General features: G+C 52.9%; 51 protein-coding genes and 1 riboswitch (2 of these 52 running past the window's edge). Of the genes, 42 read left to right on the top strand and 9 right to left on the bottom strand.

What is annotated here, in order from left to right:
* The 11 genes from iolC to MKZ24_RS29685 form a co-directional block, all read left to right on the top strand.
* A protein-coding gene (gene iolC / locus MKZ24_RS29735) for a 5-dehydro-2-deoxygluconokinase (protein ID WP_042233796.1) crosses the window boundary here: on the top strand, positions 1 to 664 show its 3' portion. Its footprint begins 347 nt before the window's first position; only the last 664 of its 1,011 coding nucleotides appear in the window; its start codon lies off the left edge, out of view; the stop codon is at positions 662 to 664.
* 111 nt (positions 665 to 775) lie between these two features.
* Positions 776 to 2,236, top strand: coding sequence for a CoA-acylating methylmalonate-semialdehyde dehydrogenase (locus tag MKZ24_RS29730; RefSeq protein WP_042241843.1), 1,461 nt, complete (start codon positions 776 to 778; stop codon positions 2,234 to 2,236).
* A gap of 7 nt (positions 2,237 to 2,243) precedes the next feature.
* Positions 2,244 to 4,271, top strand: a complete 2,028-nt coding sequence (gene iolD, locus MKZ24_RS29725; protein ID WP_445324178.1) for a 3D-(3,5/4)-trihydroxycyclohexane-1,2-dione acylhydrolase (decyclizing) — start codon at positions 2,244 to 2,246, stop codon at positions 4,269 to 4,271.
* Between the two features lie 156 nt (positions 4,272 to 4,427).
* On the top strand, positions 4,428 to 5,324 hold the full coding sequence (iolE, locus tag MKZ24_RS29720; RefSeq protein ID WP_340790240.1) for a myo-inosose-2 dehydratase: 897 nt from the start codon (positions 4,428 to 4,430) through the stop codon (positions 5,322 to 5,324).
* A 686-nt stretch (positions 5,325 to 6,010) separates the two neighbouring features.
* Complete coding sequence (locus MKZ24_RS29715; protein ID WP_340789409.1) at positions 6,011 to 8,263, top strand: helix-turn-helix domain-containing protein; 2,253 nt, start codon at positions 6,011 to 6,013, stop codon at positions 8,261 to 8,263.
* A gap of 388 nt (positions 8,264 to 8,651) precedes the next feature.
* Positions 8,652 to 10,262: an extracellular solute-binding protein gene (locus MKZ24_RS29710; protein ID WP_042233801.1), complete on the top strand. Its 1,611-nt coding sequence runs from the start codon at positions 8,652 to 8,654 to the stop codon at positions 10,260 to 10,262.
* A 137-nt stretch (positions 10,263 to 10,399) separates the two neighbouring features.
* A complete protein-coding gene (locus MKZ24_RS29705; RefSeq protein ID WP_231637878.1) occupies positions 10,400 to 11,239 on the top strand; it encodes an ABC transporter permease in 840 nt (279 codons plus the stop codon).
* Between the two features lie 25 nt (positions 11,240 to 11,264).
* Positions 11,265 to 12,137 (top strand): carbohydrate ABC transporter permease, encoded by an 873-nt coding sequence (locus MKZ24_RS29700; RefSeq protein WP_042233805.1) that lies wholly within the window; start codon positions 11,265 to 11,267, stop codon positions 12,135 to 12,137.
* Between the two features lie 38 nt (positions 12,138 to 12,175).
* A complete protein-coding gene (locus tag MKZ24_RS29695; protein WP_042233808.1) occupies positions 12,176 to 13,144 on the top strand; it encodes a sugar phosphate isomerase/epimerase family protein in 969 nt (322 codons plus the stop codon).
* Between the two features lie 58 nt (positions 13,145 to 13,202).
* Positions 13,203 to 14,957 (top strand): hypothetical protein, encoded by a 1,755-nt coding sequence (locus MKZ24_RS29690; protein WP_042233810.1) that lies wholly within the window; start codon positions 13,203 to 13,205, stop codon positions 14,955 to 14,957.
* Positions 14,958 to 15,478: 521 nt separating this feature from the next.
* Entirely contained in the window at positions 15,479 to 15,919 is a 441-nt protein-coding gene (locus tag MKZ24_RS29685; protein WP_231637801.1) for a DUF5680 domain-containing protein, read from the top strand.
* Positions 15,920 to 16,023: 104 nt separating this feature from the next.
* Here MKZ24_RS29685 and MKZ24_RS29680 read toward each other — a convergent pair whose 3' ends face one another.
* Together MKZ24_RS29680 and MKZ24_RS29675 are read right to left on the bottom strand one after the other, a co-directional pair.
* On the bottom strand, positions 16,024 to 16,419 hold the full coding sequence (locus MKZ24_RS29680; RefSeq protein WP_042233812.1) for a hypothetical protein: 396 nt from the start codon (positions 16,417 to 16,419) through the stop codon (positions 16,024 to 16,026).
* A gap of 139 nt (positions 16,420 to 16,558) precedes the next feature.
* Positions 16,559 to 17,860, bottom strand: a complete 1,302-nt coding sequence (locus tag MKZ24_RS29675) for a helix-turn-helix domain-containing protein (RefSeq protein WP_052416097.1) — start codon at positions 17,858 to 17,860, stop codon at positions 16,559 to 16,561.
* Positions 17,861 to 17,980: 120 nt separating this feature from the next.
* Here MKZ24_RS29675 and MKZ24_RS29670 point away from each other — a divergent pair, with 120 nt between their 5' ends.
* From MKZ24_RS29670 to MKZ24_RS29655, 4 genes are all read left to right on the top strand, one after another.
* Positions 17,981 to 20,263 carry a glycoside hydrolase family 3 C-terminal domain-containing protein gene (locus MKZ24_RS29670; protein WP_042233814.1) on the top strand — a complete coding sequence of 761 codons (2,283 nt, stop codon included), beginning with the start codon at positions 17,981 to 17,983 and terminating at the stop codon, positions 20,261 to 20,263.
* An 83-nt stretch (positions 20,264 to 20,346) separates the two neighbouring features.
* Positions 20,347 to 20,454, top strand: a riboswitch (guanidine-I (ykkC/yxkD leader).
* A 57-nt stretch (positions 20,455 to 20,511) separates the two neighbouring features.
* Positions 20,512 to 20,877 (top strand): DMT family transporter, encoded by a 366-nt coding sequence (locus tag MKZ24_RS29665; protein WP_042233816.1) that lies wholly within the window; start codon positions 20,512 to 20,514, stop codon positions 20,875 to 20,877.
* A gap of 1 nt (position 20,878) precedes the next feature.
* Positions 20,879 to 21,193, top strand: a complete 315-nt coding sequence (locus MKZ24_RS29660) for a DMT family transporter (RefSeq protein WP_042233818.1) — start codon at positions 20,879 to 20,881, stop codon at positions 21,191 to 21,193.
* Positions 21,194 to 21,310: 117 nt separating this feature from the next.
* Positions 21,311 to 22,174 carry an aldo/keto reductase gene (locus MKZ24_RS29655; protein ID WP_340789396.1) on the top strand — a complete coding sequence of 288 codons (864 nt, stop codon included), beginning with the start codon at positions 21,311 to 21,313 and terminating at the stop codon, positions 22,172 to 22,174.
* Positions 22,175 to 22,574: 400 nt separating this feature from the next.
* Here MKZ24_RS29655 and MKZ24_RS29650 read toward each other — a convergent pair whose 3' ends face one another.
* On the bottom strand, positions 22,575 to 23,015 hold the full coding sequence (locus tag MKZ24_RS29650) for a hypothetical protein (RefSeq protein ID WP_340789393.1): 441 nt from the start codon (positions 23,013 to 23,015) through the stop codon (positions 22,575 to 22,577).
* A 519-nt stretch (positions 23,016 to 23,534) separates the two neighbouring features.
* Here MKZ24_RS29650 and MKZ24_RS29645 point away from each other — a divergent pair.
* The 4 genes from MKZ24_RS29645 to MKZ24_RS29630 all read left to right on the top strand — a co-directional run bounded on the left by MKZ24_RS29645 (position 23,535) and on the right by MKZ24_RS29630 (position 28,847).
* Positions 23,535 to 24,977, top strand: coding sequence for a PTS mannitol transporter subunit IICB (locus MKZ24_RS29645; protein WP_340789391.1), 1,443 nt, complete (start codon positions 23,535 to 23,537; stop codon positions 24,975 to 24,977).
* Between the two features lie 202 nt (positions 24,978 to 25,179).
* Complete coding sequence (locus MKZ24_RS29640) at positions 25,180 to 27,246, top strand: BglG family transcription antiterminator (protein ID WP_042233825.1); 2,067 nt, start codon at positions 25,180 to 25,182, stop codon at positions 27,244 to 27,246.
* 21 nt (positions 27,247 to 27,267) lie between these two features.
* Positions 27,268 to 27,702 (top strand): PTS sugar transporter subunit IIA, encoded by a 435-nt coding sequence (locus MKZ24_RS29635; protein WP_042211347.1) that lies wholly within the window; start codon positions 27,268 to 27,270, stop codon positions 27,700 to 27,702.
* On the top strand, positions 27,702 to 28,847 hold the full coding sequence (locus MKZ24_RS29630) for a mannitol-1-phosphate 5-dehydrogenase (protein ID WP_340790239.1): 1,146 nt from the start codon (positions 27,702 to 27,704) through the stop codon (positions 28,845 to 28,847). The genes MKZ24_RS29635 and MKZ24_RS29630 overlap by 1 nt, the downstream gene beginning before the upstream one ends.
* 157 nt (positions 28,848 to 29,004) lie before the next feature.
* Here MKZ24_RS29630 and MKZ24_RS29625 read toward each other — a convergent pair whose 3' ends face one another.
* Complete coding sequence (locus tag MKZ24_RS29625) at positions 29,005 to 30,078, bottom strand: M42 family metallopeptidase (RefSeq protein WP_042233830.1); 1,074 nt, start codon at positions 30,076 to 30,078, stop codon at positions 29,005 to 29,007.
* A gap of 332 nt (positions 30,079 to 30,410) precedes the next feature.
* Here MKZ24_RS29625 and MKZ24_RS29620 point away from each other — a divergent pair, with 332 nt between their 5' ends.
* The 16 genes from MKZ24_RS29620 (at position 30,411) to MKZ24_RS29545 (ending at position 44,219) form a co-directional block, all read left to right on the top strand.
* Positions 30,411 to 30,581: a hypothetical protein gene (locus MKZ24_RS29620; protein ID WP_340789383.1), complete on the top strand. Its 171-nt coding sequence runs from the start codon at positions 30,411 to 30,413 to the stop codon at positions 30,579 to 30,581.
* Positions 30,582 to 30,714: 133 nt separating this feature from the next.
* Entirely contained in the window at positions 30,715 to 31,212 is a 498-nt protein-coding gene (gene spoVAC, locus MKZ24_RS29615; RefSeq protein ID WP_340789380.1) for a stage V sporulation protein AC, read from the top strand.
* 3 nt (positions 31,213 to 31,215) lie between these two features.
* Positions 31,216 to 32,250: a stage V sporulation protein AD gene (spoVAD, locus tag MKZ24_RS29610; protein ID WP_042233837.1), complete on the top strand. Its 1,035-nt coding sequence runs from the start codon at positions 31,216 to 31,218 to the stop codon at positions 32,248 to 32,250.
* On the top strand, positions 32,247 to 32,597 hold the full coding sequence (spoVAE, locus tag MKZ24_RS29605) for a stage V sporulation protein AE (protein WP_042233840.1): 351 nt from the start codon (positions 32,247 to 32,249) through the stop codon (positions 32,595 to 32,597). Before spoVAD ends, spoVAE begins: the two co-directional genes overlap by 4 nt.
* A gap of 816 nt (positions 32,598 to 33,413) precedes the next feature.
* Complete coding sequence (locus tag MKZ24_RS29600) at positions 33,414 to 34,370, top strand: AAA family ATPase (protein ID WP_042233842.1); 957 nt, start codon at positions 33,414 to 33,416, stop codon at positions 34,368 to 34,370.
* A 1-nt stretch (position 34,371) separates the two neighbouring features.
* On the top strand, positions 34,372 to 35,622 hold the full coding sequence (locus MKZ24_RS29595; RefSeq protein ID WP_042233844.1) for a DUF58 domain-containing protein: 1,251 nt from the start codon (positions 34,372 to 34,374) through the stop codon (positions 35,620 to 35,622).
* A complete protein-coding gene (locus MKZ24_RS29590) occupies positions 35,619 to 37,853 on the top strand; it encodes a transglutaminase-like domain-containing protein (RefSeq protein WP_340789377.1) in 2,235 nt (744 codons plus the stop codon). The genes MKZ24_RS29595 and MKZ24_RS29590 overlap by 4 nt, the downstream gene beginning before the upstream one ends.
* 95 nt (positions 37,854 to 37,948) lie before the next feature.
* On the top strand, positions 37,949 to 38,473 hold the full coding sequence (locus tag MKZ24_RS29585; protein ID WP_039308324.1) for a YqeG family HAD IIIA-type phosphatase: 525 nt from the start codon (positions 37,949 to 37,951) through the stop codon (positions 38,471 to 38,473).
* Positions 38,473 to 39,603, top strand: a complete 1,131-nt coding sequence (gene yqeH / locus MKZ24_RS29580; RefSeq protein WP_340789373.1) for a ribosome biogenesis GTPase YqeH — start codon at positions 38,473 to 38,475, stop codon at positions 39,601 to 39,603. Before MKZ24_RS29585 ends, yqeH begins: the two co-directional genes overlap by 1 nt.
* A gap of 83 nt (positions 39,604 to 39,686) precedes the next feature.
* Entirely contained in the window at positions 39,687 to 40,583 is an 897-nt protein-coding gene (aroE, locus tag MKZ24_RS29575) for a shikimate dehydrogenase (RefSeq protein ID WP_042233849.1), read from the top strand.
* Between the two features lie 37 nt (positions 40,584 to 40,620).
* Entirely contained in the window at positions 40,621 to 40,914 is a 294-nt protein-coding gene (yhbY, locus tag MKZ24_RS29570) for a ribosome assembly RNA-binding protein YhbY (protein ID WP_042233852.1), read from the top strand.
* Positions 40,915 to 40,996: 82 nt separating this feature from the next.
* Positions 40,997 to 41,599 carry a nicotinate-nucleotide adenylyltransferase gene (locus MKZ24_RS29565; RefSeq protein ID WP_042233854.1) on the top strand — a complete coding sequence of 201 codons (603 nt, stop codon included), beginning with the start codon at positions 40,997 to 40,999 and terminating at the stop codon, positions 41,597 to 41,599.
* Positions 41,571 to 42,149 (top strand): bis(5'-nucleosyl)-tetraphosphatase (symmetrical) YqeK, encoded by a 579-nt coding sequence (yqeK, locus tag MKZ24_RS29560; protein WP_340789366.1) that lies wholly within the window; start codon positions 41,571 to 41,573, stop codon positions 42,147 to 42,149. The genes MKZ24_RS29565 and yqeK overlap by 29 nt, the downstream gene beginning before the upstream one ends.
* Complete coding sequence (rsfS, locus tag MKZ24_RS29555; protein ID WP_039308297.1) at positions 42,146 to 42,493, top strand: ribosome silencing factor; 348 nt, start codon at positions 42,146 to 42,148, stop codon at positions 42,491 to 42,493. The genes yqeK and rsfS overlap by 4 nt, the downstream gene beginning before the upstream one ends.
* On the top strand, positions 42,490 to 43,407 hold the full coding sequence (locus MKZ24_RS29550) for a CvfB family protein (RefSeq protein ID WP_042233858.1): 918 nt from the start codon (positions 42,490 to 42,492) through the stop codon (positions 43,405 to 43,407). The genes rsfS and MKZ24_RS29550 overlap by 4 nt, the downstream gene beginning before the upstream one ends.
* 41 nt (positions 43,408 to 43,448) lie before the next feature.
* On the top strand, positions 43,449 to 44,219 hold the full coding sequence (locus MKZ24_RS29545; protein WP_042233860.1) for a class I SAM-dependent DNA methyltransferase: 771 nt from the start codon (positions 43,449 to 43,451) through the stop codon (positions 44,217 to 44,219).
* Positions 44,220 to 44,344: 125 nt separating this feature from the next.
* Here the strand turns inward: MKZ24_RS29545 and MKZ24_RS29540 are convergent, their stop codons facing one another.
* Both MKZ24_RS29540 and MKZ24_RS29535 read right to left on the bottom strand, forming a co-directional pair.
* Positions 44,345 to 44,503, bottom strand: a complete 159-nt coding sequence (locus tag MKZ24_RS29540; RefSeq protein ID WP_019912516.1) for a hypothetical protein — start codon at positions 44,501 to 44,503, stop codon at positions 44,345 to 44,347.
* A 184-nt stretch (positions 44,504 to 44,687) separates the two neighbouring features.
* The gene (locus MKZ24_RS29535) at positions 44,688 to 45,647 is read right to left on the bottom strand and encodes an ArsR/SmtB family transcription factor (protein ID WP_042233862.1); all 960 of its coding nucleotides are present in this window, start codon (positions 45,645 to 45,647) and stop codon (positions 44,688 to 44,690) included.
* Between the two features lie 457 nt (positions 45,648 to 46,104).
* Between MKZ24_RS29535 and MKZ24_RS29530 the strand changes: the two genes are divergently transcribed.
* The 6 genes from MKZ24_RS29530 to MKZ24_RS29505 all read left to right on the top strand — a co-directional run bounded on the left by MKZ24_RS29530 (position 46,105) and on the right by MKZ24_RS29505 (position 53,239).
* Positions 46,105 to 47,502: an ABC transporter substrate-binding protein gene (locus tag MKZ24_RS29530; protein ID WP_042233865.1), complete on the top strand. Its 1,398-nt coding sequence runs from the start codon at positions 46,105 to 46,107 to the stop codon at positions 47,500 to 47,502.
* A gap of 105 nt (positions 47,503 to 47,607) precedes the next feature.
* Complete coding sequence (locus MKZ24_RS29525; RefSeq protein ID WP_042233868.1) at positions 47,608 to 48,498, top strand: carbohydrate ABC transporter permease; 891 nt, start codon at positions 47,608 to 47,610, stop codon at positions 48,496 to 48,498.
* Positions 48,499 to 48,522: 24 nt separating this feature from the next.
* Positions 48,523 to 49,359 (top strand): carbohydrate ABC transporter permease, encoded by an 837-nt coding sequence (locus MKZ24_RS29520; protein ID WP_340789361.1) that lies wholly within the window; start codon positions 48,523 to 48,525, stop codon positions 49,357 to 49,359.
* A 5-nt stretch (positions 49,360 to 49,364) separates the two neighbouring features.
* Complete coding sequence (locus tag MKZ24_RS29515) at positions 49,365 to 50,732, top strand: arabinan endo-1,5-alpha-L-arabinosidase (protein ID WP_445323691.1); 1,368 nt, start codon at positions 49,365 to 49,367, stop codon at positions 50,730 to 50,732.
* Between the two features lie 43 nt (positions 50,733 to 50,775).
* The gene (locus MKZ24_RS29510) at positions 50,776 to 52,290 is read left to right on the top strand and encodes an alpha-N-arabinofuranosidase (protein ID WP_445323729.1); all 1,515 of its coding nucleotides are present in this window, start codon (positions 50,776 to 50,778) and stop codon (positions 52,288 to 52,290) included.
* A complete protein-coding gene (locus MKZ24_RS29505; RefSeq protein ID WP_042233873.1) occupies positions 52,277 to 53,239 on the top strand; it encodes a glycoside hydrolase family 43 protein in 963 nt (320 codons plus the stop codon). The genes MKZ24_RS29510 and MKZ24_RS29505 overlap by 14 nt, the downstream gene beginning before the upstream one ends.
* Before the next feature lie 695 nt (positions 53,240 to 53,934).
* On the opposite strand, the gene MKZ24_RS29500 is transcribed toward MKZ24_RS29505, so the two are convergent.
* The 3 genes from MKZ24_RS29500 to MKZ24_RS29490 form a co-directional block, all read right to left on the bottom strand.
* Positions 53,935 to 55,260, bottom strand: coding sequence for a DUF4179 domain-containing protein (locus MKZ24_RS29500; protein WP_340789358.1), 1,326 nt, complete (start codon positions 55,258 to 55,260; stop codon positions 53,935 to 53,937).
* Positions 55,199 to 55,795 (bottom strand): RNA polymerase sigma factor, encoded by a 597-nt coding sequence (locus tag MKZ24_RS29495; protein WP_340789356.1) that lies wholly within the window; start codon positions 55,793 to 55,795, stop codon positions 55,199 to 55,201. The genes MKZ24_RS29500 and MKZ24_RS29495 overlap by 62 nt, the downstream gene beginning before the upstream one ends.
* Positions 55,796 to 56,043: 248 nt before the next feature.
* On the bottom strand, positions 56,044 to 56,571 hold the full coding sequence (locus tag MKZ24_RS29490; RefSeq protein ID WP_340789354.1) for a hypothetical protein: 528 nt from the start codon (positions 56,569 to 56,571) through the stop codon (positions 56,044 to 56,046).
* Positions 56,572 to 56,837: 266 nt separating this feature from the next.
* Between MKZ24_RS29490 and MKZ24_RS29485 the strand changes: the two genes are divergently transcribed.
* Positions 56,838 to 57,671, top strand: the start of a protein-coding gene (locus tag MKZ24_RS29485) for a YhgE/Pip domain-containing protein (RefSeq protein ID WP_340789352.1). The gene runs 2,085 nt beyond the window's last position; only the first 834 of its 2,919 coding nucleotides appear in the window; the start codon lies at positions 56,838 to 56,840; its stop codon lies off the right edge, out of view.

Here is a 57,671-nt window from a genome sequence, read left to right as displayed (position 1 = left end):
GTACCGGGATCATGTGGCCGATCTCCTGCTGAAGCCAGAGGAAATCTCGGAGGAGTATATCCGCAGCTCCAAAGCGCTGCTCATCTCCGGCACCGCTCTCGCGCAGAGCCCTTCCCGTGAAGCGGTATTCCTGGCGCTGGAGTTTGCCCGCAAGCATGGGCTTACTGTATTTTTTGATCTCGATTACCGGCCGTATACCTGGACTTCGAAAGCTGAAACGGCGGTCTATTATAACCTGGCGGCTGAGAAATGTGACTGTATTATCGGGACCCGGGACGAATTCGATATGATGGAAAACCTCTATAATCTCGCAGGTGCGGACGATAAGGCAACGGCGGCACGCTGGTTCGCGCATCAGGCAGAGCTGGTGGTCATCAAGCATGGCGGCAGCGGATCGATCTCTTATACCGCGGATGGGCAAAGCCATAGAAGCGGTATTTTTCCGGCTAAGGTGCTGAAGACGTTCGGTGCAGGTGATTCCTATGCCTCGGCCTTCATCCACAGTCTGATGAACGGGCACAGTGTCAGTGAGGCGATGCGGCGCGGCAGTGCGTCGGCATCCATCGTCATCTCCCGCCATAGCTGCTCCGATGCCATGCCAACCCTCAACGAGCTGGAAGACTTCCTGCTCTCGAACGAGGAGATTACATCAGGCGCACAATAAGCACATATGCGGGGGACAGAAGGAACCGGCGGCGATTACACATTCAGGCAGCAGCAGAACAGACTGAAGTCATTACCAGCAGACATCAATAGAGCCGAAGGAGTGGACAGAATGACAGTGCCAACTGCACAAATACTGAAGAATTATATTGACGGACAATGGGTAGAAGCGGATACAGCGCAGACGGAGCAGGTAGTTAATCCGGCGACGGGTGAGGAGCTGGGCAGAGTTCCCCTGTCTTCGAGAGCCGATGTGGACCGGGCGGTGGCGGCGGCAAAAGCAGCTTTTGCCGGATGGTCCAGTACGCCGGTGCCGCGCAGGGCACGGATTCTGTTCAAATACCAGCAGCTGCTGGTTGAGAATTGGGAGCCGTTGGCGAAGATCATCACACTGGAGAACGGTAAAAGCTTCAAAGAAGCCTACGGCGAAGTGCAGCGCGGCATTGAATGTGTAGAATTCGCGGCAGGCGCCCCGACGCTGATGATGGGCCGGCAGCTGCCGGATATTGCGACTGGGATCGAGTCCGGCATGTACCGCTATCCGATCGGGGTGGTCGGCGGGATTACCCCGTTTAATTTTCCGATGATGGTGCCCTGCTGGATGTTTCCGCTGGCGATTGCCTGTGGCAACACCTTTGTGCTGAAGCCTTCGGAGCGTACACCGCTACTGGCGGCACGCCTCGCTGAACTGCTGGAGGAAGCCGGACTTCCGAAGGGCGTGCTGAATGTAGTGAACGGTGCGCATGAGGTGGTGAACGGCCTGCTGGAGCATCCTGATGTGAAGGCGATTTCTTTTGTCGGATCGCAGCCGGTGGCAGAGTATGTCTATAAAAAAGGGACAGACCATCTGAAACGCGTCCAGGCTCTGGCCGGAGCGAAGAACCATTCGATCGTACTGGCGGACGCGAACCTGGAGGCATCGGCTTCCCAGATTGTGAATGCGGCCTTCGGCTCTGCCGGGGAACGCTGTATGGCCTGTTCTGTGGTGACGGTGCAGGAGGAAGTGGCCGATGAGCTGATCTCCATCCTATTGCGTGAATGCAACAGCATGACCATCGGGAATGGCCTGCAGGAGGATACGTTTCTTGGGCCGGTGATCCGGCAGGGGCATAAAGACCGGACGGTTGCCTACATTGAACAGGGGATCGCGGAAGGGGCGAAGCTGCTCAGGGATGGCCGGGAGGATGCTGCGGTGCAGGAAGCGGGTTATTTTATCGGGCCAACGTTGTTTGACGGAGTGACGGAGGAGATGAAGATCTGGCAGGAGGAGGTCTTTGCGCCGGTGCTGTCGGTCATCCGGGTGAAGGATGTCGCTGAGGCGGTGGAGATTGCGAACCGCTCGCGGTTTGCGAATGGAGCGTGTATTTTCACCAATGATGGCGGCAAAGTCCGCTATTTCCGCGAGCATATCGAATCCGGGATGCTGGGTGTCAATGTAGGCGTACCGGCACCGATGGCCTTCTTCCCGTTCTCGGGCTGGAAGGATTCATTCTACGGCGATCTTCATGCGAACGGAAGCGACGGGGTGGAATTCTATACGCGCAAAAAAGTGGTCACCGCCCGTTGGCAGTAGGGCGAAGATGAAGGGGGGACATCAGGTGGAACGGATCAAATTAACGACAGCGCAGGCGCTGGTTAAATTTCTGAATCAGCAGTATGTCGATTTCGGCGGCGGGCCGGAACGCTTCGTGCACGGTGTATTCACCGTGTTCGGACATGGCAATGTACTCGGACTCGGACAGGCACTTCAGGAAGCGCCGGGGGAACTGACGGTCTATCAGGGACGCAACGAGCAGGGAATGGTTCATGCGGCGACCGCGTTCGCCAAGCAGAGCCGCAGGCGGAAGATTATGGCCTGTACCGCTTCGGTAGGGCCGGGGGCGGCCAATATGCTGACGGCTGCCGCTACGGCGACGGCGAATCAGATTCCGGTGCTGCTGCTGCCGGGGGATACTTTTGCCACCCGCCAGCCGGACCCGGTGCTGCAGCAGATGGAGCATACCTATAATCTGTCGATCTCGGTTAACGACGCCTTCAAGGCAGTAAGCAAATACTGGGACCGGGTCTGCCGGCCTGAGCAGCTGATGTCGGCTATGCTGAATGCAATGCGGGTGCTGACGGATCAGGCGGATACCGGGGCGGTAACAATCGCGCTGCCGCAGGATGTACAGGGGGAGGCTTGGGAGTATCCGCTTGATTTCTTCCGCAAAAGAGTTCACCGCGTCCTTCCCCGGCTTCCGCATCCGGCTGAGATCGCTGCTGCTGCCGAGCTGATTGCGGGCAAGCAGCGGCCGCTGCTGATCTGCGGCGGCGGTGTCCGGTACAGTGATGCCGGAGAGGCACTGCGCGCTTTTGCAGAGAAATTCGCCATCCCGTTCGGGGAGACCCAGGCCGGAAAAAGCGCGGTCGCCAGCAGCTTCGAATACAACCTCGGCGGTATCGGTGTCACCGGCAATGGCTGCGCCAACGCGCTGGCCCGGGAGGCTGATCTGGTGATCGGCGTCGGCACCCGGTTTACGGATTTCACAACAGCTTCCAAGAGCCTGTTCGGTCATCCCGAGGTGAAATTCCTGACGCTCAACGCCTCGCCGTATCACGCGGCCAAGCTGGATGCGCTGGCTGTTGTCTGTGATGCTGCGGAAGGATTGAACGCATTATCCGCAGCTCTGGAGGAGCGGGGGTACCGCTCAGCGTATACGGATGAGATCGCGGAGGCCAAGGAGGCTTGGAGCGCGGAGAGAGTACGTCTCGCCGGTGTGGAATATCCGGGGAATGCCGGAGATGCGGGCAGCTTGCCGGGTGGCATGACGGAAGGTAGTGTTAAGCAGGATCTGGCTGATCGCGCAGCAGATTCGTTTATTCCGGAGATAGCTGGTCATCTGGATGAGAAGCTCACCGAATATGCTGAAGTGCTGGGTACTTCGCTTACACAGACGCAAGTGCTGGCGATCCTCAATGACACCATACCGCAGGATGCAATTGTCATTGGAGCCGCAGGCAGTCTTCCGGGAGACATGCAGCGGATGTGGAACTCGGAGATACCGGATACCTATCATATGGAATATGGATTCTCTTGTATGGGCTATGAAATCTCGGGTGCGCTGGGTATCAAAATAGCCGAGCCGCAGCGCGAGGTCTACGCGCTGGTCGGCGACGGCAGTTACCAGATGCTGCATTCAGAGCTGGTAACCAGCCTGCAGGAGAACCGCAAGATTAACGTCATTCTTCTGGATAATGCAGGCTTCGGGTGCATTAATAACCTGCAGATGGAGCAGGGAATGGACAGCATGGCAACGGAATTCCGTCACCGGGGTCCGGACGGCCAGCTCAGCGGTGAACTAATGCGTATCGACTATGCTGCGAGCGCTGCCGGTTATGGGGTTCAGACCTTCCGCGCGGCGACAGCCGGGGAGCTTCAGGCTGCTCTGGCGGCGGCCCGGAAGTCGGAACGCTCCACGCTGATCGACATCAAGGTGCTGCCCAAGACGATGACCCATGGCTATGGGGCCTGGTGGAATGTGGGGGTAGCTGAAGTATCCGGCAGTAAGGCTGTGCAGGCTGCTTACCAGCAAAAATCCAGCGAGCTGAAGAAGGCCCGCAGCTACTGAGAGTGCACAGGGTTTACTGAAACGGAAGCCCTCCTACTTGAAGGAGGGCGCAGCCGTTGCGACTTGCCGAAACGGCGGGCTGGTCAGCTTCCTGAAGCCACATCATGAAGATGAAGCCTGCCATACTTGGGATTGTGGAAGGGGTAGAACAAGATGATGTTCCGAGAACATGCCATCCAGCTGGCCATTGCTCCGATCGCCTGGACCAATGATGATATGCCTGAGCTTGGGCAGGGCAATACCTTCGAGCAGTGCATCAGCGAAATGGCGCTTGCCGGGTATCAGGGCAGTGAAGTCGGCAACAAATACCCGCGCTCCCCGGAGGTGCTGCGCCGGGCATTGGAGCTGCGCGGTCTGAAGATTGCCAGTGCCTGGTTCAGTGCGTACCTGACGGTACGCCCGTATGAGGAGACGGCAGAAGCTTTTTGCATACACCGTGATTTCCTGCATGAGATGGGCGCCAAAGTCATTGTAGTATCCGAACAGGGACGGAGCATTCAGGGACAGATGGACACGCCGCTGTTCGCTGACAAACCGGTATTTACCGGCCAGGAGTGGGCGGCGCTTGCGGCTGGTCTGGGCGGACTGGGGCGGCTGGCGGCTGAGAAGGACATGACACTGGTGTATCACCATCATATGGGGACCGGTGTGCAGACGGCTGCGGAAATCACCCGGCTCATGGAGCTTACCGATCCTGGTGAAGTGTCGCTGCTGTACGATACGGGGCATCTGGCCTTCTCCGGTGAGAACCCGCTGGAGGTTCTGCGCGAGCATCTGCCGCGGATCAGGCATGTGCATCTGAAGGACATCCGGCCGGAAGTGGTCCAGCGGGTGACTACGGAGAAGCTGAGCTTCCTCCAGGCGGTAAAAGCGGGAGCGTTCACCGTACCGGGGGATGGCTGTATTGCGTTCTGGGAGATTTTTGCCGAGCTGGCTGCCTCCCCCTATACGGGGTGGTTCGTCGTCGAAGCGGAGCAGGACCCGGCGCTTGCCGATCCGCTGGAATATGCCATCAAGGCACGGCGTTATATCCGGGAACTCAGCGGTTTATAAGCCATAAGGGTGGTAGTCGTTATAGCTGAGGGGTGAAAGTATGCGGGGGTGCACGGCTGCGGCTGTGCTTACTCCGCTTTTTCATGGAATGGTGGTTGATGGGGGGCACCCGTATGATAAAAATGGGCTGGGGGCGTGAATAAGGAGCAGGAGTAGGCGAGAAATCACATTTTTCAGGTAACCGCCGACCCTCCCGCCGCTCGTCCCTGGTGACATCCGCCTCCACATCCCGGGTGCTGGCTCCTATTCCTTTGGGCTATATAGATTGTACTTGTAAGTTGTCCGTTCTGGGATGGCCGTGACTGCTAATGCTCCAACAGTTATATAATTCTCCTATGTCACTTTTCCCTGTTTGTATATTTTTCAAGTTCAATCAATATAACTCATCGTTTCTGCTGATGTCCGTCCATCGGGTTGTTTCCACATATATCCACACCTAGCTTGCTTAACCCAAGCAGGCAGGGCATAAGAAGCTGGCGGGGAAGATAGCTGCGGCGAATTGACTTTATCTGGTTGGCTGGACCGGGAGCGCGTATGCTATAATGGCAGGAATTCGGGCAGAAGTTATGTCTATGACCCCCTCAGTTGAATGTCTGTATTTGCCGCGGCTTCGTTCAGAGCGGTGTTTGTTATTGAGCGGCCGGACCGCGGACGGGTATCTAGATGGTTGTGGAGGAGGTTGTCTATTGTTTCGTACCTGGTATCGCCGATTGGTGCTGTCCTATTTCCCTATTTTTTTGCTGACGGTGACGATTCTGATCTTTGCCTCATTTGTGTTTATTAACGATATCTCCCGGATGGAGACGAAGAAAGCAGACCGCATCTCAGCCAGCTATCTCAGGGATAGTGTGGACCGGACGATCAAGGAAGCCGAGTTGTCGGTGCTGGAAGCGGTTGAGCGAAGCGATATCTACAAGCTCTATTTCAATAATCAAGGCGAGCCGGAGCAGGGAACAGTCTATGCAGTTGCCCAGAGTCTGCGTAATATGATGAAAGAATCCTCGTATATTCAATCCGTCTATTTGTATGACCGTGTCCATGGAAGCGTTTTAACAGATACGGGCTTGAAGGAGCTTGAAGGATTCTTCGACGAGGACTGGATTAAGGCCATGACCTCCACTCCAGTGTTACCGGAAGGGTGGCAGCCGGTCAGGGAGTATAATTCTGACCTGTTTCAGCGTACCCCCATCCGTGTGCTGACTACCAACAAAGCGATGCCGCTTCCCTTCGGCTCCGGGGGCATGCTGGTCATCAATCTCAAAATGAGCGCCATGGAGCAGCTTATCGACAGTATGGTCAACCAGCAGCTTTCTTACATGACCATTCTGGACAGTAACGGGGAGACGCTGTACCAAGCGCATTCCGACACTGAGGGTGCCACCCGCGGCAAGCTGCTGAATACGCTGAAGCTGGAGAGAAACGGCTGGACGTTCGCAAGCGGAATCAAGGCCGGGAACCTGTTCAATTGGGTTTCTGTGATTTCTTATCTCTGGGTAGCGATTGCCATCGGGACTGTAGTATGTGCGATATTGTATCTGATCTATGTGACCCGGCGCAATTATAAACCGATCCAGGTGATTATGAACCGGATTGAAGGCCATCAGATCCGCATGATGGATCAGTCTACCGACAGGCCTGACGAGATGATGCTTATTGACGGGGTGCTGGAGGATCTGATCAATCACATGACCGATTATGATAAAAAAAGCAGGGAGAACCTGCTTCTGCAGCGCAGCAAGCTGTTCACCGATCTGCTGCATAGCGAGCGGCTGGAGCAGGTGACCCAGCGGCTGGAGGAGCTGTCGCCCCTTACCGGTGCCGAGGCCTCATCACGCTTCATGGTTGTATTAGCTGAGATTAACCAGTATGAGCAGGTCTTCGAGGACCGCTATACCCGCGGCGACCAGAATACGCTTAAGTTTGCCCTGATGAATGTGTTCCAGGAACTGGCGCGGAATTCGGAGCTGCAGGGGTGGGCAGAGTGGGTAGGAACCGAGCGCGCTGCGATTCTCTTCCTGGCAACCGGCAGCGATCAGGAGATGGAGGCCAAGATCCGCATCTTCGCGGAGGACTGCCGCTCTTGGGTAGAGCAGAATCTGCGGATTTCGCTCAGCTTCGGGATTGGCTCCGCAGCAGCCGGGCCGGCCAAGATCCGGGAGTCTTATGCTGCAGCCGAATATATCATGCAGCATAAGCTGCTGATCTATGGGGATATCGCTTTGGCCGAGAGCGGCGAAGCGCGCCAGCCGCTGCTGGAGACGTATAAATATCTGCAGATGATCGCGGAGTTCGTGAAGCACTTCCGCATGTCGAGCGGACAGTGGCGGGAGCAGCTGGAGCGGATCTTTGAAGCGTTTGAACAGGATTTCCTGAAGGACGAAGAGATCCGTTCCCTAATCCAGGCTATGCTGCAGATGCTGGGCCGGGAAGTGGCGGTAATGTCCGAGCAGCTGCAGGACGAGCTGTCGGCGGAGAATGCGCAGGTCCGGCTGAAGCAGCTGGAAGAGGCCGAGGCCATCCATGAAGTGAAGGCTATTTTATTTGAATATGTCACCGATTTATTCCGCACCTATGTCTCTGTCAGCGAAACCAAAAGCTACCGGGCCATGGTCAATGAGATGAAGGATTATATCGAAGAAAATTTTGCCAATCCCGATCTGTCGCTGAAGCATCTGAGTGACCGGTTCCAGGTCTCCGGCAAATATGCCAGCTATCTGTTCAAGACGGAATTCAAAATGAAGTTTGTGGACTTCCTCACTGAGCTGCGGATGAAGGAAGCTGAGCAGCTGCTGGCGGAGACGGATTATTCCCTGCAGGATATCGCGCTTCAAGTAGGATATGCGAATGCCATTTCATTCGGCAGGGTATTCAAACGGATTGCCGGCATCACGCCGGGCGATTACCGCTCCTCGAAACGCCGCGAAGCCTCCAGAACCTGAGCCGCAGGTTGGGCCGAAGCTTCAACATGGTTACATCAGCTACACTCTGTACACCCAGGCCGCATCACTCGTCCGCTAACCTCCGAAAAAGGGGTGCGAACAGCGATGCGGCCTATATTTTTGCCGATGTGAAAGCGGTTTATCGTACGAAAATCGTTGGTCTGATAAACCGGATGTCCGAATTCAGGCGCTGTAGCTCATCCGAAACAGGTTTATTGCCAGACCCCCAAAAGTTATGGAATACTGTGGGCATCCCGAAGCAGCAAGCAGCCTTGAACGCTAAAGGCCCATGTTGCTTGAGGGACACCGCTAAGAATCGGGCACTATACAAGCTCGGGGGTATCATGAAGTCACCATTATAGCCTGCTAAGGCGAGGGAGATGGAACAATGACAGTGAACGTAAACCAAAGAGTTCTGAAGAAGGCAATCGGCATCGGCTTGACCGCAGTAATGGGGGCTACTCTGCTTGCAGGCTGCTCCTCTGATGGCAAGAGCAATTCGGCAGCCGGAGGTACAGAAGCACCCGCTAAAGCCGAACGCGTAACTCTAAAGGTGGAGATCTTCGACCGCGGCAAAAGTCCGAAGCAATACACGATTACCAATAACTTTATGTCCCAGATGATTCAGAAAAATTTCGGTGATCCCAATAACATTGACGTCGAATTTGTACCGGTGCAGCGCTCCGAGGAAGTCACGAAGCTGAATGTACTTATGGCAAGTAACTCCGATGTGCCGGATATTGTGTTTACTTATGATTCCAGCGTCTTCTACCGTTATGCCCAGCAAGGCGGGCTGACGGATGTCGGTCCCCTTCTTGAAGAGCACGGTCAGACGCTGACAAAATTCATTGGTGACGAGACGATGGCCTTCGGCCAGCTCGACGGCAAGCAGTTCGCCATCCCGGGTAAACGGGCGATTACAGGCCGCTATACTTCATACATCCGCCAGGACTGGCTGGATAAGCTGGGGCTGCCGGTACCGAAGAATACCGATGAGCTGTACACTACTTTGAAAGCGTTTAAAGAGAAGGACCCGGGCGGTCTTGGCAGCAAAACCATTCCGATGGGCATGTCCCTTGGCTCGGCTCAGCTAGAGACGCTGATCTACTCCTTCATTAAGCCGATCAGCGGCGATCTGACCTACAGCCAGCGCTACGAGCTGCCGCTGCATGAGGGCTTTAAGGATGCGGCACAGTTCCTCAACAAGCTCTACAATGAAGGGCTGGTCAGCAAGGACTTCAGTCTGGATGAAGACAAGGCCCAGGTGTCCAAGGACATTCAGAACGGCAACGTCGGCTTCTTCTCCGAGGATGTGGATAGCCTGTTCTATGCCGACGGTACGCTGGATAATCTCTACAAGAATGTACCGGGCAGCAAGCTGCTGCCGGCGGATGTCCTCACCAATGCCAAGGTGGACAATAAGTATATCAAATCCCGCTATGCCTCGAACGGCATGTACATCATGATCCCTAAGAGCAGCAAACGTGCAGTGGAAGCGGTGAAATACCTTGACTGGATGGCGACAGGCAACAATCTGATTGACATCTACAACGGTGTTGAAGGCGAGAACTACGATATGGTGGACGGCATCCCGGTCGTTAAGGCTGATGTATCCCAGGAATTCCAAGACCGTCTGTTCACTTCCGGGGACACCGCGATTATCTCCAACGGCAAGAACCTCGGCGACCAGGCTATGAATGAGAAAGCTTGGATTATGGGCTTCCCTGCGAACAACCAGGAGGCGCTGAAGCAGTCGATCGATATTGCCAACACGGATACCGTGGGTCCTATCGTCTTCGGTAAGCCGATTGAAGCAGAATCGAAATACGGCACTACGCTCAGCGACAAGCTCAACGTCATTATCGTGAAGACCGCGATGGCGAAGCCGGAGGAGTTCGATACCACCTTCGAGCAGGAAATGAAGGATTACATGTCTCTGGGCGGAGACAAGCTGAAAGCGGAGCTGGAGCAGGCGCTAACAGAGATTTCAGCCAAATAAACTAAAAAAAGTGAAAACCGGGGGGAGCTGGCATGCTGCTCTGCCCGGTTTTTTCTCCATAGGAGGAGAGTAACTTGAGCAAAGCGTCCTACATCAGACGGTATTGGCAACTATACGCGCTGCTTTCACTGCCCATTATGTATTTCCTGATTTTCCGCTATGGCCCTATGTATGGGGTACAGATTGCCTTTAAGGATTTCAACCTGTTCCAGGGGATCAACGGCAGTGAGTGGATCGGCTTCGATGCCTTCCGCGAGGTTTTTGGCATGAAAGAGTTTTACAGCAGTCTGCGCAACACGTTTTTATTGAACTTTCTGGATTTGGTTGTATCTTTCCCGGCCCCGATTATTCTCGCCATTATGCTATATGAAGTGAAGTCGGTATGGTTCAAAAAAATATCACAGACCCTTCTCTACATTCCCCACTTTATTTCCTGGGTGATTATCGGGGGAATCGTCTATCAATTGTTCGGCAACCAATCCGGTATGGTGAACGGGGTGCTGGAGAGCATGGGGCTGAACCCCATTCCTTTTTTGACCGAAAAAAATCCATGGCTGATTACCTATCTGTTCACTGGTGTCTGGCAAAGTGCCGGCTGGGGAACCATCCTGTATCTGGCGGCGCTTACCGGTGTCAACCGCGAGCTGTTTGAAGCTGCCGAGGTGGATGGGGCGACCAGAATGAAGAAGATCCGCTACATTACGCTGCCCAGTATCAAACCAACCATTATTACCCTGCTGATTCTCAATCTGGGGAAAATGGTCAGCATCGGCTTCGATCGTCCTTACATCATCGGGAATACGGCAGTGCGTGAATATTCCGATGTGCTCAGTACCTTCGTCTACCGGATTGGTCTGGAATCGGGCCAGTATACGCTGGCGACTGTAGTTGGATTATTCCAAGCTGTGGTTGGACTGGTATTCATCCTTGGTTCCAATTATATATCGAAAAAAGTGACCGGCAACGGCATTCTATGATAATGAAGAAAGGAGGCGGAGTACTATGAGTGAACGTACCTCAAACCGGATATTCGATATCGTTAATGTTACCTTTATTACCCTGTTCGTGCTGTTTTGTCTGGCTCCGTTTGTACACGTGATTGCGGTGTCCCTCAGCTCCACGCGGGCCATTACTTCCGGGGAAGTAACGATTTTCCCGATTGAACTGAACTGGAAGGCTTATGTGCAGGTCTTTACCGACAATGCAATGATCCGCTCGCTGATCTTCACTATTATCCTGACGGTTGCTACTACGGTATTATGTATGCTCTTCACAATCGCAGCCGCTTATCCGCTGACCAAAAGCAAGCTGAAGGGCCGTACCATGTTCATGTATCTGATCATCATCACCATGTTCTTCAGCGGTGGGATTATTCCTGAATACCTGCTGATCCGTGATCTGCATATGATTGATACAGTCTGGTCGCTGATTCTGCCCGGTCTGGTCAGCCCGTTCAACCTGATTATCCTGATCTCATTCTTCCGCAGCATCCCGCCGAGTCTGGAAGAATCAGCCGAGATCGACGGTAGCTCGCATTTCCGCACCCTGATGAAAATTGTTCTGCCGTTATCCATGCCGGTTATGGCTACACTTGCGCTCTTCTACGCGGTTGGCCGCTGGAACGGATTCCAGGATTCCCTGATGTATATCAATAATCCCGATCTGTATCCGCTTCAGCTGAAGCTCTTCCAGATGGTTCAGAACAATATGATCACTGAGCTGACACAGCTGGAGGGGGCGGCCCGCACCAAGCTGCCGCCGGAGAGCCTCAAGGCTGCTACTGTCGTCTTCGCTACCGTTCCGATTCTTGTAGTCTATCCTTGGCTGCAGAAATATTTCGTCAGTGGTGTGATGCTTGGTGCGGTCAAGGGCTAACCTGCAACACTGCGCTATAGGGAAAGGAGAGAACGGATATGGAGGATAAAGGCGAATTCGCATTCTCAACCTGCTGGAACATCAGGCGTCACACTACAGGTGACGGGATGCTGAATGAGATCCGTGAGCTGGGCTTCCGGCGGGTGGAGCTGAATTACAATGTGACGGAAACAATGCTGGCTACGATTGAACCGATGATTGAGCGGGGGGAGATCGGCGTATCCAGTGTCCATAACACCTTCCCCCACGTGGCAGACCCTGATTATGGCACGGATTCCGTGCTGCTGGGCTTCGCAGACAGGGAGAAGAGGAAGCGGGCGGTAGACCTGCTGGTCCGTTCGGCAGAGTATGCCGATCGCTTCGGCGGGGAAGCTGTGGTGGTGCATCCCGGCGAAGTGCCTTTTCCGGGTGATATCTCCGGGGAGCTGGAGCAGCTCTATGGCGGGCAAGGGAAGAATTCGGAGGCTTACCGGAGGAAGTGGGCAGAGCTGCTCGAACGGCGTGAAGCCTATAGCGCGGGTTATGTGCAGACGATTATCGAAAGTCTGGATGAAGTATGTAACCGCGCCGCGTCCAAGGGACTGAATGTCCGCTTCGGGATCGAGACACGTTCCAAGCCGCAGCAGATTCCGACGCTTGCCGAAGCCAAGACTATAATAAGCGCGCTGCAAGGAGCGCCTGTCGGCATCTGGTATGACACCGGTCATGCCATTATGATGGACCGTCTGGGACTGTACGACAGCATCGGGGAGATGGAAGGGCTGATGGATGACATTGTCGGTGTCCACATCCATGAGACTATCGGTCTCTCCGACCACTGGTGTCCCTATGTGAACAGCGGGAACCCCGATTTCTATGACGCCTATTTGCCGATGATTGAACGGGCGCAGGTTAAGGTGTATGAGCTGAAGGCGGCCTGCCGCCCGGAGGAGATTCATGAGAGCCACCGTCTGCTTACGGCCAAGCTGGATAGGCTGAGTGCGTCTTATATATATGAGAAGCGCTAAAGAAATAAACAAAAAGCAAAAGAAGATATAGCAAGATTTTCTGCAAGGAGGAAGCATAATGTATAAGCAGCTGGTGGACAGCAATGACAGAGCAGTGGAGAAGGGCATATCCCGGCAGGTGCTTGATACGGAGAACCGGTATTACGGAGGAACCATTGATCCCCATACGGGTGTTGCCTGGGTCAATCATACAACCGGAACGCCGACTGACATGTGTTATTGGGGGGCTGCCCTGGCGAACCCCGATTCCAAATACTACCGGAATATGGAGATCCTGGACCGATTGAGGCTGGCCACAGAGTTTGTGCTGCGCTTCCAGCATGAGGACGGCTCGATTTCCCCGGGCTGGACGAACTATCATTCTCCGCCGGATACGGCCTTCGTTGTGGTAGGCTATGCACAATTGTATCAATTGCTGGCTAAGCAGGAGTGGGCTCCGCTTCAGCCGGTGCTGGACAATATGCTCCTGTTTCTTGAACGGACCCTTCCCGTGATGCTTACGGGAGGTGTTCACACCCCGAATCACCGCTGGGTACTGTGCGCTGCACTTGGATTCCTGCATGAGCTGTTCGGAGTGGAAGAGGCCGTACAGCGGGCCAGCCAGTGGCTGGCGGAAGGCATGGATATTACGCCGGACGGGGAATGGACAGAGCGGAGCAACGGCATTTACAGCGCTGTTAGCGACATCATGCTGATTCATGCCGCCCGTCTGCTGAACCGGCCTGAGCTGCTGGACCCGGTCCGGCAGAACCTGCACATGATGGTCTACCTGGTTCATCCTTCGGGTGAGGTTGTGACCGATTATTCCGGGCGGCAGGATCTGGGGAGCGTGCATGATCTGTCTCCCTATTATTTGCCGTATGCCATTCTTGCCCGTTCCGACAAGGATACTGTGCTGGCAGGCATGGCAGAATGGGCAGGGAGAGCACTTGCCGATCCCGGTGTCTGCTCGGCCAATGTGCTGGTGCGGCTGCTGCTGGAGCCGGAGCTCCAGCAGCCGTTCGAGTCAGCGGCAGGGCTGCCCGAACAGTATGAGAAAATACTGAACGGTGATTTCCTGCGGCACAGCTATCTGCAGGAAATGGAGTCTGCTGGTCATCAGGGGCGGATTTTCCACAGCCGACTGCATACCGATTTCGGAGCCCCCGTTGCCCGGATCAGAGATGGGGATACCAGCGTGACGCTGATCACGGAGACGCCATCGTTCTTTGCGCTGCGTCATGGTGCCGCAAGGCTGTTGGCGGTACAGCTGGCTTCCTATTTCTATCCCGGCTTTGTGCCGATGCAGGAGATGACTAGACTTCCGGAGGGATACCTCTTGAAGGGAGAACAGAAGAAGGGCTACTACGGTCCGGTTGAAGGTGCGCTTCTTCCGCCTTCAGCGGGTACAGCGCTCAGTCCCTGGTATCTGCTGCCGCACCAGAGCCGTCTGCTGACGCATGAACAGACGCTATCCGTGGAGGCAGAGGTGCAGCGCACCGGGACGGGCTGGACCATCCGGCTGCATTGTGAGGAACCGGGCGAGGTCATGGCACAGCTGTCTTTCAATTTTGGCTGGGAAGGAAACTTCACCTCCGGAGAGCTGCAGACTGTGGAAGAGGACTGCTGCCTGTGGACAGGCGGTAAACTCCGCTATACTTATGGCGGGGACTGGATAGAGCTGACGGGGGGAGAAATGGCTCATCGGGCAACATCGGTACGTGAGGCTAAGCTGCAGAATAACTGCAAGGCAGTGCTGGTTAATCTGATGACCCCGTTTGATAAGACGTTCACCCTTACGCTTTCTCCTTCTATAATAGGAGGCGGCAATTAAAGTATAAGAGACTGCAATTGAAATGGTGTGGTCTTGCAGCTGCCAGCATCTTCGGATGCTGGTGTTTTTGTGCATATATCTGGTTATACAGCCTGAACCGTGCATCCTCCGGCCGCACCAGGCATCCGCATCATTAATAATGTCCGGTTGCCTGCTTTGCTCTGAGACTCCCGTTCAGGGGATAACTGTACCGGGGAGTTTTAATTGCACTCTGTACACTTATTTAACTCTGTTAGGGCATAAAAGGATACTTTTCCCTTTTTTAATTGTACAGAATGCAGTTATTCCTGCTCATCCGGTTTTTACGCCGTTTTTAGTTGTACCAAATACAATTATCCGCTATGCGTTACGTACGGCCAACTCAAGTACACCGTGCTGCTTAACGGTCTGTCACATCAAAGTACATTTTTATGTCCTGCTATGCAATATAGATACAAATATTAGGAGGAAAATCACTGCTAGTTCAGAACGTATGTTCTATTGTAGCTAAAGATGTATTAATCTTTCGGAGGATGATAGTTATGATGGACAAGATTAAGTTTCTGATAGAGGCCAAGCAAGCAACCTATGCAGGTAAGGGGCCGGAGTTAATCCCGTCCCGGCCGGCGTCTCATGATCTGGAATTTGTGCGCGGGAACCTGAAATACATAGACACCTACCTAGGTTCGGAGAAGTTTGCCGGAGAGGAAGCCTTGTGGGAGGATGACCAGCCGCTGTGGGCGATGAATTACGCCGGGCGTGTGACTGCGGAAGGCTTCAGCGGAGACTTCCTGAAAGCCGCCCTGCAGCTGGTGCCGGAGGATAAACCCTTCCGCGGGCCGGAGCATTATACGGATGGCCATCTCATCTATAAATGCTCAGTAGACGGGGACTTCTCCTGGTTCAGCGGGTCAGAGGTGATTTGGGCCGGAGATACAATGGTCTATGAATGTATGTTTCATGGCGGTGTAGTTAAGGAGTAGCACGCGGAACGTCCTTTCCTGCCAAACGCGCGCCCGGACGATGCTCAACACAAAAAGTCTCCCGAGCAGCCAATTCATGGCCTATAGGAGACTCTGTTGTTCAGTCAATCGCCACCACCGCCGCCGCCGGAATCCCCGCCACCGCCGGAATCGCCACCACCACCGCCGAAATCACCGCCGCCATGTCCTCCATGACCGCCGCTATCCATGCCGCCGTGGCCGCCGTGATGACCGCCGCTATCCCAACTGCTTCCGCCATGGCTGTGGTTATGATGCCCGTGATGATGGCTGGCTCCGCTGTGCCCGTCATGGTGATGGTGATCATCGCTGCGGCTGTCTCCGGCAGAGTTGTTCAGATCTGGCCCCGGAAAGAAATAATTATCAGCCGAATTATTTCTGTGCTCGTAATGCTTGTTTTTGCGTTGAAGACGATTACTGTGATTAATCCCCAGCATAGCGACATATACAACTACTCCAACAAATACAATGCTACCGATCATGCTGAATCGCTCCTTTGTAAGAAAGTAGAAAAGCGTCCTTAACCGGATCATACCATAATTTTGCAAATCTATGCTGTGATTACACAGTAGGGCGGACCGCGATCCGTCATAATCGGGAGCTTGGCTCAATTGTCCACACTTAGGTGAAACGGGAGAACCGCTCTGAATCCTGCTTGTATTGTCCGGGAGTGAGGCCCGTGTATTTCTTGAATACCTTGGTGAAATAGCTCTGGTCGTTGAAATGCAGCCGGGAGGCAATATCCGACAGCGGAATGCCGGGCAGCTCCATCAGCCGTTTGGCTTCTTCGACCCGCTGTTGCTGGATATAATCGCTGATGGCGGTTCCGGTCTCCTTTTTGAACAGCTGAGACAGATAACTGGCGTTAAGTCCGGTGAATTCGGCCAGCCTGCTGAGCGGAATCTCTTCATATAAATGATTGTAAATATAATTCTGGCACAGCGCGGAGATGCGGGAGAGCTTCGAACTGCGGCTGCCCAGCACCTGGTCGGCGAAGTCACAGAGAGCGGCAAGCTGGGCGCGGTCCACGGCCGGAATATCATGAAGCTCTTCAATATGCTGGATGTGAAAGTCGCTGAGGGTATAGGCAATCTCCCAGAACAGCCCGCCTTCAATCGCTGCGCGTGTCGCCAGTGTAATGGAGGAGACGGCCAGGTTTTTTTTGCTGCGCAGCTGGCTTTTCTTCGACAACCGTCCGTAGCTCTCTTCCGAAAAAGAAGCCTGGGTCCGCAGCAGCCCCGCCTTGTCCCCGTTCGCAATATGGCGGAACATCTCCCGCTCCAGCATCGGGTCATGGTGCAGCCAGGTGTTCTCGCGGCGGTAGGACAGGTCCAGATCCGGGCTGTCATCCGGCTGCGGGACAGACTGCTCCGCATTGCCCGCAGCCAGCAGCAGCTCTGTAATGGACAATGCCTCACCGGTGGCGAGGGTGTAGAGCAGCAGCGCAGCATGATACCAGCGCATCCGGCTGAGCACAGGCAAGCTGCGGTAATACTGCTGCCAGCCTTCCTGCTGCCCCGGAGGAATGCTGTAATCGCGCATCAGGCTGGCCGCGTTATCTCCGGTGACCGGTGCGCTTAGCACCGGACCGATGAGGATGGCTCCGCCGGCATGATCTGCTTCAGGCAGCTGGAGAATAATGAAATTCTCCAGGAAGCCGGTAGTATGCAGATACGGCGGAGCCGCAGTGCGGGCAGCCTTCCCGGCAGCTGTTGCAGCAGGGCTGCTCCTACGGGCAATATCCATGACCTCTTGAAGCAGGGAGTGAGCCCCCTGAACGGCCGGGCGGCATTCGAATGCCGGAGGCAGGGTCAGCCGGGGAGTGTCTGCGGCATCCAGCCACATGACCGGAACCCGGTAAGCCTCATATATCAGCTTGCAGGTATACTCTACTCCTTCGCGTTCTTCCATGTTCTCGGGCATAACCAACACTTCCTTTTCTTATATAACCAAATTACCAAAAATCCAAATAAAATGCCATAAATGCCGGAACAAGTCGTATAAAATAAAGAAAAGAAAACGCATTCTTAGGAGGGCTACACTATGGCAACGGCAACAGCAGCGGAAATCCGGCAGCTAATTTCACAAATGACACTTGAAGAGAAGGCTGGACTCTGCTCCGGACTGGATTTCTGGAATACCAAAGGCATTGAACGGCTGGGCATTCCTTCACTGATGGTAACAGACGGGCCTCATGGTCTCCGTAAGCAGCAGGGAAGTGCGGACCATCTGGGCCTGCATAACAGCGTACCGGCGACTTGTTTTCCGTCAGCAGCGGGTCTGGCTTCTTCCTGGGACCGTAAGCTGATTGCCCGGGTAGGCGAGGCATTGGGGGCGGAATGTCAGGTCGAGAATGTTGCTGTTCTGCTCGGGCCGGGCAATAATATCAAGCGTTCACCGCTGAATGGCCGGAACTTTGAATATTTCTCGGAAGATCCTTATTTGGCTTCGGAGATGGCCGCGCATCATGTGAAGGGAGTGCAGAGCCAGGGGGTCGGGACTTCACTGAAGCATTTTGCCGCCAATAATCAGGAACACCGCCGGATGTCCGTGGATGCCGTTATTGATGAGCGGACCCTCCGCGAGATCTATCTGGCCAGCTTCGAAGGCACGGTGAAGCAGAGCCAGCCTTGGAGCGTGATGTGTTCCTATAACCAGGTGAATGGTGAGTATGCTTCAGAGAGCCATAAGCTGCTGACGCAAGTGCTTCGCGACGAGTGGGGCTTTGAAGGCTTTGTTGTGTCCGACTGGGGTGCGGTCAATGAGCGGGTGAAGGCGCTGCAGGCGGGTCTGGAGCTGGAAATGCCGTCAAGCGGAGGCATCGGCGACGCCAAGATCGTAGCTGCAGTGAACAACGGGGAGCTGTCCGTGGAGACTCTGGATCTTGCGGTAGAGCGGATGCTGGCTTTTATCTTCAAGAGTACGGGCAGCCGGGACGAACAGGCCGTCTTCGATCAGGACAAACATCATGCACTGGCACGTGAGGTGGCCCGGGAGAGCATGGTGCTGCTGAAGAACGAAGACAGTGTTCTGCCGCTTGCCAAGAGCGGTACCCTGGCAATTATCGGCGAATTCGCCAAGACACCGCGCTATCAGGGCGGCGGCAGCTCGCATGTGAATCCGACGAAGCTGGATGATGCTTTCATCGAGATGCAGGCGGTTGCAGGTGATCGGGCTAGCTTCCTCTACGCACAGGGGTATGAGCTGGCCAGCGATGAGGTTAATGAGGAACTGTTGCAGGAAGCCCGCGATACAGCGGTGAAAGCGGATGCTGCCGTGCTGTTCCTTGGATTGCCTGACCGCTATGAGTCGGAAGGTTATGACCGCAGCCACCTGTCGCTTCCGGCGAGCCATCTGGCTCTGCTCGATGCTGTGGCTGAGGTTCAGAGTAACATTATCGTGGTGCTCAGCAACGGCTCTCCAGTAGAAATGCCTTGGCTGCCGCAGACGAAGGCTGTGCTGGAAGGATATCTCGGGGGGCAGGCTTTTGGCGGCGCGGTGGCCGATCTGCTCTTTGGTGAAGTAAGCCCAAGCGGCAAACTGGCGGAGACGTTCCCGCAGAAGCTGAGCGACAATCCATCATTCCTGAATTTCCCTGGAGAAGGCGATACCGTGGAGTACAAGGAAGGCTTGTTTGTCGGCTACCGTTATTATGATAAAAAAGAAATTGAGCCGCTGTTCCCGTTCGGGTTCGGACTCAGCTATACAGAATTCGAGTACAGCAATTTGTCGCTGGATCAGACCAGCATCAAGGATACGGACACCGTAAAGGTTAAGGTGACCGTTAAGAACACCGGCAGCAGAGCAGGCAAAGAGACCGTGCAGCTCTATGTCAGCGATGTAGAGAGCAGCGTGCTCCGTCCGCTGCAGGAGCTGAAGGGCTTCGACAAGATTGAGCTGCAGCCGGGGGAAGAATGCGACGTAACCTTTACACTGAATAAGCGCTCCTTTGCCTACTACAATGTGAAGCTGGCCGACTGGCATGTGGAGAGCGGGATGTTCAAGATCGCCGTAGGTTCATCCTCACGCGATATCCGCCTCACCGCAGAGCTGGAGGTAGTATCGACGACGAAGCTGGCCGTAAGGTTCCACCGCAACTCTACGGTCGGAGATCTGCTGGCGAATCCGCTGACTGAGGGCAAAGCCAAGAATTACGGCAGTATCTTCGGGATGGAAGATGCGATGGGTGATAATCCTGAAATGTTCCTGGCCATGATGAAATACATGCCGCTGCGCGCGCTGATCGGCTTCGGCCAGGGCAAATATACCGAAGCCGATCTGGCTGAAGATTTGCGTGAAATGAACGCATTGGCCGGACAGGAGTAAGACGCAGCAGCGGTGCCGGCAAGAACATAGGGGTTGCTTTTCACAGGGGGATTTGCTAACATACGTTGTAACTTAATAATGCTTTATATGTTCTCTAGGGTTCCGCAGCTGTTATGCTGGTCTGGTCCGAGGGAGAACGCACGGAGTGAACCATAGCCGTGTATACACGGAGGGATAAAAGCCCGGGAGGTATCGTCATACGACGATAACCTTCCGGGCTTATTTTATTTTCAGGAGGCAGAAGAGAAATGAGCAAAAATAACAACAGCAAGGCATGGACAATGATTGCAGGTGCTGCCTGCTTTGAAGTGGTATGGGTAATCGGGCTGAAGCACGCTGTGGCCCCCTGGGAATGGGCGATAACGATAGTGGCGATATTGGTCAGCTTCTACGCCCTCATATGGGCCAGCGGCAGGCTGCCGGTCGGTACAGTCTACGCAGTATTTGTCGGGCTCGGGACTGCGGGAACCGTTCTGGCTGGCGGAATCCTGTTCGGAGAGCCGCTGCGTCCGCTGAAGCTGGTACTGATAGTGTTGCTGCTGGCCGGAGTTGTTGGCCTGAAGCTGGCCACGCCTGCGGATATGGCGGATAAGCAAGCAAAGGAGCTGAAGTAATATGGCATGGGTAATGTTGATTGCCGCCGGGTTATGTGAAATGTTCGGGGTGGCCATGATAGGTAAGCTGCATAAGAACCGCAACTGGCAGTCTGCAGGCCTGCTTGTCCTGGGTTTCGGTGCAAGCTTCCTGCTGCTGTCCCTGGCGATGGAGAGCCTGCCGATGGGGATAGCTTACGCAATCTGGACAGGGATTGGCGCGTCTGGAGCGGCGATTATGGGTATGTTGTTCTATGGTGAAGCCCGCGATCCGCGGCGTATTTTCTGCATCGTGCTGATTCTTGGAGCTGTAGCCGGGTTGAAGCTGATCGGCTGATTCCGCTGAAAGTTTATGATTTGGACACTTGCCGGATGTTTCGGGAGAGCGGATATGGTAAATATAATAAGTAGTAGCAAGTCACACCATTCATCCTATAAGGAGACTTCCATTATTATGAGCAAACCTGTATCTGATAAAATCCTACTGCCGGACGGAGTTATGTTACCCAAACTGGGCCAGGGAACCTGGTTCATGGGCGAGCATGCAGCGAACCGGGCTGAAGAAATCGCTGCTCTGCGCTTTGGCGTAGAGCTGGGAATGAATCTGATTGATACCGCTGAGATGTATGGGGACGGCCGTTCCGAGGAACTTGTCGGTGAAGCGGTGAAGGGAATCCGCGATGACGTATTCCTCGTTTCCAAGGTTTACCCGCATAATGCTGCAGGAGCCGGACTAATCCGCAGCTGTGAAGCGAGCCTGAAGCGGCTGGGCACCGATCATCTGGATCTGTACCTGCTGCACTGGCGGGGGACCATCCCGCTGGAGGAGACTGTAGAGGGAATGGAGGCACTGGTAGCTTCCGGCAAAATCGCCCGCTGGGGTGTCTCCAATTTCGATACGCCCGACATGCAGGAGCTGCTGCGCATTCCCGGCGGCAATCACTGCGCAGTGAATCAGGTGCTCTACCATCTCGGCTCCAGAGGCATCGAGCATGAGCTCCTGCCATGGCTGAGCGGACACAAAATTCCTGTAATGGCGTATTCTCCGCTGGCCCAGGCGGGAACCTTGAGAAAAGGATTGACCGAGAATGAAACCGTACAGAGAATTGCCCGAGACCATGAAGCGACTCCGCTGCAGATTCTGCTGGCCTGGAGCATCCGTGAAGGGAATGTGATGGCTATTCCCAAAGCGGGCACCCGCCAGCATGTGGAAGAGAATGCAGCCGCCGGCAAGCTTGTGCTTACGTCAGATGAGCTTTGGCAGCTGGACGATGCTTTTCCGCAGCCGTCATGGAAGGTTCCGCTGGATATGATTTGAGAACGTGCACTAAGCATGTTAAGAATGATAAGCATGAGAAGACAAGGCTGTCCCCGTACAGGGGGCAGTTTTTCGTATTATTAGGTCAACCAGAAGTTTCTGGTTGGCTTTTTGTTGTATTTTTGTTAGGAACTCATGAATTCCGTCTGTTGTGGATAATCTTCATTGGAGCAAGAAGCAAAAACGTCTGAAGGATCAATATGTTCTTGTATCAGGAATCCCGCAGAATCCCCCTGAAGGCTGGCCAGAGGAGGCCGATGTATGCGCGAAAAACCAAACACAATGAGCTGCTGCGAGGGGAATCAGGCCAAATGTATGCGAAAACAAACATGTCTTTCAAGGCACAACTCCAGCATGAAAATGAGCAGCGTGGCTAAAAAACAGAACATCGTCTTTTCATTTATTTAACATATTTTAACGGAAAACCGAACACAATTGGACTGGGTAAGCCACGTAAGCCAAATGTAATCGAAAAACCGAACACAATTGGAAAGGGTGCACCGCGTAGGCCAAATGTAATCGAAAAACCGAACACAATTGGAAAGGGTGCACCGCGTAGGCCAAATGTAATCGAAAAACCGAACACAATTGGACTGGGTGCACCGCGTAGGCCAAATGTAATCGAAAAACCGAACACAATTGGACTGGGTACGCCGCTTAAGCCGAATGTAATCGAAAAACCGAACACAATTGGACTGGGTAAGCCACGTAAGCCAAATGTAATCGAAAAACCGAACACAATTGGACTGGGTAAGCCACGTAAGCCAAATGTAATCGAAAAACCGAACACAATTGGACTGGGTGCACCGCGTAGGCCAAATGTAATCGAAAAACCGAACACAATTGGACTGGGTGCGCCGCGTAGGCCGTGCGTTTATCGCAGTGCCAGACGTATTTTCACAGAAAAACCGAATACAATGAGCTGCTGTGAGGGTAACCAGACCAAATGTATGCGAAAAACCGAACACAATGTGCATCCCTGGAAGAAATGAGGAGCATAAGTAGCAACTGGCTATCCAGCAACTTTGTGCGGTTATTTTGTACGGCAAGGCTGGAGGATATGATAAATAACGGTAATTGGGTGCATCCTAAAAGGGGAATGCGGCGGACAAAAGGTTTGCACACAGAATGGAGTATCCTTGCTAATAGGCCTGATATAGGTCATTGGGAGCAGTGGAAACACCATACTATAGCCCCTTGGCAGGAACTCTTAAATGATGTCAACAACATTCATGACGAAACCGTGTTTTCAATTTGGTGACAAAGAAAGCGCTTTGATTTACGATGTGTTCATAGGAGATGACCTTCAAGAAGAAGTAAATGAAGGGTTCTCATTCAATTAATTAGGGGGGCATCTTAAATGGCCACAACGGCAACTCAGCAAACTTCATCCGGTGGTGCACGGGTAAGAGTCCAGCAATTCGGACGCATGCTCAGCGGTATGGTTATGCCGAATATCGGCGCATTCATCGCATGGGGGTTAATTACAGCATTATTTATTCCAACCGGCTGGTATCCAAATGAAAGCCTTGCAGCTCTGGTTGATCCAATGATCAAATATTTGCTGCCGCTGCTGATCGGATATACCGGCGGTCAGATGGTTCACGGCAAACGCGGCGGTGTTATCGGGGCAGTAGTTACAATGGGGGTTATTGTCGGATCATCTATTCCGATGTTCCTTGGTGCTATGCTGGTCGGTCCGCTGGCTGGCTGGGTATTGAAGCAATTTGACAAAGCGGTTGAGGGCAAAATCAAAGCCGGCTTCGAAATGCTTGTTAATAACTTCTCACTCGGTATTATCGGTGGCGTACTATCCGTTGGAGCACTTAAAGGTATTGGACCTCTGGTTGAAGGCTTGACCAACATCTTGTCTAATGGTGTTGAGTTCCTGGTAAATCATAATCTGCTGCCGCTCATCAATATTATCATTGAACCAGCCAAAGTATTGTTCCTGAACAATGCGATCAACCACGGTGTACTTGGACCAATCGCGCTTGAACAATCACAACGGGTAGGTAAATCTATTCTATTCATGCTTGAATCGAACCCTGGTCCAGGTCTTGGTATCCTGCTTGCTTACTGGCTGGTTGGTAAAGGCTCTGCTAAATCTTCCGCACCGGGCGCAATCATCATTCACTTCCTGGGCGGTATTCATGAAATCTACTTCCCTTACATCCTGATGAACCCGCGTCTGATCCTTGCAGTTATCGGTGGCGGTGTATCGGGTACATTCACCTTCCAGATGCTGGGTGCAGGTCTCGTAGCTTCTCCTTCTCCAGGCAGTATCTTTGCATACTTCGCGATGACACCTAAGGGCGGATATCTTCCAATGCTGGCCGGGGTTATCGTCGCAACCGTCGTGTCCTTCGCTCTTGCGGCCCTGCTGCTGAAGACTGTTAAGAAGAATGACGAAGAAGAAATGGATATTGAGGAAGCAGCAGCCAAGGTTAAAGACATGAAATCCGCGGGAACTGCAGCTCAAACTGCGGCAACTGCAACTACTGTAGCTGCTAATGTACGCACTAAAGCCAATGTGAACAAAATCGTCTTCGCTTGTGATGCAGGGATGGGTTCCAGTGCGATGGGCGCTTCCGTACTGCGCAAGAAACTGCAAAGCGCAGGGGTTAACATTACGGTTGTGAACTCTGCTGTCAGTGAAATTCCTGCGGATGCCGACATCGTAGTTACGCAGAAGACACTTACTGACCGTGCCATTGCCGTGAATCCAAACGCAGAGCACATCTCGATCGACAACTTCCTGAAGAGCCCGAAATATGATGAGCTCGTGGAACGTTTGAAGTAAGACGCAGAAGTGTAAGATAAATTAATAAGCATAATGTCAAATAAGGAGACGCTGGCCGACAAAGCCAGCGTTTGTCTCCAAATATAAGAAAGTATATGTTCCACTATACTTTACCTTATATTTCTTGCTGAAACGGATGCCGTCCCTTATAGGACGGCATAGCCGTTTCTACTTGGTGTAGGGCGGAGGGTGTTCGCGGAATATGAGGAAAATTACCGCCAGGCAGCGCCAGATTATATGGCTTTTGCTCGGAGTCAGCGGAGAAATTACGGCCGCTGAAATCGCCGAGGCTACCGCTGTGAGTGTAAGAACCGTTCACCGGGAGATGGAGGACATAGAGTCTGCGCTGAAGAATTTTGGTCTGAATCTGATCAAAAAATCGGGAAAAGGCATACAATTGAGCGGCCCGGAGGCCGGTCTTGCGGAGCTGCGCCTGTTTTTGCGGGAAGAGAAGCCGGCGGAGTATTCTGGAGAAGACCGCAAGGTGTATGAGCTCTGCGCCCTGCTGGAGGCGGAAGAGCCGGTGAAGCTGTTCACGCTCGCGCATTCACTCAAGGTGACAGTCGCCTCTGTAAGCTACGATCTGGACGAACTGGAGCAATGGGTCCGTAAATTCGGCCTGGAGCTGGTCCGCAGAAGAGGCTACGGCGTTGAAATCACCGGCAGTGAGATCGATAAGCGCCGGGCGATTGGCCGGCTGGCCGCTGAGCATCTGGATCTGTCCGATCTGGTAGGTCATGGCTCCCAGGCTGAGAGCAACCCGGCCTTCCGTGTTCTGCTGTCTACGGTAGGGAAATCCAATCTTATGGAGGTAGAGAATACCCTGTGGGATATGGAATGGAAATGGACCGCTGAGCTTCCGGAAATTGTCTACATGGAAATGCTGCTGGGTCTAGCCGTAACGACCAGGCGGATCGAAATCGGCCGGAGCATTGACAGCGGTGAAGAGGCGGGTTATTCCAGAATGTCTGATCACCGCAACATTGCCGGGGCTGAGAGCTTTGTCCAGCAGCTCGGAGCGGCGCTTGGGATGGAAATTCCCCGGGTAGAGGTCTTGTATATCGCCGGATTATTCGACCGGGTACAGGATTCATTCTCTTCTGCCGGTTTTGCCTACGGCGATATTGAGTTAATGGAGATCGTCTACAAGCTGACGGAGAGTGTGGTCAAACGGACAGGGCTTCCTTTCCAGAGTGACCGTTCCCTGCGCGAAGGATTGCTGGAGCATATCGATCCCGCCCTGAAGCGGATTCGTGAAGGTACACGCATCCGCAATCCGCTGCTCGGACCGATCCGCCGGGATTATGAGTATCTGTTCAACATCGTCCGTGCCTCCGTAGAGGATATGCAGCTTGAGCTTGAAATTCCGGATGAAGAAATCGGGTTTCTGGTTATGCATTTCGGGGCTTCCGTCGAGCGGCTTAATCAGCTAAGGCGTAATGTCAGAGCCATTCTGGTCTGTGCCAGCGGACTCAGCTCCTCCCGTCTGCTGGCTACCCGGCTGACCAAAGAAATGCCGCAGATTGAGATTCTCGGCAATATTTCCTGGTATGAAGCCGCACGCCTGCCGGATGTGGACTACGACCTGATTATTTCTACCATTGATCTGCCAATTGATAAGGAACGTTATATCAAAATCAGCCCCCTGCTCACAGGGGAAGAGATAGAGAAACTGCTGAATTATATCCAGAATACAACGCTGCGTGAGCGGGAAACAGGCCCATTAGGTGAGCAGGACCGGGCTATGCGGGATGAGGCTTCACTTGAGCGGCTGAGGAGCTACAAGGGGATTCTTGATGAAATGGTCAGCCTGCTGGAGCGGTTCCGGTTCCATCCCATTGACAATAAGGATATGGATTTGTCTGCAACACTGGTGGAAATGCTGGCACTGCTGAATGGAAGCGGCGTAATTGGGGATGCGGACATTGTGCTGGAGCGCCTGCTGGAGCGGGAGCGGATGACCAGTCAGGTGATACCGGACACGGGGCTGGCGCTTTTTCATACCCGCAGCAGCCATATTCATCTGTCATCGCTTACGTTGTACCGGCTGCGCCAGCCTGTGATTCTGGAGGGAGACACTGAGGTTAGAGTGATTCTGCTTATGCTGGCTCCGCGCAGACTGTCCAAGGAGAGTCTGGAGGTGCTCAGCGAGATCAGCGCTTTGCTGCTTAATTCCGAACTGGTACAATTGCTGGAGGAGCGTACGGAGCCTGAGATCCGGGGATATCTGTCCTCAGAGCTGCTTCATTTTTTCCAAACTAAAATTTAATTTGAAAGTGAGAGAAACCATATGAGTATACTGTCAGAGAATAAAGTAATTATGCACGGTGCCGCTAAAGATAAATACGAAGCGATCACTATGGCGGGTAAGCTGCTTGTCGATGCAGGACATGTAACGGAAGAATATATTCCTAAGATGCTGGAGCGCGAAGAAGTGGTGTCCACCTATATGGGCGGAGGGCTGGCGATCCCTCATGGTACCAAGGAAGCACGGCCATTCATCAAATCTACCGGACTGTCTGTGATCCGTTTTCCGGACGGCGTGGATTTCGGCGGGGATGAGCCTGCATTCGTAGTGATCGGTATTGCCGCCGCAGGCGACGGGCATATGGAGGTCCTGACCAACGTGGCGATGATTTTCACAGAAGATGATGCCATCGAGCGTGTAATGAATGCTCCAACTGCCGCTGATGTGATCGCGATCTTCGAAGGAGGCATGGAATGATGAAGGCTGTCCATTTCGGCGCGGGTAACATCGGCAGAGGTTTCATCGGACTACTGCTGTCGCAGGCAGGGTATCAAGTAACTTTCGTGGATGTAAATGAGGCGTTTGTATCCCAGCTTAAGGAGCGCGGTGAGTACCCGGTAACGCTGGCCAGCGAGGGTCAGGAGACGGTAATCGTCAACAATGTAACTGCACTCAGCAGCGTTACTCATGGTGAAGAAGTTGCTGCAGCGATTGCTGAAGCCGATCTGGTTACCACAGCTGTCGGCGTGTCGATTCTGAAGCATATTGCAGGTGTTCTGGCTGATGGCATCAGCAGACGGGTAGCGGTCTCTTCCGCACCGCTGCATGTAATTGCCTGCGAGAACGCGATTGGAGGCAGTGCTCAGCTCAAAGAGCTGGTGTATGCCAAGCTGGATGAAGCAGCCCGTGCCAAAGCGGATGCTTCTATTGCTTTCCCGAACGCAGCGGTTGACCGGATTGTTCCGCTGCAGCAGCATGAGGATATTCTGAAGGTTGTCGTAGAGCCATTCTATGAGTGGGTCGTAGATTCCTCCCAGATGATCCCGGGCTATACACCTGTTGAAGGTGTGCACTACGTGGATAACTTGGAGCCTTATATCGAGCGTAAATTGTTCACCGTGAATACCGGACACTGCTCCGCAGCATATCTTGGCTTCCTGCGCGGGTACGAAACCATCCAGCAGGCTATGGCAGATGAAGCTTTGACTGCACAGGTCCGTGAAGTGCTGGAAGAAACCGGTGCAGTGCTGATCCAGAAGCACGGCTTCGATCAGGCAGAACACAGCAAGTATATCGACAAAATCCTTGAGCGCTTCCGCAACCCGGCGCTGACCGATGAAGTATCCCGTGTCGGCCGTTCGCCGCTGCGCAAGCTGTCGCCGAATGACCGTCTGGTCTCACCTGCGCTGCAGGCGTACGACAGGGGGCTCAGCTATGCTGCCCTGACCCGCTCAATGGCCGGCGCACTGCTGTTCAATGTAAGCGATGACCCGGAAGCAGTGGAGCTGCAAGCCGCTATTACTGAGCTTGGCGCAGAAGCTGCTCTGGCGAAGTATACGGGCATTGCTGCTGATCATCCGGTTCATAAATCTGCGATGGAGCAATATGCGAAGTTGAAATAAATCTATAGAACTACAGCCGCGGGGGCAACCTATCCCTGCGGCTTTTTGCGCTTCCGGTGCGTATGATGTCGGCATAACAAATACGGCGCCCTCTTTGTAAGAGAGGCACCGTAATAATAAGATTGGCATAACCATACCCGCCGAATTAAAGCTCTGCTTAGCTGTTCTCCAGAATCGTCTGCAGTGTAGTGCGGTCCAGGCCTTCAACCAGCTTGACCAGCAGCTCCTTGGCCGCTGCATAATCGTCGCTATGAATAATGGAAGTAGCCGTATGGATATAACGTGAACAGATCCCGATCACCGCCGAAGGAATGCCGATCCCGCTGACATGCACCTGACCGGCGTCCGTTCCCCCCTGGGAGACGAAATACTGGTATTTGATCCGGTGCGTATCCGCCGTATCCTGAACGTATTCAATCAGTCCGCGGTGGGTAATCATCGTAGGATCAAAAATGCGCAGCAGGGCACCTTGTCCCAACTGGCCGAAGGCCTGGCGGTCACCGGTCATGTCGGCAGCAGCACTGGCATCCAGGCCGAAGAAAATATCCGGCTGAAGCAGATTGGCCGCGGTCCGCGCACCGCGCAGTCCGACTTCTTCCTGGACGGTAGCGCCGGAATAGACAGTATTCGGCAATTTTTTGCCGTGCAATTCCTTCATTAATTCAATTGCCAGACCTACGCCATAGCGGTTGTCCCAGGCTTTGGCCATAATCTTCTTCGGATTGGCCAGCGGGGTGAACGGACAGACCGGCACAATCTGCTGCCCCGGGGCAACGCCGAAGCTCTGTGCTTCCTCGCGGCTGTCCGCGCCGATATCTATGTACATTTTACCGATATCGCCCGTCTTGCCCCGCTCTTCCGCGCTCAGCAGGTGGATCGGTGTACTGCCGACAACGCCATTCAGTGTCCCCTTTGGTGTGATAATCTGCAGCCGCTGCGAAGCCACTGCCGAAGCAAGCCATCCGCCCAGCGGCGTGAAACGGATCATTCCGTTGTCCGTGATGCCGGTAACCATGAAGCCCACTTCATCCAAATGTCCGGCGACCATGATCTTGGGGCCGTTCGCCTCACCGCGCAGCACGCCGAACAGGCTGCCCAGGCGGTCCTGCACGAATTCATCGGTATAAGGCGCCATCGCCTCCTTGACATAAGCGCGCAATTCACGCTCGAAGCCGGGGGCTGAAGGGAATTCGGTCAATGTTTTGAACAAGTCGAGTGTTTCTGGATTCATACATATATCGCTCCTTTTATACACTTATAGGATGAACTTAAGTTATTGATAAAAGATAAGAGTTTTATGCTCCGCACATAAATTATCCTTATCTTTCTCGCTGAAACGGTACCGTCCTAAAAAGGACGGCAAGTCCGTTTCCACTTGTCAGGATCAGGTGTTATTGCGGTTCCTTCTCGCTTTTGGTGATTGTCCTTTGTTCATCTTACCCAGTATGAACATTGTTACGCCGATTGTCCATGGCAGGAAGGCACATGAACACAGTGACCTGGTAGACGAATACTATGTTGTAAGGGCTCTGCAGGCAGGAGCCGGGAAAGGATGCGAGGAGAATGTGGCTATCAGGTAGCGTAGCCGCAGCAGGCAATCGGGGAGTGTCCAGGAAGGTGCAGGCCCGAGGTCTCCACAAGCGGTACCCCCGCCGGTACCGGCGGGACAATGAAACCGTGCTGATACTGGTGCTGTTTTTGCTGCTGATTGTTGTGCTGTTTTATTTTTCCTGAGCTTAAGGGGACATAACGGGGCCGCCTATAGTGAACAATAAGGAAAAACCTTTATTGAAGCACAAACCGGAGGGACGGGAAACGCGTATCCCGTTGCCCGCTCCCTTTCGTATCCTAACTGGAGGTGTCTGCATTGCCGGCAAAGACAAAGAAATCAGGCGTCAAGCTGCGGCTTGATACGCTGACCCCGCAGGATTATAAGGAGCTAAGCAAGCCATATGTGCCATCCCGTCCTGTGTTTAAGAATTGTGTGCGCGCCTTTATTTCAGGCGGCCTGATCTGTGTGCTGGGACAAGGCATTCAGGAAGCGTTCATGGCTATATTCGATATGACTTCGCGGGAAGCAGCAAGCCCGACAGTGGCTATTCTGATCCTGCTCTCCGTCATTCTGACCAGCTTCGGTGTATATGACAAGCTTGCCCAGTGGTGCGGGGCAGGTTCGGCCGTGCCTGTCACAGGGTTCGCCAACAGCATGTGCTCGGCGGCACTGGAACACCGGGCAGAGGGCCTAGTGCTCGGGGTTGGCGGTAATATGTTCAAGCTGGCCGGATCTGTTATTGTATTCGGCGTGGTTGCCGCTTTTATCGTAGGTGTCGTTTATGCCGTTATGGGCTGGGGAGGTGCGCATTAAACGATGAAGCAGCTCGGCAGTCAAACTTGGGAATTCACGAACCGTCCGGTCATTCTCGGCTCCTCCGCAGTGGTAGGCCCGGAAGAGGGAGAGGGCCCGCTTGCTTCAAGCTTTGATTTTATCTACGATTCGCTGGAAATGGGCGAGAAGACATGGGAGAAGGCAGAGCGTGCATTGTTTGAAAAAGCTTCCAAGCTCGCGCTCATGAACGCGAATCTGGAGCAGGAGAAGCTGGAGTTTTTTGTCGGCGGTGATCTGATGAACCAGATCATCAGCAGCTCCTTCGCCGCGCGGAAGCTCGGCGTGCCTTATCTTGGCGTCTTCGGCGCCTGCTCGACTTCCATGGAGAGTCTGGCTATCGCCTCCATGATCGTCGACTCCGGCGGCGGCAAGTACGCACTGGCAGGCACATCAAGCCATAACTGTACGGTGGAGAAACAATTCCGCTATCCTACAGAATATGGCTCCCAGAAGCCGCCAACGGCCCAATACACAGTTACGGGCTCAGGCTGTGCAGTGGTCGGCGTGAATGACGGTACCGTTAAAGGTCCTTATGTCGTATCAGCAACTCTTGGGCGTATTATGGATCTTGGACTGAAGGATCCGTTCAATATGGGAACCGCAATGGCACCAGCTGCCGCTGATACGATTACCGCGCATTTCCGGGACACCGGGCTGTCACCGGGGCATTATGATCTGATTGTAACGGGAGACCTGGCATCTGTAGGTCTGCCGATTGCCAAGGAGCTTTTGGCCAAAGAGGGGATTCCCATGGAGCAGACAGTCTTCAATGATTGCGGGCTTATGATCTATGACCTGGACAAGCAGAAATATGTTATTGCGGGGGGAAGCGGCTGCGGCTGTTCGGCGGTAGTGACCTATGGACATATTCTGAGCCGTCTGAAAAAAGGTGAACTGAAACGGGTGCTTATTGTGGCAACCGGAGCGCTGCTCTCACCGCTGTCTTATCAGCAAGGGGAGAGTATTCCGTGCGTAGCCCATGCGGTAGCCCTGGAGAGCGGAGGTGAAGAAGTATGATTTATTTATGGGCTTTTCTGATCGGAGGAGCCATTTGTGTCCTTGGGCAGCTGATGTTCGATGTGCTAGCGATGACTCCCGCCCACACTATGAGTACGCTGGTCGTACTTGGTGCGATTGCCGATGCCTTCGGGATCTATGACCCGCTGGTGAAATTCGCCGGAGCCGGAGCAAGCGTTCCGATTACCAGCTTCGGTAATTCCCTGGTGCACGGCGCATTGACGGAGCTGGAGAGGGATGGCTGGGTCGGGGTGGTGACAGGGATCTTCGATGTTACAAGTGCAGGGATTTCCTCCGCGATTGTTTTCTCATTCCTGGCAGCGCTTGTTGTCCGGCCGAAGGGCTAGGGTGAAGAGAAGGCTATAGAATAAATAAGTGGAGTAACGTATGTAGAAGGATTAAGTGGGAAAAGAAAAACTAAGTGAAATAAAGCTAAATTAGGAGGGCCGCCTTTGGCGGTCTTTTGACTTTGGGATTACACTGTAACCCAAAGCAATGCCATTGATTTTAAAGGTAGCTATTAATTTGCTATAGGCGATTGCGGTGGGCGGAAATAAGGGGAGGGAGGGAGTGGCTGTGAATTTCCGGAAAGTAGAAGCCTTTGAAAGGTGCTTGGGGTAGGCTAAGTGAGGAAATGTGAGGTATTAGTAATCTCGGCCTGCCGGTTAGCAGAGCATTATGAGGAGAACTCAAGAAATCTTGCACAAATTACAACAATACCGGATTTCCCCCCTCAGGACGCGAGAAATCCTGCAAAAAGTACAACATTATCTAATCAGCCTCCCGAACACCCCAACGCTATCGAATCTATCGAACGTACCAGCTCCTGAACGCCCAGCCCGAACATACCAGAAGCCCAAACACCCCAGCCCCGCTGGTAATTCCGCTATAGAGTCAGCGTTTCTTCGAACTCGGTAATAGCGGACAACCACAACTTAATGAAAGGTATCTGTGATGCTCACTTTTTCCAGTGGCTTCCCTGAAGGCGCTCCTCCGGGCTATGACGGAAGATGCTGTGTTTTGCTGCGGCCGGTAAGTGTTTCTTTTGGACAAATCTCGTAAGCCGCTCTATAATTTCACGGCCCCTAACATGTACTTTCACTACTCGAATCATGTAAAATGTATATATTACTGCTTATTCTGACATAGGAGGTTTACCATATATGCCCGTACGTCAAGAATCTACGCAAATTATGAACGCTGTCCGCACTAATCTAGAATCCTGTATACTCGGTAAAAGCTTCGAAATTGAACTGCTGCTCACGGCACTCCTTGCTGGCGGACATGTCCTGATTGAGGATGTTCCGGGGACTGGCAAAACGCAGCTGATCCGGGCGCTATCCCGTTCCATGTCTGGTGAATACCGCCGGATTCAGTGCAATCCCGATATTCTTCCGAGTGATATTACGGGTGTATCTGTCTATCATCCGCGCGATGAAATGTTTCACTTCCGCCCGGGGCCGGTCATGACCAATATTCTGCTTGCCGATGAGATTAACCGGGCGACCACCAAGACCCAGTCCGCACTGCTTGAGGTCATGGAGGAGCGCAATGTGACGGTCGACGGGGAGACCTATCCTCTGCCGCATCCGTTCATGCTCTGCGCAACGCAGAATCCGATAGACTTTGAAGGCACCTATACCCTTCCTGAGGCCCAGCTGGACCGCTTCATGCTGCGGATCAGCCTGGGTTATCCCGATGCCGCGACCGAGAAGAATCTGCTGATTACTCACCAGCAGGGCCAACCGGTAGACAAGCTGACTCCGGTCACCGGGATGGATACCATTGCCGCCATCCAGGAGGAGATCCGCGATATTTATATCAGCGATCCGGTCCTGAACTATTTGCTCGATGTAGTCCGGCAGACGCGGGTACACCCGCTTATCCTTCTGGGGGCCAGCCCCCGGGCATCGCTTTCGTTCATGATGGCATGCAAAGCTTATGCTTTCCTGCAGGGCCGCGATTATGTTCTGCCTGATGATGTGAAGACCCTTACTCCGTTTGCCCTGGGACACCGCATTCTGCTGCGACCGGAATCACGCCTTGATAATGTAAGCGTGGATTCCCTGCTGCAGAAGCTGCTGCAGAGCATTCATGTGCCTGTAACGATGAGGCAATAAGATGAGGAGCATCTTAGCGGGAGCGGCCGCCGTTATTCAGCCAAGGAAATTCATGGGCGTGCTTGCGATTTGGGTCATCACTCTGCTCTACGTGCTGTTTCAGGGCGGCAAAACCTCGTTCATGCTGTTCATTATGGTATCGGTCCTGATCCTGTATCTAATCATTGGGGGACTGGGCGGCGTCCGGAGGGCCAAGGGTACCCGCAGCTTCTACTCCGAACAGGATAAGCCTGATCTGCTCTATGCCGGAGGTTATCTGCGGGTGAAGCTGGAGGTCACGATTCCGGGATTTCTGCCCTTACCCTACGTGGTGGTGCGGGAAATCCTGAAGCGTCATAATGGAGAGTCATGGGTGTTTGAGGAGAGCCTCATTCCTAACATGGGAGGTCGGGGGGAGCTGTTGTTCCAGACGCCGCAGCTGGAGCGGGGCTGCTATGCTTTTGAGAACACGGATATTCTCAGCGAAGACATCTTCGGCCTGATGGAGCACAAAGGCACATTTAAGGCGGAAGGACAATTCAGGGTGATGCCCCGGGTGGTCATGGTGCCGCGATGGCAGCTGTATGAACGCAAAGCACGCCTGTCAGGGCCGCAGGTCTCACTGCTTCAGTCGCGGCGCGAGACGACGCAGATCAACGGAGTCCGTGATTATGTCTACGGAGACCGGCTGACACGGATTCACTGGAATGCAACGGCGAAGACCGGGGATTGGAAGTCCAAGGAATTCGAGCATGAATCTGTGCCCAGGACGATTCTGGTGCTGGACGGCAGCTCAAGCGGTTACTACAACTCCGCTCAGTTTGAGCTGGCGGTATCCATCACGGCTTCACTGCTCGGCTTTGGCATCCGGGAGAGAATCGGCATCGGCCTGTGCTGCCTCGATAGACATACGAAGGTGTTCAGTCCGGCGGAAGGCAATGCAGAGCGGCAGAAGATGATTCAATATTTGATCGATATCAATGCGGAAGGCCGTGGTCCGCTGATTACCAGACTGGAGAGTGCCCAGCGGATGTTCCCCAAGGGGGCGTACTTCGTCCTGATCAGCCCGCAGAGCGGCAGGGTGGTACTGGATACCTTGCGCTGGGCTGACAGCAGGGGGATGACCCCGTCCCACATTCATGTTCTTCATCCTTCAGGGAAATACCGGGCCGGAGAGTGGCTGAATATTCTTCAGTCGCATGGGGTTACCGGTCATAATATCAGCACACTTCATGAGCTCCCTGCGGTACTTGGAGGTGATCCTGTACGATGAAGCATTGGAAGAACGCAGTCAAATCCTCATGGCATCACGCATTGACACTGCTATGGCTCGTGATCATCGCTTTGCAGTGGGTCTCCTACACTGTGCCTTTCTGGCTGGAGGAGACAACAGCCGTTGTATTGCTGACTCTTGTAACAGTAGCCTTAATTGAAATTATTATACCTGTTAAATGGATTTACCGCCTCATGCTTGAAGGTGTGGCGATAGGGTACCTCGTGTATCGTATTCTTCTGCATTACGGGGAATATGTTCCGAATCCCTGGCTGCCTACATTTCGAGAACGGCTGCCGGATATCATCACACATATGAATCCGTATATCTGGTTTGCGCTGGGTGCTTGGGTGCTGATGCTGCTGTCATCCTGGTGGGTGAATGGCAAGGTGCGGATTCTAATGTTCATCGGGATGAATATTACGGCGTTCGCCGTGCTGGACTCTTTTACAACATCTGTATTATGGCAGGAAGTAGCCTGGACCGTGTTTGCCGGAATGGGCTGGCTGGTCACCAGGCATCTAAGAAGCTTCCAATTGTATTATCCGCGGGGCTGGGCCTATCTGCTCAAATATCCTTTCAAAGTCGCCCTTAATATAGCGATTATCTTCTCACTTGTCATTATTGCCGGAGTGAATATGCCGGATGTACGTCCTACGTTAACCGACCCCTATACGGTCTGGCAGGAGTGGAGCGGAAATACACCTTCTTCAGGCACCTCTTCAGGCGGCGGTGAAAGCTCAACCGGTGAAGGGACAAATGGCGCAACCACCTCCGGCTACAGTCTGAATGATGATAATCTTGGCGGAGGCTTTAACTTTGATTATTCTCCCGTAATGACCGTCACCTCCGATTTGCGGACCTATATGCGCGGAGAGATCCGGAGTACGTATTCCGGAAAAGGCTGGAGTGACGATGATACATTCAGCCGGGGAACCTTCAGGACAGTCCAGGTAGGAGAAATGCTGGAGCCTGTTGCGGCCCCTAAGACAGAGACCCGGACACTGACGCAGACGGTTCAGCTGCTGGGCGGCAACAACTATCCTGTGCTCTTCGGCGGCTACTCGATTGTAAAAGTGAATGCTGTGGATGGCGTGGCGGAGAGCAACGGGCTGTCATGGCGGGGGGGAGACAGCGAGCTGCTGTGGAATGCAGCGGGCAGTGCACGCTCTTACCCCCAGACCTATGTGGTGACCTCGGAGGTACCAGTGGTACCGTTTCAGGAGCTGAGTACACAGACTTATGAACAGCTGTACGGAAATCTTGTTCTTGACCCGTATCTCCAGCTGCCGGGTAACTTCCCAGAGCGGGTCCGTACGCTCGCGGAGGAGATTACTGCCGGAGCACAGACGCCGTACGAGAAGGTCATGCTGCTGCAGCAATATCTCCAGCAAACCTTCCCCTACACGAATCAGCCGGATGTCTCACGCGCAAGAAGCAAAGATATGGTCGAGAGCTTCCTGTTTGAGATTATGGAAGGCTACTGCGATTATTACTCCACTGCACTCGTCACAATGACGCGTTCCCTGGATATCCCGGCCCGCTGGGTCAAGGGCTATGCGCCCGGCGAACAGGCAGAAATCCCGGATAATCTGGCGCTTCAGCAAGGCGGTCTAGTGAATAATAACTATACGATTACAAACGCAGATGCCCACTCCTGGGCAGAGATTTATTTCGGTGACTACGGTTGGGTTCCGGTGGAGGCCACGCCCGGCTTCAATGTACCGGTGCTGACCCAGACGGAGGAAGACAACGTATCAGAACCAGAAGTGCAGGAAGAAGAGCAAGCGGAGCCTGAACAGGAGGCGGCAAATACGGCCCCCGGAAGTGAAGGGTTCCATCCGGGTGTCTGGGTAGTAACAGGAGCGGCGGTTATTCTTCTGCTCTGGACCGGATTCCTGCTCTGGCAGCGGCGCATGAGTCTGCGGTTCCTGATCACGCGTCTGCGCATCGGCCATCAGCTGACTCCGGTACAAAAAGTTGTAGCAGAAACGCAGCGCTGGGTAAGGTATGTCCGAAGTAAGGGTATGCTGAAGAAAGAGCATGAAACCTTGCGCGAATCTGTGGAACGCTGGAGCCTAGAACGGCCTGCGGCAGCGGCAAATCTGTCCACACTCCTGGGCATGTTCGAGCGGGCGAATTACAGCCCTGAGGTTATTGAAGACAAAGACTGGCACAGCGTGTATACTGAAGCTTTGCGGCTGCGAAAAAGCATGAAATCCGGCAAGTAATGCTCCAGTATCATAAAGTACCGCTAACAGGTGGATTTTGACAGTTGGATATAGCGCTGGATACAAGTTTTACGTATGAAAATGAGGTGAAAGTATTGTTTGAAAGGTTAGTTCCCAAACTCCGTGTAAATACGGTATTTGATATTGATCTGGAAGAGCTGTACCGTCAAGGATACCGCGGGATTATTACGGATCTGGATAATACGCTGGTCGGCGCCAAGGCGCCTCTGGCTACGCCTGAGCTGCTGCTCTGGTTCACGAAGGTGAAGGAGCTTGGCTTCAAGCTGATCATTGTTTCAAATAACAATATGGACCGGGTGTCGCGCTTTGCAACACCGCTAAATATTGAATTTGTACATCAGGCCCGTAAGCCGAGCAATGCCCCTTTTCTGAAGGCGATGAAGCTGATGGATCTGAAGCCGGAGCAGACGGTAGTGGTCGGCGACCAGATGCTTACAGATGTATACGGCGGCAACCGGCTCGGCCTGTACACGGTGCTCGTGCTGCCGATCTCCGTCAAGGATGAAGGCGTGGGTACAAGAATCAACCGCAGGGTGGAGCAGATTGCTCTGACACGTCTGCGCAAGCAAGGATTGTGGCAAGAGGAGGATAAATCTTAATGAATGCAGTGAACAACGACAAGAAACGGCCTGAGAAATGCAGCGGCTGCGGTATCAAGCTCCAGACTGTAAACAAGGAGCTTCCCGGGTATATACCGGAGACCGCTTTTGAACGGGAACCCGTAATTTGCCAGCGCTGTTTCCGGATTAAGAATTACAACGAGGCTTCTTCCGTATCGGTGAACCAGGACGAATTCCTGAAGCTGCTCAGCGGAGTGGGCGAGAAGAACGCACTGGTCATCCACATTGTGGATATTTTCGATTTCGAAGGCAGTCTGATCTCCGGGCTGCAGCGGTTTGTCGGCAATAATCAGGTTATTCTGGCGGTCAACAAAAGCGACTTGCTCCCTAAGGTGACCAATTGGAACAGAATGCGCAATTGGATGCAGCAGCGCTGCAAGGAAGAGGGACTGCGCACGGCTGAGATTGTGCTTGTCAGCGCGAAACGTAACCAGGGCTTCGACCGCCTGCTGGAGGCAGTAACCGAGCTGCGCGGACAGCGTGATGTCTATGTTGTCGGTGCGACCAATGTAGGCAAATCTACGCTGATCAACCGGCTGATCTCCGATTACAGCGACCTGGAAGAGGAGCTGACTACCTCTCGTTATCCGGGCACGACGCTGGATATGGTCAAGATTCCGCTGGATGACGGCCATTACATTATTGATACTCCGGGGATTGTCTATCCTTGGCGGTACAGTGAACTGGTTGAACGTAAGGATCTGGGTGCTGTAATGCCGGAGAATCCGCTCAAGCCTGCAGTATACCAGCTGAATGAGGGCCAATCACTGTTCTTCGGCGGACTGGGACGTTTCGACTTCGTTCAGGGCGAACGCCAATCCTTCACCTGCTATATCAGCAGTACGCTGAAGATTCACCGCACGAAGCTGGAGCGCGCCGATTCGCTGTATCAGGACCACCGCGGCGAGCTTTTGTCGCCTCCGGGAACGGCGGATATGGATAAGCTGCCGCAGTGGCAGCGTCATGAGTTCCGCATCGCCAGGAATAGCGAGACTGACCTGTTCATCTCCGGCCTGGGCTGGATCAAGGTGAATGGTACGGCAGGTGCAGTTGTAGCTATACATGTGCCGCGTGGCGTTAAGGTGCTTACCCGTCCTTCGCTGATCTAACATAAGCCGATGCTTCCGGAGTGAGCTTTGCGAAGCGAAATCAATGAAGCAGATGCTGACAGAACTTGCAGGAGGGCGATACTATGGCTGAGACAGGCCTGAATGGTAAGGATGGACACCCGGAGCTTCTGCTGGGCGTAATGGGCGACCCGATCGCCCAGTCCAAATCTCCGCTGATGCACGGTGCGGCGCTGAAGGCGCTTGGACTCTCCGGCGCTTATGTGCCGCTGCATATCACTCCGGACAAGCTGGGGGATGCCGTGCAGGCGGTCAGGACCCTCGGCTTCCGCGGGGTGAATGTAACCATTCCGCACAAGGTTGCGGTGATGGACTATCTGGATAAGCTGGATGCCAGCGCGGTGGATGTCGGTGCGGTCAACACGATTGTTAATGACAAAGGTGTGCTGACCGGCTTCAATACGGATGGAATCGGATATGTCCGTTCGCTCAAGGCGGAGGTTGCGCCCGAACTCGCAGGCACCCGTATTCTGGTGATTGGAGCCGGCGGGGCGGCCAGGGGCATTGTCTCAGCCCTGCTGCAGGAGCATCCCGCTTCTATCTTAATCGCCAACCGTAACGAGGAGCGTGCCCATCAGCTGGCAGACGGCTTCCGGAATAGAGGGAGCGTAGCCGGAACGGGTATTGAAGCCATTCCTTCCGTCATCGGCAACATGGATATTGTGATCAATACGACCTCAGTAGGCATGTTCCCCCACATGGAGGAGATGCCGATAGATCCGGCTTGGCTTCATGAAGGAATGATTGTAAGCGATCTGATATACAATCCGCTGCAAACCCGGCTGCTTACGGAGAGCCAGCAGCGGGGCTGCATCATTCACGGAGGGCTGGGAATGTTCGTCTACCAGGGTGCCTATGCGCTGGAGTACTGGACAGGACTCCCAGCACCCGTAGATATCATGCGGCAGACTATTGTGGATTGCCTCGGCGGGAGTGCCGGGGAAATGATTTCGTCCAAGTAAGGTAATAATATATGTTAATTAAGGAGTTTGTTCATTTATGTTAACTGGTAAACAAAAACGCTATCTCCGCTCTTTGGCCCATCATCTGGATGCTGTATTCCAGGTCGGCAAAGGCGGCGTCAATGATCATCTGATCCGTCACATTGAAGAAGCTATTGAGAAACGCGAGCTGATGAAGATCAGTGTGCTGAATAACAATGCCGAAGATCCTAAGGAAATTGGTGCCGCGCTTGCCGAGCAGTCCGGTTCGGAGCTTGTTCAGGTGATCGGCAAAACGATCGTTCTGTACAAGGAATCACGTGATAACAAAACGATTGAGCTGCCCCGCTAAAGGTTTGGCGGCGCAGCCCGCACACTTGTGCGAGGGTTGCAGCCGGATGAAGTTCATCGGATAATAGGAGGAGGTTGACCTCTTGAAAGTAGGAATAATGGGAGGAACCTTCGATCCTCTGCATATCGGCCATATGATGGCCGCGGAAACCGCGCGGGAGAGCTACGGTCTGCATGAGGTCTGGTTTATGCCTTCGCATATTCCGCCCCATAAGCATGAGGCCGGAGCAACGGGCGAGGACAGGCTGTCTATGGTCCAGGAAGCGGTTAAGGACCATCCCTCATTTGGCATCCTCGACTGGGAAGTGGTCAGAGGCGGAGTGTCCTATACCCTGGAAACGGTGATCAGCCTGCAGGAGGAATATCCGCAGCATGAATTCTTTTTCATTGTCGGAGCGGATATGGTTCAGTATTTGCCCAAGTGGCAGGGGATAGAGGAACTGGTACAGAGACTGACCTTCATCGGTGTCGGCCGGCCGGGGACTCCGCTTGATCTTGGTCTGCTGCCCGGTTTCATTGCGGAGCGGGTAGTGCTGGCGGATATGCCGCTGGTGGACCTCTCCTCTACAATGCTCAGAGCCCGGGCTGCCGAAGGGAAATCCATCCGCTATATGGTGCCGGACGCAGTCTTTGAATATGTTCAAAGGAGTGGATTGTATGGGGTACAGCCGCGAAGCGCTGATTGAAGCGGTTTCTGACCAGATGCCGGACAAACGCTGGAAGCATACACTCGGCGTGATGGAATCCTCTGTGAAGCTGGCGCAGCGTTATGGCGCTGATCCTGAACGTGCCGAGACAGCGGCAATTCTGCATGATGTCGCCAAGTATTGGCCTGTAGAGCGGATGCGGGAGATCATTGAACAGAACGGGTTATCCACCGAGCTTTTGAAATACGACAAGCAGCTATGGCATGCCGAGGTGGGCGCTTTTGCCGCTGAGCATGATTATGGAATTACGGATACTGAGGTACTGAATGCCATCCGCTACCATACTTCAGGTCGGGAGAACATGAGCCTGCTGGACAAAATCGTCTGCCTGGCTGATTATATTGAGCCTGGGCGGGACTTCTCCGGTGTGGATGAGATACGCAGGCTGGCCAAGGTCAGCCTGGAGGAAGGGCTGATCGCAGGACTGGATTCCACGATCAGCCTGCTGCTGGAGAAGCGCCGGATCGTGTTCCCGCTTACGGTGCTGGCGCGCAACGATTTAGTAAGAATACTGGAGGATAAAATATGAGTGTACAATCAAACAAACTTCTGGAGCTGGCGCTGAATGCCGTTCAGGACAAAAAAGCAATGAACGTGGTGGCACTGGATCTGCGCAGCGTGTCGCCGATCAGTGATTATTTCATTATCTGCCACGGTAATTCGGATACCCAGGTGCAAGCGATTGCTACTGAGGTTCGCAAGGTAGTTCATGAAGCCGGAGGAATGATCAAAGGCATCGAAGGGATGGACGCAGCCCGCTGGGTACTGATGGATCTTGGGGATGTTATCGTCCATGTCTTCCACCGCGATGAACGCGAATATTACAACATCGAGCGTCTGTGGTCGGATGCCAAGGTTGTGGAAACGGTATGAGTCTGATAGCTGGAACTACGGTTATGCTTGAAGTGATGCGGGAGGTATCCCCTTACGGATACTTCCTGAGCGCCGGTGACCAGGATATCATGCTTCACTACACCGAGCTGGTCGGCAGCAAGCCGAAGATCGGTGACAAGGTTGAAGTGTTCATCTTCTTCGATACCGAGGACCGTCCTGCAGCTACAATGAAGAAGCCTTACCTGACGCTGGGCGAAATGGCGCTGCTTGAAGTGGCCGATATTCATCCGCGTCTGGGCTGCTTCCTGGAGATGGGGCTTGGACGCCAGCTGCTCCTGCCCATTGGCGAGCTTCCGGAGCTGGTGGAGCTGCGTCCGCAGATCGGCGATAAAGTGTTCGCCATTATGGAGCATGACAAGCAGGGGCGTCTTCGTGCCAAGCTGGCCGGAGAGCAGGAGCTTGCGCCGCTGGCGCTGCCCGCACCTGAATCATGGCAGGGACAGACTGTAACGGCGCGGGTGTATAAGCCGCTTCAGATGGGTACCTTTGTCCTTGTAGATGCAGGTGTCCTCGGCTTCGGCATCATCGGGATGGTTCATTCCTCTGAGCGCAGCCGGCTGCTGCGTCTGGGAGAAATGATTGAAGCACGGGTTGCCCATATCCGTGAGGATGGCCGCGTCAACCTCAGTATGGGCCACCGCAAGGAAGTAGGCCGTGATGTGGATTCAGCGGCACTGCTGGACTTCCTGGCTACCCGTCCGGGCGGCGGCATGCCGTATTCGGATGCAACGCCTCCGGATATTATCAAGCAGCGCTTCGGCATCAGCAAGTCAGCCTTCAAGCGTGCGCTGGGCAAGCTGATGAAGGAAGGCCTGGTTACCCAGAAAGAGAACTGGACCTATCTGGCCGGCAAGGAAGAGGCAGATTCGGAGCCTGAATCTGACAACCAATAGTTTTCTGACAACCAATAGTTTATAGAAAGCGGTGTACGCCAGTGTCCTCCTATGGGAAATTTGCTTATGTATACGATGAGCTGATGGCGGATATGCCATATCCGGATTGGCTGACCTTTGCGGAGACGGCATGGAGCAAATACGGCAAGCCGTCTACGGTAGCCGAACTCGGCTGCGGTACCGGCAGCCTGACCATTCCGCTGGCCGCGGCAGGTTATCATATGACGGGGATTGATCTCTCTTCGGACATGCTGGCGGTGGCACAGCGTAAGCTGGAGCAGCAGCCGCAGGGACGGCGTTTTTTACGGGAAGGCAGTGTACGCTGGGTTAGACAGAATATGAAGGAATGGGAGATGCCGGAGCCTGTAGATTCGGTTATTTCCTTCTGCGATTGCCTCAATTACGTACTGGAAGAACAGGATGTAAGGGACGTATTTGTCTGTACCTATGCCGGACTTAAGCCGGGCGGAACCTTCCTGTTCGATGTACATCATCCGAATACGCTGACGCGCTACGAGGAAGAACAGCCCTTCGTGCAGGATGAGCCGAACGTATCGTACATCTGGACCTGTGAGCTGGACGTACCGCGCCGGGAGATTGAGCATCACCTGTCCATCTTCGCCCGTGAAGAGGGCCGCCAGGATGTGTACCGGCGTTTTGAAGAGACGCATACCCAGCGCGCCTATGATCCGGACTGGATGAAACAGGAACTGCTGAAGGCCGGTTTCAGCGATGTTAAGATCTATGCGGACTTCGAGTGGATCGAAGCTGACGATTCCGCCCAGCGGCTGTTTTATGTAGCTGTGAAATAAACCTTATGTATACAGCGGTCCTTACCCGTAGGAGGGTGGGGGCCTTTTTGTTGTTTCTTCTATTTGGATTCTGATAAAAGGAACCGGCCCGTGCATCCGCACGGACCGGCCATCTTTCAATGTTTTTACCTGTGTTCGAACAAATCGATGGTGCCGAGTACAATATGCGCCAGACCAAATCCAAGAATGCCTGTTGCAGCCATTTTATATCTGCTGCCTAAAAAAGCTGCGCTGGAAGCAGTTACTACGGTTCCAAGAACGGCGGGTATCAACCCTTCACGCATTCGAAACACTCCCTCACGGTAGTTTGAAAGACATTCGTTAGTGTGGGTTACGGAGGGGACAATTATACGGGGAGTTTAGCGCAGCGGCGGGCCGGAGGATTCGGAGAATGCGGGGGACGCTAAAACATCATAAAAAAGACCATCCTCTTGAGCGGAGAATGGTCTTTCTGCCTTGCAGAACCTGTCAGTCCACGGCCCCCGCCGTGGTTACACGGCTGGAAGGAGCTTCAACCTCATGAACATTGTAGAGCACACGAGCCAGCAAATCCTGGCTATAATTGCCGAAATGCTTGCCGTAAATGGTTAAGCCACGTTTGTTCACCGGCTTGTCGGTGACGGCAATGCGGAAGGTCAGCTCGCTTTTGTAATCCAGCTTGATATCATCGAGGGTAATATCCGAGATGCGGCAGCCGTCAATGAAGCTTCCCTCATTATTGATCCGGATCAGCTTCAGCATTCCGTACTGATTGAGGTGAGGAGGCCACCAGTCAGGATTGAAGGTGCCGCGGGCATCACCGAAGTCTCCGGGACTGGTCCAGAAACCGATCTCAATCCCGTTTACATAGAAATACAGGTCGGAAGGATAATTATCGTTGAAGCCTGGTGCTTCAGAGCCGATTTCCATGGAGAACTGGATCTCCCGGAAGGTCTGGTTCGCTTTGAGATAATTAGGGATCCGGTATTCCAGGAATCCTTCGGCCATCCAGATAATCTCGGAATCAATCCGCTGCGGATCGGCGAAGTAACGCGGCTCGTCGAAGTCGCCGATAATGCTGTCTTTGGTTGCCAGTCCGCAGGTAGGGACAGCCTGATAATTGCTGTAGTGGCCTACCTGAATTTCGACCTCGTACAGATTGTCAACATCCTTGCTGCGCAGATCTACCATCAGCTTATCTTTATTCAGATAGCAGACCTTCTGGATCCCATGCTTGCCTACTGAGGTATTAATCTCGATTAGGCCGCTTTCCTCCAGCTTCTTGATATGCATCGTAATTGCACCATTGCTGAGATTAAGCTTCTTGGCAATTTCATTGAGGTTCAGCGCCTGATTCGTGGCCAGCAGTTCGAGAATCTGGATGCGGATTTCGGAGCTGAGCGCCTTGAAAATATCAATCCCGCTCATCAGATCTTTGATATAAATCATATTTAGGGTACCTTCTTCCAGTGAGGTCATTAGAAAAAAACTATTTTATAAAATTATAAACTAATTGAGCCTAAAAGGAAAGCATTCTTCCTTTATTTGTACATTATAATTAAATTTAAGCTAAATATGAAACGAAAAGGATTTTTATTTTATATTTTTATAAATGAATAAAGCCGATAAATTGCGAAAAAAGCCTGTTATATTCAGTAACTATATCTTCAAAGACTTTTGATTCAAATATATATGAATAGTTTTATATTTATGTGTTTACAGTGATCTTTATATATGTTATTTTATATCTGTAAGCGAATACATTCAAATGTTTTTTAATTATTTTAATAATATATGAAACGTAAGTCGTAAGATGAGGTAGCTTGAACTAACAAACCTGTATACGGTTACTTTAGTTCTTCTATATAGCATTATAATTGTTCAGCAAATCCTAGGAGGGGTTACAGTGTTAAAGAAAAAGGGCTGGTTTACACTGCTGTCGTTAGTTCTGATGGTATCAGTTATACTTACAGGCTGCGGCGGGAACAACAATGCATCATCCGGTAGCAATAGCGGAGGCGAAGCCACTGCAAATGCCGGCAAGAATGATTCGAAAGAAACCAAAAACCTTACCTTCATGTTCCGTGGAGGAACCGATGAGCAAAAAGCCTATGAAGGTGTCGTGAAGAAATTCGAAGCAGACCATCCGAACGTCAAGGTTAAAATTGTCGTTACTGCGGCAGATCAATATGCTACCAAGCTGAAAGCATCTATTACAGGCAACAGCGTGCCGGACGTATTCTATTTTGAATCCGGGGACCTGAAGGCTTATGTGAACAGCGGCGTGCTGCTGGACCTTACCAGCTATGTAGAGAATAACCCTAATATCGATTTGAACAACATTTGGAAATATGGTGTGGATTTGTACCGCTACGACGGCACTATGGCCGGACAAGGCAATCTGTACGGAATGCCTAAAGATGTTGGCCCATTCGCACTCGGCTACAACAAAACGATGTTCGAAGCAGCAGGCATACCTCTGCCGGACAAAGACAAACCCTACACTTGGGATGAATTCATCAAAGTGGCCCAGCAGCTGACGACCGATAAAGACGGCGACGGCAAGCTGGATCAATTCGGCGCAGGCTTCAACGTGCAATGGGCATTGCCATCCTTCGTATGGAGCAACGGGGCTGACTGGATCGATGCTACCAAAACAAAAGTAACGATTGATGATCCGAAATTTATCGAAGCTCTGCAGTTCTTCACCGACATGCAGCTTAAATACGGTATTACGCCGTCCACAGAACAAGCACAGACACTGGATACCTACCAGCGCTGGATGAAAGGCGAAATGGCCTTCTTCCCTGTAGGCCCTTGGGATATGAGTACCTATGAAACACTGCCTTTCGATTATGATCTGATTCCTTATCCTGCAGGCTCCACAGGCAAATCCGCTACATGGACCGGATCACTTGGTATCGGTGCTTCCGCCAAGACCAAACATCCGGATGAAGCTGTAGAGCTGATCAACTATCTGACGGCATCCAAGGAAGGTATGGAAGCGCTTGTTAAGGCTAAAGTACAAATTCCGAACCTGATTGATATGGCTACCGAGTGGGCTGCAGATACAACAACAAAACCAGCCAACAAAGAAGAGTTCCTGCAGGTGGTTAACGAGTACGGAAGAGTGCTCCCAGGTCATTATACTTACAATGCTGAGTGGTATAACCTGTTCTACACCGATATCCAGCCGGTTCTTGACGGCAAGGTTACACCGGAAGAGTATGTGAAATCAGAGCAGCCTAAGATGCAGAAGCTGCTTGATAAAGCAGTGGAGCAGGAAGCTAAATCCAAGAAATAAGCTGTACACCATAGTTCTAAACCAGAATAAAAGTGATGCGGGGTCTCCTGTAACAGCGGACCAGCATCACTTTGTTCTGAACTATCTGAATTTGAGGTGATTGTAATGAGCGCTAAGTCAGGCCTCTACCGGAAGGAGAAAATCTACGGATTTCTGTTTATTCTTCCTCCGCTGCTGGGACTACTCATCTTTACGCTGTATCCGATGATTTATTCGATCTATGGCTCATTTACGGATTGGGATGGACTTGGACAGATGAACGTAATCGGCCTGAGTAATTTCACCGATCTTTTGACAGATGAGCTGTTCCATAAGGCCGTATTCAATACACTCTTCATGATGCTTGGCATTCCAATCGGGATTACGCTCGCATTGCTGCTGGCGCTGGGCCTTAACCGGGGCGTGCCCGGCACTACAGCATTTCGGGTAATCTATTATGTTCCGGTCATCTCTTCACTGGCGGCAGTGTCCATTATGTGGAACTGGGCTTACAACGGTGACTATGGACTCGTGAACCAGTTCCTGGACCTGTTCGGCATTAGCGGCCCGAACTGGATGGCCAATAAATTCACCGTCAAGCCTGCGCTTATCATAATGGCGGTGTGGAAGGGACTCGGCTATACAATGCTGCTCTATTTGGCAGCGCTGCAGAGTGTCTCCAGATCCTATTATGAAGCGGCTGAGCTGGACGGAGCGAACGGCTTCCAGTCGTTCCGGCATATTACCTGGCCGATGGTGCGTCCGGTAACCTTCTTCATTATCGTTACCAATATTATCGGAGGATCGCAAATTTTTACCGAGATGAACATTATGACCCCGACAGGCGGTCCGGAATATGCTTCGGCTTCCGTGGTGTTCTACATTTGGCAGAAGGCCTTCGGCAGCTTCCAGATGGGTTATGCCTCCGCAATGGCGGTAGTACTCGGCGTGTTCATATTTGTCGTGACTCTTATCCAATTCCGAATGAACGAGAAACAATCGTTCGATGTCGATTGATCTGAGAGAGAGGAGACCCTAAATATGACGAGCAGAAGAAGAGTTACCAATACCATCATATTCGTTCTACTATTAATCGGCGCGGTGTTCATGATCGGCCCGCTGCTCTGGATGCTGTCCACCTCATTCAAGGATAAGCAGGATGTGTTCGCCCTGCCTCCAGTGTGGATTCCCAGTCCGTTCCATTTCGATAAATACAGTGAAATCTGGGATGCTGGCCCGCTGCTCAGCGGGATCAAGAACAGCTTGATCATTGCAGTGACTGTGACCATTGTCGGCACGTTCACTTCCAGTCTCGCGGCGTTCTCCTTTTCCAAATTGCGCTTTCCCGGTAAAAACAAGATTTTCCTGTTAATGCTGTCTTCACTGATGATTCCGTATCCGGCAGTTATGATTCCGCAATTCTTCATGTTCTCCAAGCTGGGCTGGATTGACACCCTGCTGCCGCTGATCGTTCCGGGTCTGTTCGGCAATATCGTGATGATCTTCTTCCTGCGGCAATATTTGAGCAGTGTGCCTAACGCAATCATTGAAGCGGCCAAAATCGACGGAAGCTCGTATTTCCGCCTGTACAGCTCGATCACCTTCCCGCTGATCAAACCGGCGGTAGCTGCACAGCTGATCCTGTGGTTCATGGGCATCTGGAATGACTACCTGTCTCCGATCATCTACCTGAATTCACCGGAGAAGCAAACACTCCAGCTGGTTATCGCCAACTTCAATGCGACCTATGCAATCCAGACGGACTATCCGCTGATTATGGCAGCTTCGATTATTGCCCTGCTGCCGATGCTGATTATCTTCCTCGTGTTCCAGAAGCAGATTATTGAATCTGTAGCCATCTCCGGAGTAAAGGGGTAATGGAAATGTTAGATCCTTTAAGCGGCACAGGAACTGGACTGAAGTTCCCCTCCTCCCCGGGAGAGTTCAAAATGTACGACACCTCTATTCTTGATCAGGAGTCACAGTGGAGTGTACATAACGCGCATGATCCGGGGATCATTAAGACCGGGGAAGGTTACTATGTGTTCTCTACTGATGTAAGAGTCGGCGGGGAACTGGTGCCTGGAGTCATGGTCCGTAAATCAGAGGACCTGATCCATTGGCAGTGGGTACAGTACGCGCTTCCAGGTATCCCTCAGGTAGCCTTGGACTGGGCGAACTCCGTGAATCTATGGGCGCCGGATGTGGTAAAGGTGAACGGCAGATACCGGATGTACTATTCGGCCTCCTCGTTCGGCAGCAGGCAATCGCTGATCGGCCTGCAAACTGCAGCGCATATCGAAGGGCCCTGGGAAGACGAAGGTGTTGTCATTAAGACCCGCGGCGAGGACCCGGTCAACGCCATTGATGCCAATGTACTTGAGTGTGCGGATGGGCGGATGTGGATAGTTTACGGATCCTTTTTTGGCGGGATTCATATTACGGAGCTGGACCCTGATTCGGGCAAACCGCTGGAGGATGGCTTCGGCAAGCTGCTTGCCGTCCGTGACAAGGCTACGGAGGACGGGGCAGTAGAAGGCCCTTATATTATCTACAATGATCAATTCAAGCAGTATTATCTGTTCCTGTCGTATGATTCGCTGTTTGAGGATTACAACGTCCGCGTAGCCCGTTCGAATTCTATTACAGGCCCATATCTGGATGCGCACGGCTGCGATGTAGCCGATATTACACATATGCCGCAGCATGAGGTCGGAGTCAAGGTGATGGGCGGTTACCGGTTCGGAGAAGATCCGGGTTGGATCGCGCCGGGGCATAACTCGGTTCTGAACGATAACGGCAGCTATTACATGGTGCATCATGCACGGGGCGGAAGTGACAAGCTGTGGCCGTACCTGCATATCCGCAGAATTCTCTGGACCGCAGAGGGCTGGCCGGTGGTTTCACCTGAACGTTATGCCGGCGAGACGCAGCAGAATATTCCTGCAGCGCTGATCCCGGGAGAGTGGGAACGGATCGTTCATGATCCGGGGGTAGACGGCCAGGTGCAGTCCGTTCCGCTGAAGCTGTTCTGGAGTGGAGAACTGTCGGGTGAGCACGGACAGGGACACTGGACCCATGATGGGGAGCAGACACTGACGCTGGTCTGGAGCCGCCTTGCAGAGGGTGAAGGACACGTGGAGAAGGTGCAGCTGCTGCCTGCCTGGGACTGGGAACAGCAGAAGCCGGCTTTGGTATTCACCGGCATGAATGACAACGGGATTTGCAGCTGGGGTAAGCAGAGCTCCTGAGAAGAATGTATACATGGAGCAGGAAAGGATGGAGAAGAGAACGATGACTAATGTGAAGGTAAGCACAGGTCAAGGGGCAATCAGGATCAGCCGCCATCTGTACGGGCATTTCGCCGAGCATCTCGGCAGATGTATCTATGAAGGTCTATGGGTAGGTAAGGATTCGCCGATTCCGAACACGGATGGTATACGCAATGATGTGGTTGCCGCATTGAAACAACTGGATATTCCCGTTCTCCGCTGGCCGGGCGGCTGCTTCGCCGACGAATATCACTGGAAAGACGGCATCGGCCTGCCTGAAACCCGTAAACGGATGATTAACACTCACTGGGGCGGTGTGGTTGAGAACAATCACTTCGGCACCCATGAATTCTTCCGCCTGTGCGAGCTGCTGGAATGCGAGCCGTATATCTGCGGCAACGTGGGCAGCGGTACCGTTCAGGAAATGTCGGAATGGGTCGAGTATATGACCTCTGACGGTGAATCTCCGATGGCTAACTGGCGCAAGGAGAATGGCCGGGGGCAACCTTGGCAGCTGAAGTATTTCGGAGTCGGCAATGAGAATTGGGGCTGCGGGGGCAATATGCGGCCGGAATATTATGCCGACCTGTACCGCCGTTATCAGACCTATGCGCGCAATTACGGTGACAACAAGCTCTACAGAATTGCCGGAGGCGCCAATGTGGATGATTACAACTGGACGGAAGTGCTGATGCGCGAAGCCGGACATTTCATGGACGGGCTCAGCCTGCATTCGTATACAATTCCGGGAAGCTGGGAAGAGAAGCGTTATGCGCTTGGATTCGATACGGATGAATGGTTCGAAACGATGAAGAAATCACTCCATATGGATGAGCTTATTACCCGGCATTCGGCGATTATGGACCAATATGATCCCGGGAAGCGGGTAGGATTGATTATAGATGAATGGGGGACCTGGTTCCTCACCGAGCCGGGCACCAATCCCGGATTCCTGTATCAGCAGAACACGCTCAGAGATGCGCTCGTGGCCGGAATACATCTGAACATCTTCCAGAATCACAGCAGCCGTGTGCATATGGCCAATCTGGCACAGATGGTCAATGTATTGCAGGCGCTGATCCTTACGGAAGGTGAGCAAATCCTGCTGACCCCTACCTATCATGTATTTGAAATGTACAAAGTTCATCAGGATAATGAGCTGCTTGCAGTCGATTTCACCAGTCCGGAATATACCTGCGGCGGAGACTCGATTCCGCAGCTTAGCGTATCGGCTTCCCGGGATGAGGCGGGGGTCATCCACATTTCCCTCTGCAATATGAGCCATGCGGATAATGCCAGTCTTGCTATTGAGCTCCCCGGTGTCACTGGTTCTGTAAGCGGGAAGATTCTGACGCACAGCGATCTGAATGCCCATAACACCTTCGAGCTGCCGGAGGCGGTAGCTCCGGTACCCTTCGAAGGCGCCCGGTGTATGGATGGAGTGCTGCAGTGCCAGCTCCCGCCGGCGTCGGTTGTTGTCCTGACCCTGAGACAAAAAGCTCAAGACCAAAGGAGAAACCATGATGAGCACAAATAGAGAATACAGTAATCCGATTGTAGAGCAGCGTGCTGACCCCTGGATATACAAGCATACAGACGGCTATTACTATTTCACGGCTTCCGTGCCGGAATATGACCGGATCGAAGTGCGCAGAGCTGCAACCATAGAAGGACTTAGAGAGGCGCTGCCAGTAGTAGCCTGGCGCAAAGAGGAGAACGGCCCGCTCAGCGCCAATATCTGGGCTCCCGAAATCCACTATATTGATGACAAATGGTACATTTATTTCGCGGCTGCCCGGACCACGGAAACAAAGGAAGGGCTGTTCGACCACCGTATGTTCGTGCTGGAGAATGCTTCGGCGAACCCGTTGGAAGGGGAATGGGTGGAGAAAGGCCAGATGAAGACTGCCTGGGAATCCTTTGCTCTGGATGGCACTTCATTCGAACACATGGGAGTTCGATACTATGTATGGGCGCAAAAGAACCCCGCTATCGAAGGGAATTCTAACCTGTATATCTCGGCCATGGCTAACGGCTGGACGTTAACAGGTCCGCAGACCATGATCGCCACGCCGGAGTATCCGTGGGAGATTATTGGCTTCCGGGTGAATGAAGGCGCAGCTGTTCTGAAGCGTAACGGCAAGATCTTCATAAGCTTCTCGGCCAGCGCGACCGACTATAATTACTGCATGGGACTGCTCACCGCCGATGAAGACAGCGATCTGCTGGATGCCGCCTCCTGGACCAAACATCCTGAACCGGTCTTCAAGACGAGTGAGGAGAACGGGCAATACGGCCCGGGGCACAACAGCTTCACGGTCGATGAGAACGGTGAGGATGTGTTAATCTACCATGCCCGCAACTATAAGGAGATTACCGGAGATCCGCTCTACGATCCGAACCGCCATACCCGGGCCCAGCGCCTGCATTGGAATGAAGACGGCACGCCGGATTTCGGCGTACCGGTGAAGGACGGCGGGAAGTAACGGACCGGTTCCCGTGACCCGGAGCCGCAATGGCAGATGACAGGCCTGCGGATGCAGAAAGGTTCTGCTATATAGAGTGAACTTAAGTTCAGCTTATATAGACACAAACATCCCGCAACCCTGATAGGGGAGCGGGATATTTTGCGTCTTGCTTTTATCTGATGGGTTATAACTGTATTTGGTACAACTAAAGTCACCAGTTATTGCGCGGTAAGTATTATAGTTGTATTCTCTGCAATTATATTGACCTTTGTGCCGCAAAGGAGCACTTTTCGCTACTTTTAGTTGTACAGAATACAATTAAGTGGCCGAATTTGCTTGCTGGCCGTCTTTTAAGTGTACGGAATACAACTATCGGTGAGAGAAGCTAATCTTAAGATATTCTTGATTACCCCACCGTTTGTGTGGGAGTTCCGAGTGGTTTTATTGAGTTCATGCGATATCCTGCACAAAATACAACATTTTCCTCAGGATATCGGTCCTAATCCAAGATTGTTGTAGGAAATACAACATTTCTCCTCCCCCAGGCGGTTTAGCCGGATAATTCTTGTATTTCGTACAACATTCCTCCCGAACAGCCAGATATATAGGGGGCCAAGTTGTAAAACGTACAACATTTATGCCTAGGTGAAGCTCTGTGCCGCGAATTGTGGATTGAAATTAGCGCCGCGGCACTTCGAAGACATAGTGCATTTCTAGTGTTTCTTGCCATCTATAGGAACCGTTATGGACTTGTTATAAGTCTTAATGTAGTGGAATCCGTCCAGCAGCAGGAGCTGCGGCGCCTCCTCCGTATTGAACGAATACGTCCGCTCCCACAGGATGTTGCCGTTCTTCAAGTCCCATGGACGGGACTGGGATATAGAAGTGACGGGAACTGTGGTTCCTCCGGCTTGGACAGCTAAAGTCTCCGTGTCAAGGAAGGTGAACTGCTTCCCGGCGATCACGATATCATAGCCGTAACCAGTCCGGGTGACGCTTCGAATCCAGAGCTTCTCCTCGCCAAGCAGGATGGAGCGGTCAGAGGGCGCAGCCAGGGAGACAGGCTGCTCTATTTGCTCATATCCGGTGAAATTATCGAGTACCAGTTCAACAGTTTGCAGCTTGTCTGTCGGGAGTACATCGTATTCGATTTCAAATTCCGTAAGTCCTGTTTTGCCGGAACGTGCCGACCGCATGGACCAGTAATTCACTTCAATCCCATTCACATAGAGCTTGGTTACAGCCGAAAATCTCGGAGTTTCCCCATCTTCCAGTTCATAATGCCCCTTCACAAGGGTTGAAGTTGGAGAAGCTGTAATAGAGTCATAGTGGACCGTTCCCTGATCCACCGGAACAGCTTGGGAAATATCCGCTGTAAGCAGGCTTTTCATGGCTTTGTTCGCTTCAAATTTGAAGGAGACAGGATAGTGTGCCACTGTCCCATTCTCCAGCCGCTCGCTGAAAGTAACGGTCAATGTTCTGGAGAAAGGGCTGGCCGGCTCGAATTTGAATACTCCCTCGTAACGGGTACCGTCTTTGCTGCCTCCGCCGCTCCCCCCCAGAGGATCTGAATCCGTCAGGAACCCTTCCAGTTTATCTACTCCGTAACGGAGAGAATAGTTGCCGGCAGGGAAGTCGCCGGTATATATACTACCTGAAGCCGGATCAATGCTGTAATACATCGTCAGGGCGTTGTCGTCCGCAATCACCCCGTTAATGGTAATAACCGTTCCGTCATCTAACGTTTTGCTTTTATGGACGCTTTGACCGTATCCGTGGTCCGCCAATTCAGCGAAGGCCATGGTATCCAGCTCGCTTTTACTAAACAGCTTCCCGCCGTAATATGCAAATGCAGGATATTGATAGATGCCAACCGTCAGAATAAAGGCTGCAACTGCTGAGGCAACCCAGGTTTTCACTCTAATCCGGGTTCTTGTCTTCACAGGAACGCGCTCAAGCGCTGTTCGAAGTCTGCCCTCAAGTTCTGATGGGGTCATGATCTGCTGATGCTCCTGTAATCTCTCCTCGATCGTTCTCATAACGGTCACCTCCGATCATGGCTTTTAGTTTCTGTATGCCCTGCGAGATTCTTGACTTGATTGTACCCACCGGTGAATCGGTCATCTCGGCAATTGTCTGATAGGGAAGATCATGAACATAGCGGAGTTCAATCGCTTCCCGTTGCCGCGGATTCAGGTGAGCAAGCAACGCCGACATGTCCAGCTCAGACTCCGTATAGCGGTAGGGGTTATTTGCGGTCCATGCGGCAAGTGAAGGCTCCCGGTCGTCTTCGTCGTCCAGAGGAAGATAACGCTCCTGCTTGCGGAGGACGGTCTTGCAGCGGTTCACGAGTATCGTTTTGCTCCAGCTGTAGAAGGCCTCCCTATTGTTCAACTGCCCCAGCTTCTCGTAAAGCGTAACAATCATGTCTTCCATGACATCCATTGCATCATGCTCATTTCCCATATAACTGTAGGCAAGCCGGTAATAAGCGTCCTGTTCGGCCAGGATTAGTTCTAGTAATGCTTCTTTATTGCCCCGCTGTGCCTGTCTGACCAGACGGCTTACATTCATGTTCTCACCTCTTTCATAGATAAGAGTCCGCAGAGGTTCTAAAAGTTCATTGTGCACAAAAAAATCTCCACAGCCTGAACAGCTGCTTCTGCTTCATGTTCTGATGTTCTTGAGCACTACAGCCGCCCGTCATAACATGATACCCACAGACAGGGAAGTACTGTAGGCGCAAAAAAGCCACAGCTGTTGTTAACAACAGACTGTGGCTTGGGGAGATGACAGAATAGGTTATCAGACTAACGTATCACTTAAGGTGTGTATTGCTGCACGATGGAGACGATCTGCCCGTTCTGGATGGTGATGTGGTAAGGAGATTGGCTTAGATCGAAAACATCAGTTTTGGCAAATTCCTGAGTGAACTGCTTCAGGCTGAGCGCCTCGTTCCAGTTAATGTCCAGTTCCTCAATATTACCAGTGTGGTCGTAGATCTGCATAGTTACTTTGGCATTAGGGGCTACCGGGTAGGAAGTCAGCGAATCGCTGTCATTCACGATATAGTAACCGTCGGGTACACCGCCGATTTCGGCTGCGGCTTCAGGCTCACGTTCAGCGAAGATAGCATCGGCTGCCGCACCTTCGTACCATGTAATTTCGTCCCCGGTAAGGGTGGTTTGACCCTTATTGGTTTCGAGTGCGTGTATGTAAACCGTCAAGTGCTGGATATGATCGCTGCTCTGGGCTTCTGCGGTCTTCATGGTCGTGCTGGCCGTAGTCACGAGGGAGAGGAACAACAGGACCAATACAGGAAACAGATAGACATTTTTGTTTTTTAACATTGTGGAATTTCCCCCTTGGCGTAATATGACACGGTGTAAGTCTATATACCTAATTACCCTTCAGTATAGTTCTCAAACGTGTTCATACCCTAATAACGTTGATTTTCAAGAAATGTTGCAAATAAATTTTCAAATCTCTCTGCCAGAGCCACTCCAATTATTGGGTTGCTTACCTCCAGCAACCTCCCGTTGCCAGTCACCGTCGTATAAAGCCTTCATCCGGGGCATATTAAGTTATCCAACTATCGGCTGAGAGGTGACTGGGGTTGAAGGAGATCTGGCAAATATACAAGAGAGATTGGCTGAGGCTGTTCAGGATACCTGTAGCCATGCTGCTGATTACAGCGCTTGTTGTGCTGCCTTCAGTCTATGACTGGGTGAATGTGGCGGCCGTATGGGACCCGTACAGCAACACCTCCGGGATCAAAATCGCCGTAGCCAGTCTGGATGAAGGTGCGGCCGTGCAGGGTACAAGCTTCAATATCGGTGCGGAGGTACTGGAAAGCCTGCGGAGCAATAAGTCACTCGGCTGGAGGTTTACAGATGCGGAGGCTGCAGTGGACGGGGTGCGGCGGGGGGATTACTATGCGAGTATTGTGATTCCGGCAGACTTCTCTGAGCGGATGACCGGAATTCTTGAAGGTAAGCTGGAGAAGCCGGAGATTGAATATACCGTTAATGAAAAAATTAATGCGATTGCTCCAAAAATTACCGCAAAGGGTGCTTCCACGATCACCACGCAGATCACCGAGCACTTCACGGAAACGATCAGCAGTACGGTTCTGACCGCCCTGCGCGGGGTAGATGAGGAATTCCAGTCCGAGCTGCCCGCGATCCGCAGAGTGGAGGCCGGGCTGTTCAAACTGGAGGCGGAGCTGCCGGAGATTGAGCGAGCCGGAAGGCTGGTACTGAAGCTGCAGGAGGATTGGCCGGAGATCTCCTCGTCTGCGGAGCGGATTGCCGGACTGGCCTCCAGGCTCCCCGAGGTAGAGCAGGCGGGAAAAGCCGTGGAGCAGATCGACGAATATTGGCCGCAGATTACGGCTGCCGCCGGACATCTGGAGGAGCTGCAGGAGAAGCTGCCCCGCATTGAACGTGCT

It is taken from the genome of Paenibacillus sp. FSL R7-0297 (assembly GCF_038009025.1).
Classification (GTDB): Bacteria; Bacillota; Bacilli; order Paenibacillales; family Paenibacillaceae; genus Paenibacillus_AQ.
The sequence above is the reverse complement of the archived record's forward strand: the minus strand, read 5'-3'. Positions and strand labels throughout refer to the sequence as shown.

Excerpts from the sequence above, each read along its gene's own strand:
- aroE (WP_042233849.1), top strand. The coding sequence starts at position 39,687 with ATGGCTGAGACAGGCCTGAATGGTAAGGATGGACACCCGGAGCTTCTG.
- MKZ24_RS29700 (WP_042233805.1), top strand. The coding sequence starts at position 11,265 with ATGAGTGAACGTACCTCAAACCGGATATTCGATATCGTTAATGTTACC.
- MKZ24_RS29730 (WP_042241843.1), top strand. The coding sequence starts at position 776 with ATGACAGTGCCAACTGCACAAATACTGAAGAATTATATTGACGGACAA.
- MKZ24_RS29625 (WP_042233830.1), bottom strand. The coding sequence starts at position 30,078 with ATGAATCCAGAAACACTCGACTTGTTCAAAACATTGACCGAATTCCCT.
- MKZ24_RS29550 (WP_042233858.1), top strand. The coding sequence starts at position 42,490 with ATGAGTCTGATAGCTGGAACTACGGTTATGCTTGAAGTGATGCGGGAG.
- MKZ24_RS29705 (WP_231637878.1), top strand. The coding sequence starts at position 10,400 with ATGTATTTCCTGATTTTCCGCTATGGCCCTATGTATGGGGTACAGATT.
- MKZ24_RS29710 (WP_042233801.1), top strand. The coding sequence starts at position 8,652 with ATGACAGTGAACGTAAACCAAAGAGTTCTGAAGAAGGCAATCGGCATC.
- yqeK (WP_340789366.1), top strand. The coding sequence starts at position 41,571 with ATGGGGTACAGCCGCGAAGCGCTGATTGAAGCGGTTTCTGACCAGATG.
- MKZ24_RS29670 (WP_042233814.1), top strand. The coding sequence starts at position 17,981 with ATGGCAACGGCAACAGCAGCGGAAATCCGGCAGCTAATTTCACAAATG.
- MKZ24_RS29675 (WP_052416097.1), bottom strand. The coding sequence starts at position 17,860 with ATGCCCGAGAACATGGAAGAACGCGAAGGAGTAGAGTATACCTGCAAG.
- MKZ24_RS29690 (WP_042233810.1), top strand. The coding sequence starts at position 13,203 with ATGTATAAGCAGCTGGTGGACAGCAATGACAGAGCAGTGGAGAAGGGC.
- MKZ24_RS29665 (WP_042233816.1), top strand. The coding sequence starts at position 20,512 with ATGAGCAAAAATAACAACAGCAAGGCATGGACAATGATTGCAGGTGCT.
- MKZ24_RS29505 (WP_042233873.1), top strand. The coding sequence starts at position 52,277 with ATGAGCACAAATAGAGAATACAGTAATCCGATTGTAGAGCAGCGTGCT.
- MKZ24_RS29595 (WP_042233844.1), top strand. The coding sequence starts at position 34,372 with ATGAGGAGCATCTTAGCGGGAGCGGCCGCCGTTATTCAGCCAAGGAAA.
- MKZ24_RS29645 (WP_340789391.1), top strand. The coding sequence starts at position 23,535 with ATGGCCACAACGGCAACTCAGCAAACTTCATCCGGTGGTGCACGGGTA.
- MKZ24_RS29685 (WP_231637801.1), top strand. The coding sequence starts at position 15,479 with ATGATGGACAAGATTAAGTTTCTGATAGAGGCCAAGCAAGCAACCTAT.
- MKZ24_RS29635 (WP_042211347.1), top strand. The coding sequence starts at position 27,268 with ATGAGTATACTGTCAGAGAATAAAGTAATTATGCACGGTGCCGCTAAA.
- yhbY (WP_042233852.1), top strand. The coding sequence starts at position 40,621 with ATGTTAACTGGTAAACAAAAACGCTATCTCCGCTCTTTGGCCCATCAT.
- MKZ24_RS29525 (WP_042233868.1), top strand. The coding sequence starts at position 47,608 with ATGAGCGCTAAGTCAGGCCTCTACCGGAAGGAGAAAATCTACGGATTT.
- MKZ24_RS29515 (WP_445323691.1), top strand. The coding sequence starts at position 49,365 with ATGTTAGATCCTTTAAGCGGCACAGGAACTGGACTGAAGTTCCCCTCC.
- MKZ24_RS29695 (WP_042233808.1), top strand. The coding sequence starts at position 12,176 with ATGGAGGATAAAGGCGAATTCGCATTCTCAACCTGCTGGAACATCAGG.
- iolD (WP_445324178.1), top strand. The coding sequence starts at position 2,244 with ATGAAGGGGGGACATCAGGTGGAACGGATCAAATTAACGACAGCGCAG.
- spoVAD (WP_042233837.1), top strand. The coding sequence starts at position 31,216 with ATGAAGCAGCTCGGCAGTCAAACTTGGGAATTCACGAACCGTCCGGTC.
- MKZ24_RS29500 (WP_340789358.1), bottom strand. The coding sequence starts at position 55,260 with ATGAGAACGATCGAGGAGAGATTACAGGAGCATCAGCAGATCATGACC.
- MKZ24_RS29590 (WP_340789377.1), top strand. The coding sequence starts at position 35,619 with ATGAAGCATTGGAAGAACGCAGTCAAATCCTCATGGCATCACGCATTG.
- yqeH (WP_340789373.1), top strand. The coding sequence starts at position 38,473 with ATGAATGCAGTGAACAACGACAAGAAACGGCCTGAGAAATGCAGCGGC.
- MKZ24_RS29600 (WP_042233842.1), top strand. The coding sequence starts at position 33,414 with ATGCCCGTACGTCAAGAATCTACGCAAATTATGAACGCTGTCCGCACT.
- MKZ24_RS29680 (WP_042233812.1), bottom strand. The coding sequence starts at position 16,419 with ATGATCGGTAGCATTGTATTTGTTGGAGTAGTTGTATATGTCGCTATG.
- MKZ24_RS29640 (WP_042233825.1), top strand. The coding sequence starts at position 25,180 with ATGAGGAAAATTACCGCCAGGCAGCGCCAGATTATATGGCTTTTGCTC.
- MKZ24_RS29620 (WP_340789383.1), top strand. The coding sequence starts at position 30,411 with ATGTGGCTATCAGGTAGCGTAGCCGCAGCAGGCAATCGGGGAGTGTCC.
- iolE (WP_340790240.1), top strand. The coding sequence starts at position 4,428 with ATGTTCCGAGAACATGCCATCCAGCTGGCCATTGCTCCGATCGCCTGG.
- MKZ24_RS29630 (WP_340790239.1), top strand. The coding sequence starts at position 27,702 with ATGAAGGCTGTCCATTTCGGCGCGGGTAACATCGGCAGAGGTTTCATC.
- MKZ24_RS29520 (WP_340789361.1), top strand. The coding sequence starts at position 48,523 with ATGACGAGCAGAAGAAGAGTTACCAATACCATCATATTCGTTCTACTA.
- rsfS (WP_039308297.1), top strand. The coding sequence starts at position 42,146 with ATGAGTGTACAATCAAACAAACTTCTGGAGCTGGCGCTGAATGCCGTT.
- MKZ24_RS29540 (WP_019912516.1), bottom strand. The coding sequence starts at position 44,503 with ATGCGTGAAGGGTTGATACCCGCCGTTCTTGGAACCGTAGTAACTGCT.
- MKZ24_RS29655 (WP_340789396.1), top strand. The coding sequence starts at position 21,311 with ATGAGCAAACCTGTATCTGATAAAATCCTACTGCCGGACGGAGTTATG.
- MKZ24_RS29490 (WP_340789354.1), bottom strand. The coding sequence starts at position 56,571 with ATGTTAAAAAACAAAAATGTCTATCTGTTTCCTGTATTGGTCCTGTTG.
- MKZ24_RS29495 (WP_340789356.1), bottom strand. The coding sequence starts at position 55,795 with ATGAATGTAAGCCGTCTGGTCAGACAGGCACAGCGGGGCAATAAAGAA.
- MKZ24_RS29535 (WP_042233862.1), bottom strand. The coding sequence starts at position 45,647 with ATGATTTATATCAAAGATCTGATGAGCGGGATTGATATTTTCAAGGCG.
- spoVAE (WP_042233840.1), top strand. The coding sequence starts at position 32,247 with ATGATTTATTTATGGGCTTTTCTGATCGGAGGAGCCATTTGTGTCCTT.
- MKZ24_RS29660 (WP_042233818.1), top strand. The coding sequence starts at position 20,879 with ATGGCATGGGTAATGTTGATTGCCGCCGGGTTATGTGAAATGTTCGGG.
- MKZ24_RS29510 (WP_445323729.1), top strand. The coding sequence starts at position 50,776 with ATGACTAATGTGAAGGTAAGCACAGGTCAAGGGGCAATCAGGATCAGC.